We start from the raw sequence: 54,737 nt of genomic DNA, 5'->3' as shown, positions 1-54,737 counted from the left end.
TTAAGAAACAGAAAAGCCAGCAACCCACGATCCTCAATGATCACGGTTCTGGCACGAGATTTCTCATGTGCACGATGCTCAAGGAACGTCCGGATTTTGACAAGCGCAAGCCCGATATACGCCGACAGAACAAAGGCCCAGACCGGCATAGGAGACTGAGCAACCACCCACAGAACCACTGCCACACCCGGAATGTGTAAGGCCCAGGCCAGCAGGATCGCGCGATCCCCTCTTGTCGCACCGGTCCACTCATCCCGCATGAATGCCACCTGCCCGATGGCAGGCCCCAGAATGATGCGTCCCAACAGGGTATTGTTGGCCTTGTAAAGGTGTCGCCTCCAAACGGGCAGTGAAGCCCAAATCTTCGGGTCCAGATAATTCGACTCAGGATCGTCATACGGGTCCGTCAGGTTCGCATCCTGATGGTGCGCCAGATGCAGATCGCGAAAGCGGTTGTATGGAATGAACAGGGTCAGCGGCAGAGCCAGCAGTGTTTCATTCAACCATTTTGCACGGAACGGATGTCCGTGCAGCGCTTCATGTGTCAGCGAGGAATGCAGGGCTGCAACCATGCCCATCACGGGAATTGCCAGCCACAGGGACCAGCCCGCCAGCCAGAATACAACTGCCAGCCACGCAGCATAGCAGGCTGCAATCAGTCCGAACGTGCCCCATTCGGGCGACTTGGGAGGTGTGGGATCAGCCATTGCGCCCCCACGAGATACCCGCCCAAACCCGTTCGTAGATGACATACAGTGTCAGACCGATGGCGGTGTTGACCAATGCCAGCCCGCCACCCACGGCAGCCGAACCTGTGGCGATCAGACCCACAAGGGTCATCATGACCAACCCCATCAGATTCCAAACGACTGCTTTCACGACAGATCTTCGTCGCGTCTCCATTCCGGTCCCCATATTTTGTTGTTCTCACAAAAGCGTTACCGACATAGAGGCCTGCTGAGAATTCTGAATATGATTAACAAAATTCATCAGGTGTGATATTAATCATCACATGCAGGATAACATAGACAAACGGGATCGCGCTGCGCAGTTTCGCCTACGTTTGGCGCGCGCCATGGAAGAGCGCCAGATCAGTCAGAGCGCACTGGCGCGCAGTATTGGGGTCGACCGCTCAACAGTGTCACAGCTTCTGACCGGCGCTGGCGCACGTCTGCCCAATGCGCATGTGGTAGGAAGCTGTGCTTCGGCACTTGGCGTTTCCGCAGACTGGTTGCTTAGCCTGTCGGACCGGCCAGAGAGTGCTGCTGAATTGCTGGCCAGTTCGCTGACAATGGCCGAAGCCCCGCGCGCCTTGGTAGATGAGCGTATCTTCGAGTGGCACCAACAGGCTGCGGGGTACAAAATCCGCTACGTTCCGGCCACCCTGCCCGATATGCTCAAAACCCGAGCAGTGCTGGAATGGGAATATGCCCCGCATCTGGGTCGAACCGCAGATCAGGCCATCGGCGCATCGGCAGATCGTCTGACATGGATGCGCAGCGCCCAGTCCGACTATGAAATCGCCATGCCGCTGTTTGAAATCCACAGCTTTGCCCATGGCACTGGATATTACGAGGGTCTTTCACTGGACAATCGGCTGGCTCAGATCGATCACTTGCTGGACCTGTGCGAACAGCTCTATCCACGCCTGCGAATCTACTTGTTTGATGCAAAACGGCTCTATTCCGCGCCGGTAACGATCTTCGGTCCGCTTCTGTGCGTCTTCTATGCGGGCAGCCACTACATGGCCTTCCGAGATCGTGATCGGATCGAGGTTTTTACACGACATTTCGATACGTTAGTGCGCGAAGCTGACATGACAGCCCGAGACTTTCCCGAACACCTCAGACAGCTCCGTTCGGCGATTACCAGCGCAACGGAGTGACTGTTGTGAAGCCGGAAAGTGCCAATCAGTTCATCCTATAGTATAGTCATCTTGCGCGAACTTTCGGGCAATCCGACCAATCACGGAGGATCAATGGGATGGACGCACTGAAAACCGCTCAATACGCACGCGCCCTCTACTCGGCGCATGGAGATCGGGCCGAAGCTGAAGCGGCCCGTAAAATGCGTGAATGTGAAGCCGCAGGGGAAACCCAGCAAGCTCAGGACTGGCAGGCGGTTCGCCAGACTATCCGCCAGTTCCGTGGCCCCAATCAGGGCTGACATAACAAAACCCAGCTTTTAGCCAGGTGATCAGACCTTCGGGTCAGGATTGACCGTATGACCATCAACCGCGATCACCTGACCCGAAACAAGCCTTGCCGCGTCAGAGGCAAGGAACACGGCCATATTGGCAATATCCCGCCCTTCAACGAAGCTGCCCATCGACGTGCCTGAGGCATAGCCCTCATAGACCTGATCCCGGGTCATGCCCTTGGCTGCCGCTTCGCGTTCAAGAACCCCTTCCATTCTCGGTCCTTCAACGGCTCCGGGGCAGATCACATTACATCGGACCCCGTGTGGCCCAAGTTCCATCGCCAGGGTCTTACCCAGACCCACCATGCCCCATTTAGCCGCGGCATAAGGTGCGCGGTTGGGATAGCCATATTGCCCGGCGGTGGATGAGGTGATCAGCACCACACCACTGCGCTGACGCTTGAGCATTGGGGCTGCGTATTTGGAACACAGGAAAGCCCCTTCCAGATTGACCGAAAGGCAAGTGCGCCAATCGCTAAGCGCAACGTCTTCGATCAGGGCCGTTGGCCCTGCGATCCCGGCGTTTGCGCACAGGGCATCCAGACCACCCCATTCCTCGTCAATGCAGGCAAACATGGCCGCCACGGCGGTTTCGTCGGCCACATCCAACTGGGATTTCTTCCAATGCGGCGGGCAGGCCTCCAGCGACGCCGGATCCACATCTGCCACCCAGACCTGCGCACCCGATGCGTCGAACGCTTCGGCCATCGCACGTCCGACACCCGAGGCGCCGGCCGTGATCAGAACCCGGCTGCTCATGCAGGTTTCCGGATCGATGCACCCGCCCCTTCTGGGTACGGCAGACCGGCCTGAGCTTCTGCAATACGGGCCATGGCTGCTTCGACCTCAGCCGACGGCGCGCATGGGCGACGGGATTCGAGGTCCACATGCAGCAGGAAACTCTCGCCGGTCGCCAGCAACTTGTCTCCTTCATACATGCGGTGGAACAGGTGCAGTTTCTTGCCCTGCCCCAACAGCATCTGGGTCCGCACATTGATCTTGGCACCTGCATGGGTCTCATCCAAATGCCGGATGTGGGTTTCAGCAGTAAAGTAGCTGCCGCCCGCTGCGATATAGTCGGCATCGCATCCGATCATCTCCATAAAGCGATCGGTTGAGCAGGCGAAGGCATCCAGATACCGCGACTCGGTCATGTGACCGTTATAGTCGGTCCAATCCAGCGGCACGGCACGCGACAGCGTCAGAATGGGCTGGCTCAGATCGGCCTGATCCAGATCCGGCAAGGCCCCGGATTTCAGACGTGCATCATGCTGGTTCAGAACCGCACCTGCACCGTAATCCTGTGCCTTAAGCGCACGCATCATCCCAACAAGGTTGTTGTCGCGAATACGCTCCAATTCACGGATCGAGTGCATTCCGGATTGTGCGTCCGACTGATCCGCGATCATGTCCACCAGTTCATCCGTGAACTCCGGGACATCCATCAACTTGGTCCACGGCCATTTCAGTGCCGGGCCGAACTGCGCCATGAAATGCCGCATCCCGGCCTCTCCGCCAGCGACGCGATAGGTCTCGAACAGACCCATCTGCGCCCAGCGGATACCAAAGCCCATGCGGATCGCTTCGTCGATTTCTTCGGTGGTTGCGATGCCGTCTTTGACCAGCCACAGCGCCTCACGCCAAACAGCTTCGAGGAACCGGTCTGCAATATGCGCATCGATTTCTTTTTTGACGTGCAGCGGGAAGAACCCGACCGATTTCAATAACTCTTGTGCCTGCACCACCATTTCAGGCGGGTTCTTCTCGCTGGGCACAAGCTCGATCAGAGGCAGCAGGTAGACTGGATTGAACGGGTGCGTCACAACGATCTGTTCGGGACGCAGCGCCCCCTCTTGCAATTCGGACGGCTTAAACCCGCTGGTCGAAGAGCCGATGATCGCTTCCGCATCACATGCCTCTTGCAAGCCTTTATAAACCTTCAGCTTCAGGTCTAGCCGCTCAGGTACGCTTTCCTGAATCCAAGAGGCCCCCTGTACAGCGTCTGCCATCTCATCATGGAAGGTCAGCGTGCCTTCAGCCGGCAATGGCACGTCACTCAGCCCCGGCAGAGAACGCCGTGCATTGTCCAGAACCTCGCCAATCTTACGCTCGGCCTCTGGGTCCGGGTCGAACACTCGGACATCCCAGCCGTTAAGCAGAAACCGGGCGGCCCATCCGCCGCCGATCACACCACCACCGATGATAGCTGCTGTTTTTGTCATATCTTTTCCTAGTCGATACAGATCACCAGCTCGCGCCCCGTCTCATCCAGATGCGGAATGCATCCGAACTGCGGCGTGACCGCGCTGCATTGTTTGGTCTCTGACAGGCAAAATCCCTCGCAGTCCGAACCTGTTTCACAGGTCTTGCCCGCATCTGCCAACGGCAGGATGCACACATACTGCTGCACTTTGCCCGCAACTTCGTAAATTCCGCCTTTTGCCTCGCAAGCCTGCCGTTCATTCTGGGCTGGCTCAGCCTCCGCCTTGTCATCTGTTGGAAGGCAAGCCGCCAGAAATCCTGCTCCGACTGGCACCAAACACCGCAACATAACTTTCATGAGTTATCCCTTCAGTTGATGCCCCGGTGTCTTGGCTTTGCGAAAACTCTACAAGGGGAAGTTTCAGCCCTTCGGCGCCCGCTTCACCAGCCCCAGCTTCTCACGCACTTCCTGCGCTCCGATCACGCGCGCACCCATGTTCGAAACGATGGTGTTGGCGCGCTCGACCAGTTGCCAGTTTTCCGCCAAAACGCCTTTGTCGAGCCACAGGTTATCTTCCAACCCGACGCGCACGTTGCCGCCAGCCAGCACCGATGCCGATGCATAGGCCATCTGGTTCCGTCCCAAAGCGAATGCGCTGAACGTCCAGTCATCCGGGACATTGTTGACCATGGCCATGAAGGTATTCAGATCATCCGGTGCGCCCCACGGCACACCCATGCACAACTGAACCAGCGCCGGGCTGTCCAGAATACCGTCCTTAACCAGTTGCTTGGCGTACCACAGATGGCCGGTGTCAAAGGCTTCGATCTCGGGCTTCACGCCCAAATGTGTCATCATCCGACCCATCGCCTGCAGCATGCCCGGCGTGTTGGTCATGACATAGTCAGCTTCGGCAAAGTTCATGGTACCGCAGTCCAAGGTACAGATCTCGGGCAGACATTCGGCCACATGCTCAACCCGCGCGGCTGCGCCGATCATGTCGGTACCTTCCTCGTTCAACGGCAGAGGAGATTCTGTGGGGCCAAAGATCATGTCACCGCCCATACCCGCGGTCAGGTTCAGAACGATGTCCACCTCGGCCTCGCGAATGCGGTCAGTCACCTCGCGATACAGGTCCAGACGACGGCTGGGCGCGCCGGTTTCCGGGTCCCGCACATGGCAGTGAACAATGGCCGCGCCGGCCTTGGCCGCAGCAATCGCACTCTCGGCAATCTGCTTCGGTGAACGTGGTACATGCGGGCTGCGATCCTGCGTTCCACCTGAGCCCGTGACGGCACAAGTGATGAAGACTTCGCGGTTCATTTCCAGTGGCATGATGTTTTCCCCAACTTATACCCGGTTTTAACCCAAGTTATCCTCAGGCTTCTCCCCGGATTCCGATTTGCGTTCTTACCCGACTCTGACGCAGCCTTGTGGAAACAACTTGCCAGAATGCGAATCGAACTTGATGAAATCCGCAAAAAACATACTGCAGCCCGAACATCGCGCCCTGAAAACGGCAGTGCTGGTTCTGGATGAATGCAACACGCTCAGCTTTGCCTCGGCGGTTGATCCGATGCGCGCAGCGAACCGGCTGGCGGATCGTCCCGCCTTTGACTGGGATTATGTCACCGCCACGGCTGAGCCTGCCATGCTGACCAGTGCACTGAACGTTCCCGGCATTCCGCTGGCGCGTCTGGACAGTTGCGATCTGATGATTGTGGTCGCAGGCTTCCAGCTTGCGCGCCACGCAACCCCCAGCCTGCTGGCTGGCTTGCGCCGTATCGCGGCCTCTGGTGCGACCATGGCAGGGATCGACGGCGGCCCATGGCTGCTGGCTGAAGCCGGCTTGCTGGACGGGCACGCAGCAACCACTCATTGGGAAGATCTGGACAATTTCTCGACCCGTTTCCCCGAGGTCGACGTGCGCCCTGACCGTTTCACTGTTTCCGGCAACCGTCTGACATCTGGTGGCGCGATCCCGGCGGTCGAGATGATGCTGCATATCATCGCTGCCCGCCACGGCGCAGGATTTGCCGCACGTGTATCTGGGCTGTTCCTCTATGAGGGAGCACCAGAGCCAACCAAACCGCAAAGCCGCACCGGGGCTCCGCACCGCCATTCGGCCCTGACATCAAAGGCAAACAGCCTGATGGAGGCGTCGCTGGATGAACCTCTGCCACTCGCCTATATTGCCGATCGTTTGGGAACCAGCCCACGCACGCTGCAGCAACAGTTCCGCCTGCGCCTGAACACCACGCCGCAAGACCATTACCTGCAGCTTCGCCTGGCCGAGGCGCGCCGACTGGTCACCGACACAGACATGCCGCTGATGGATGTCGCGCTGGCCACTGGCTTTGCATCGCAGTCAAGCTTTGCCCGGGCGTTCCGAACCGCGCATGGTCTTTCCGCCCGCGACCTGCGGCAGGATCGCATCCAGCCCACACATCACTGACGGGGTCTACAGCAGGTGATGGGGGCATTGCCCCCTTACCTTAGTACGGCATGGGATGGGCGCGGTGGGCCAGGTTGATTTCTTTCAACACATCCTGTGACAATTCCAGATCTTTCCCATCCAGAATGCGCTGCAATTGTGCCTCATCCGTGGCCCCAAAGATGGCCGAGGTCATGAACGGTCTGCTGCGACTCCAGGACAACGCCATATGCACGGGATCCAGCCCATGTTTGTCAGCGATCTCCAGATAGGCAGCGACGGCGTCAAACACCCGAGCAGATTTGCGCCCGCCCATTTCAGGCACCAGTGACATACGCGACCCTTCAGGAACGGTGCCGCCCTGATACTTGCCCGTCAGGAACCCGGCAGCCAGCGGCGAAAAGGCGAGCAGTCCCACATCTTCATGCGCACTCAGCTCGGCCATATCGGTATCAAAGTGACGGCACAGCATCGAGTATTCGTTCTGCACGGACGCGACGCGTGGCGCACCGGTTTCATCTGCCAGTCGCACCCATTGGGCCGTTCCCCAGGCGCTTTCATTCGAGAGGCCAAAGGCGCGAATATTGCCCTTTTCGACCTGTACCTGCAGCGCCTCAAGACACTCCTGCATATTCGCAACAACCTCGTCACGATCCCCACCTGAAGGATCGTAATCCCAGTTCTGGCGGAACATGTAACTGCCCCGGTTTGGCCAGTGGAACTGATAGAGGTCGATATAGTCAGTCTGCAACCGGCGCAGGGATCCCTCGATTGCCTGGGGAATGGTCTGGCCGGAAATTGGCGCCCCGTCACGGGCGTGAGAAAACCCTGCTCCTGAATGCTTGGTCGCCAGAACATAGTCGCCCCGGCGCGCGGCATTAGATGCATTCCAATTGCCCAGAATTTCCTCAGTCCGGCCCACGGTTTCCTTCGAGATCGGATTCACCGGATACATCTCAGCCGCGTCGACAAAGTTGATCCCGGCTGCCAGGGCCATATCCATCTGTCGGTGTCCACCGGTCTCGGAGGTCTGTGTGCCAAAGGTCATTGTTCCAAGGCACAGATCCGACACCATCACACCGGTGCGCCCCAAAGGTTTCATTTTCATCTGGAAATCCTCCTGCTCGCCCTGCACCCTAGCGCAGGGTTTGACCGGGGCAAGCCCGATCAACTCAGATAAATCAGACTGGCAACAAAGAAAAAGGCCAGAACGCCGAACACATCGTTCGACGTGGTTATGAAGATGCCGGTTGCCGCGGCCGGGTCTTGTTTCAACGCCCTGAGCAGGAACGGCACCATCGACCCGACCGACGCTGCGATAACAGTCACGATCGCCAGTGCGACGATCGACGTCAGAACCAACAGGCCTGGCTTTTCAATTGCGATGAACAGGCTGCCAATCAGGACCAGAAGGCCCACGACCGTGCCAACGATCAGCCCGTTCAGCAGGGCCCCACACAGTTCGCGATAGAATCTCGACGGCAAATCGCCACGCCACTCCGCCCCCGAAGTCAGTACCTGCACAGAAACAGTCGAGGCTTGAATCCCCGCGTTCCCGGCTGTTGCCAGAACAACGGGAATAAAACTGGCAAGGATCGCGGATTCGGCAAGTGCGTCCTCATACGACACGATGGCAATTGCTGCGATGGTACTGCCGACCAACCCGCCCAGCAGCCACGGCAGGCGGCGGCGGGCAATCTGGCCAGGCGTGTCGAATTGCGTCGTATCGGGGGATACGCCGCCCATCTTGAGCATATCTTCCTCAACCTCTTCCCGCGCAATCTCAGCCAGTTCCGGCGGGGCTATACCGCCCAGAAAACGACCATTGGCATCGACGACAGCAATAACAGAGGCAGAGCGCGCCTCGGCCAGGCGCAGCACCTCTTCCTGATCTGCAGAACTGTCGACCGTCACGGTGTCTTTCTGAACGATAACGGAAACGGGGGTGTCATCCGGGTTCAACAGCAAGTCCCGACTGCGCAAATAGCCAACCAATCGTTTGTCCTGTTCGAGAACAAAAATCATATCCAGACGCGCAAACCGGTCCGAGGTTTTTCGAAGGTGAGATACCACTTCCCCAATCGTCCATCCAACAGGAACCGTCAAAACCCCGTGGCGCATATGCGCGGCCGCACTGTCATCATCTGCAGACAAGGACTGTCGAATGACATCTGCATCCTTCCGATCAGCAATCAGATCATCATGAGTGTCGAGCGGCAGCGTTTCCAGCAACTCGATAGCCAGATCAGGCGAAACTCTGGAGACGATCTTGCGGAATTTCTTTCGCGTTGAAGCCTCAAACAGAACTGAACGCAATTCCGGGTCCAGTTCGACAAGAACCGGCAGACTCACATCATCAGGCAACCATTCGAACACCCGGCGCGCACGCCTGGTCTTCATCTTCAGCAGGCATTTCACAACGTCCGCTGCGTTCCAACTGCTCAGGACAGTAAGAACCGCCATCCGCTTGCCTGCGGCCACCAGCCGTTCCAACGACGACGCGACCCTCGCATTGTTATGGCGCGCTTCCGGGCTGTTTTCGCTGTCCCAATGCAGCTTTTTTGGAGGAACCTGATCCATCCGCTCACCTCACCTCAATCCACGCAGAAGTGGCATCGCTAAGTGACGGTAGCGTGAATGAAAGATTATCTGAACAGATCAGCGCAGCGAAAGGGTGATCAGGCTTCTGCCTTTTTCTCCCACCGGCCTGAATCCTCAGACCAATATTGCGCCGAACAACCTGCTGAGGTCAGCGCCTTCCATTGTACCCGTGCGGCCTGAAGTGCGCTTTGATCGTTGCCATCGAACAGGATGCAGACACGCTCGGATGCTTCGACTTCGTCCGGCTCAACCGCAGCGCCATCGATCGCCATCAAACAGGATGGATCATTTGCCGCCGTCGTCTCGGTCGTTAGCAAGATGGGCTGCTTCGCATCGTGCGGTCCACCGGCACGACCATGTGGCAGGAACCCGTCATCAGGCCCCAGCCACAGTTTTTCATCCAGCCAGTCCAGCCGCGCGGGATCGGTGCCCCGCACAGCTATCCGCCACCCGGCCTGCCGTGCCTTGTCCAGCAGTACCGGCAAGGTCTGCTCAAGCGGTTGGCGGGTCAGATGATAGAAATAGACGGCCCCCATTCGAGTTACTCGAAATTGTCCTGAACAAACCTGCTTAGCGCGCGCACGCCCCAACCGGTTGCCCCTTTGGGCGCATAGGATGTCTCGGACGATACCGAAGCAACACCCGCGATATCCAGGTGAATCCAGGGGGTATCTTCCTTGACGAAACGTTGCAGGAATTGCGCCGCAGTGACCGATCCGGCCGGGCGACCACCCACGTTCTTCATATCCGCAATGCGGGATTTCAGCAGGTCATCATAGGCTTTGCCCAGTGGCATCCGCCATGCGCCTTCATCTTCGATTTTGGCCGCCTTCAGGAAAGCATCGCAGAACGTGTCATTGTTCGAGAAAACGCCCGCATTCTCATGCCCAAGCCCGATGATGATGGCACCTGTCAAAGTGGCCAAATCAATCATGCCGACAGGATTGAACCGCTCTTGCGCGTACCACATGACATCACACAAAACCAAGCGACCCTCGGCATCGGTATTGATGATCTCGACCGTGTCGCCTTTCATCGATTTAACGACATCGCCGGGGCGCGTAGCGCGGCCGGAAGGCATATTTTCCACCAGACCGACCAGACCAACCACATTGGCCTTGGCCTTGCGCAGCGCCAACGCCCGCATGGTGCCTGCAACGACACCCGCGCCGCCCATGTCCATGGTCATATCTTCCATGCCCGCAGCGGGTTTGAGCGAGATACCACCGGTATCGAACACCACACCCTTGCCCACCAGCGCGAGCGGAGCGTCGTCATTGTCGCCACCATTCCAGTGCATGACCACGACCTTGGACGGGCTGTCAGACCCCTGCCCAACGCTCAGCAATGTGCGCATGCCAAGCTCGGCCAGCTTGTCCTCTTCCAGAACCTCAACTTCCAGTCCCAGCGCTTCCATTTCTTTCAGCCGGTCGGCGAATTCTGTCGTGGTCAGAACATTGGCGGGTTCGTTGGTCAGATCGCGGGTCATGCGCACGCCATCGGCGATACCGTTAAGCGGTGCAAACGCCGCTTCGACCTCATCCGCTTTGGAATGGCTGATCACGATTTCGCCCGTGGGGTCGGCGTCCTTAGTCTTGTGCGCATCAAAATCATAGCTGCGCAGCACCATGCCCAAGGCCAGTTCCTCGGTCCTCACCTGATTTGCGGCCATCACAAGCACGTCCTTGCCCTTGGCCAGCTTTGCCAAAGCAGCACCCGCCTTGCGCGCCTCGTCATGATCGGGGCGACGCGGCAAAACCAGAACGTCCAGCGCCTCAGCTGCCATGCCACCGGGCCAAGCCAATGAGATCACATCGCCTGTCTTGGCTTTGTTAAACTTCTCGCTCTCGACCAGTCGGGCCACTGCGCCTCGTGTCAGGCGATTGGCCCTGCGCGCAGCGGGGCTCATCTTTCCTTCGGCAGGAATAATGATGACCACACGCCCTTCGGCCTGCGCCATGAGATCCAAATCAAAGTCCTGAAAACGGATTGGTATCAGACTGCTCATCTCTTGCTCCTGAAAAACTCTTCCCCAAGACCTAGCGTGGACCACCAATATTGACCAGATAGCAGTTTTCCCCGTCTGCCATTTGCATTAAGGTCGCCCGAAAATAACCGGCAGGCTCGGGGGAGAAGTATTGGCACCAAACGGCAGGCATAGGCCTTCGCGCATGATTCCATGCCGGGGCGATTCTGGCGTGGACCCCGAGCTCAGCGGTCAGCCGGAGGTGAACTCGTGATCCTCGACCGCTATTTTGCCCGAAGATTCCTGCAGAGTTTTCTCGTTATCGGCGGCATTTTTCTGACACTCATGATTCTGATCGACCTGATCGAGCAAGTCCGCAAGTTCACTGATGTCGACCTAAGCTTTGGGCAATTGCTGCGCCTGACCCTGCTCAACACCCCAGCGGCAATCAGCGAGATGCTGCCGCTGTTGATGATTCTGGCTACGATTGCGTTGTTCATTGGTCTGGCGCGCAGTTCCGAACTGGTCGTAACACGCGCTATCGGGCGGTCCGGCATCCGCGCGCTTGCTGCCCCTGTACTGCTGGCTTTGGTGATCGGTGCACTGGCGGTGGCGCTGCTGAACCCGATCTCTGCTGCGACATCCGAAGAATACCAGCGTTTGGCAGACGGATATCGCAACAATGGCAGTTCTACCCTTTCGATCAGCAGCGAAGGCCTTTGGTTGCGCCAGGGTTCCACATCGGGCCAATCCGTGATCCATGCTGTCGGGACCGATCCCGACGAGGACTTTGGCCTCAGAGAAGTTACCATCACGACATTCTCTCCTGACGGTATTCCGACCGAACAGATCTTTGCTGAAACGGCACGTCTGGAAGATGGAAACTGGGTTCTGTATCAGGCCAAGGTTTGGACGCTCCAGAACGGCTCGAATCCCGAAACAAATGCAATCACGTATGAACAACTTGCTCTTCCCACGACTCTCACACGCGATCGCATTCTGGATACATTAGGCCAACAAGACTCCGTTTCGGTCTACGACCTGCCACAACTCATCCACGATCTACGCGAGGCAGGATTCTCTACAAAGCAATACGAAGTCTGGCTGCAGGTACAACTCGCACGGCCATTCTTTCTTGTATCGATGGTTCTGATTGGTGCAGCTTTCACGATGCGCCATGTCCGTTTCGGCGGCACAGGCATTGCCGTTCTGACCGCGGTTCTGCTGGGCTTTGCCATCTACTTCGTACGTAATTTCGCTCAAATTCTGGGGGAGAACGGCCAGTTGCCGATCTACGTCGCCGCCTGGGCACCGCCCTTTGCCGCAATCCTGTTGTCCTTAGGCCTCTTGCTGCACGCGGAGGACGGTTAATGCGGCGACTAATGTCTTTGCTGCTGTCCAGCACTCTGGTTCTGGCGGCACCGTCCATCGCACTTGCGCAAAACGCACCAGGTTCCGCAGCTGCTGGACAGGATGGGGCTGCCCAAGACCAGCCGGCCCTGCTGGTGGCGGACAAGATTTTCATCACACCCGATCGAAAACTCGTCGCCGAAGGGAATGTAGAAGCCTATCAGGGCGACATCAAACTATCGGCCAAAGGCGTAATCTTCGATCGGGAAACTGGTGAACTGACCCTCGAAGGTCCGATCCGGATCGATCAGGCGGGTCAATCCACTGTGTTGGCGGACTCCGCTCAGTTGGATGATGGCATCCAGAACGGGCTTTTGATCGGTGCCCGAATGGTGTTCGATCAGCAGGTTCAGATCGCCTCGGTTCAGGCAACCCGCGCTGGCGGCAGGTACACACAGTTCAGCAAAGTGTCGGCCACCTCATGTCATGTCTGCGCCAATGGCAAACCACCACTTTGGCAAATTCGGGCGCGCAAGGTAACGCACGATCAGTTAGAACGGCAGCTGTATTTCGAAGGTGCACAGTTCCGCATCCTTGATTTCCCGGTCTTCTACTTTCCTGTACTACGCCTGCCCGACCCGACACTGGAGCGTGCAACAGGTTTTCTTGTTCCGTCGATCCGGACGACCTCGCAATTGGGTACGGGTGTACAGGTCCCCTATTTCTTTAAGTTGGGCGACCACAAGGATCTGACGCTGACGCCGTATGTCTCATCCAAGACAACGACATTAGGCTATCGCTACCGTCAGGCTTTTAAAAACGGCCGCATTCAGTTCGAAGGCGCATACACCCGCGATGACGTGCAACAAAACCAGGATCGCGGCTATCTTTTCGCGAATGGTTGGTTCGCTCTGAAAAATGATTACCGGCTGACGTTCAACATTCAAACAACGTCGGATGACGCGTATCTGGCTGATTATGGTCTGCCGGACTTTGACCGTCTGCGCAGCGAAATCGCACTGGAACGGATCAAACGCGATACCGCGTTCAAAACCAGTTTCATCCACTACAAAACCCTGCGCGACAGCGAAAATCAGGATGAAATCCCCTCGCGCGTTTTCGATCTGAACTATGAAAAGCGGTACTTTCCCAACGCACTGGGCGGCGAAGTGAGGCTTGCGTTTATCGGGCATTCCCACACCCGGACCAGCGATGTAGATATCGTTGGACGGGATGTGGCACGCGCGACAATGGATGCAGAATGGCTACGCAGTTGGACTTTCAGCACGGGCCTGCGGGCCGATGCGCAGCTTGGTGCTTCAGTCGATACGTTTGATATCCGCAACGACAGCCAGTACCCCAATCAGGTGACCAGATCCACTCCGCGGGCTGCCTTTACGTTGCGCTATCCGATGGTACGTCGCGAACAATCCGGCGCAACGCAGTTTCTCGAACCGATTGTTCAGGTAGGCTGGACGCATGTCTCGAATACCGACGTACCCAATGACGAAAGTACGTTTCAGGAGTTCGACCAGGGCAATCTGCTGTCCCTGTCTCGCTTTCCAGCCGAAGATCGCCGCGAAAATGGAGCAACAGCTGTTGTCGGCGTGAACTGGGCGCGCAATACGCCGAACGGCTGGCAAGCGCTTGCAACCGTCGGTCAGGTGTTCCGCGCCGATGCCGATCCGGATTTCACCCTGACCTCGGGCCTGCAGGGCACCACATCCGATCTGCTGCTGGCCGGGCAGTTGAAAACCGCAAAAGGCCTTACTCTCGCGGCACGTGGCCTGCTGGATGATGACTTCAGCTTTGCCAAAGCCGAGTTCCGGGGCGTTTGGGCCAAAGACGACAACGCGCTGACGGGCAGCTATGTCTGGCAGGAACCCGACCCTGCAGAAAACAGCGACAAAATATCCGAGATTTGGCTGACGGGACGTTACAGAATCGATCAGAACTGGCTGACACAGGCACTGGCGCGATATGATCTGGCCGAATCTGAGCCAATCCGCTACGGGCTTGGAGTTACCTACGAAAATGAGTGCGTGCAGGTTAACATGACCGTCAGTCGGCGCTATACGTCCACATCAAGTATTGAGCCTTCGACAGAATTCGGCTTTACCGTTGCACTAACTGGATACGCCGTCGAAGGCGGGGGCAAGAAGTACAAAAGAAAATGCAGCTGATATCAGGTTTCTCCAAGTTTCTTCGTACCGGTTGGCAAAGACCGGCTTTGCCCGCACTCGCTGCGGCGCTTATCGCCTTTTCTTCGCCGCAGGCCATCGGGCAAAGCCTGTTCTCACCCGCGATCCGGATCAATCAGGATATCGTGACGTGGTATGAATTGCAGCAACGCCAGCAGTTTCTCGAAGCGCTCGGCCTGCCGGGAAGTTCTGAAGATGAAGTGCGTGAGGCCCTGATCGATGCTCGCCTGCGCAAACAGGCGATGCGGGATGCCGGAATTCAGGCGACACCAGAAGATGTACAGCTTGGTATCGACCAGTTTGCCGCTCGTGGTCAGCTTTCGACTGAAGATTTCTTGCGGCTGCTCAGTGATGCCGGTGTAGATCCTGAAACAGTACGGGATTTTGTTGAAGATCAGCTTTCGTGGCGTGACTACGTCAGCACGAGGTTTATCTCTCAGGCGCGCCCCACAGAGGATGAAATCAACCGGGCAATGGGCCAGGGCGGCGGTGGCGGCCTCGAAGTTCTGTTGTCCGAGATTATCATTCCCGTAACACCGCAGACGCTCGCTCAGGCTGACGCGCTCGCGCAGGAAATTTCTCAGGTAGACGGTTATGACGCGTTTTCCTCCGCTGCCACGCAATATTCGGCGGCAGCGACCCGCGAAAACGGAGGTCGACTGGATTGGCTGTCGCTCAATAATCTTCCGCCAGCGCTGCAGCCCGTCATCCTCGGCCTGCAGAACGGAGATATAACCGAGCCGTTGAGTCTTCCCAACGCCATAGCCCTGTTCCAGATGCGCGGCATTCGCGAGGTTTCGACAGGCGCACCACGCTATTCCAAGATCGACTATGCGATCTACTACATTCCGGGCGGTCGTAGCCCAGAGGCCCAGAAAACTGCGGCTGAGCTGAAGGAAAACATCGACACTTGTAACGACCTCTATGGTATCGCCAAAGATCAACCGCCAGAGGTACTTGATCGCGTGTCCGCCAGCCCTTCCGAAATCCCGCGCGACGTGGCGCTGGAACTTGCCAAGCTGGACCCCAATGAGATTTCAACAACGCTCACCCGCAACAACGGGCAGACGCTGATGTTCCTGATGCTGTGCACCCGAACCCGCGATCTGGGCGAAGATACGTCTCGTCAGGATGTTGCTAACGCTTTGACCCAGCAGCGCCTGCAGGCTTTTGCCGACAGCTTCATCGAACAAATGCGGGCAGACGCCACCATTATCGAGCAATGACCCGCCCGATCGCGCTTAGCTGTGGTGATCCGGCCGGTATCGGCCCCGAAATCGCAGCCAAGGCGTGGCAACAACTGCGCGGCACCTGCCCGTTCGTCTACATCGGCGACGACGCGCATCTGCCAAACGACACTCCGGTCGTACGAATAAATGACCCGTCAGAAGCGGCCGAGGTCTGTGCGATGGCCCTGCCGGTGCTTCAGCTGGATTTCCCAGCGCCGAATGTGCCGGGCCGTCCCGAGCCAAACAATGCTCCCTCTGTAATCGATGCAATTGAACGCGGTGTTTCTCTGGTACAATCGGGTGCGGCATCAGCGCTCTGCACGGCTCCGATCCATAAAAAGGCGCTGATTGACGGAGCGGGATTCGATTATCCCGGACATACCGAATTTCTGGCCGCTCTTGCCGGTAAAGATCGTGTTGTGATGATGCTGGCCAGCGATCAGTTGCGTGTGGTCCCAGCCACGATCCACATCGCTCTCTCGCAAGTCCCAAGCGTCCTGACCCCAGAGCTGCTGCGCGAAACGATCGCAATCACTGCACAAGGGCTGCAGAACCAGTTTGGTATTCAAAATCCGCGCATCGCGATTGCCGGGCTGAACCCCCATGCCGGAGAAGGTGGCAAAATGGGTCGTGAGGAGCTGGACTGGATTGCCCCGCTGATCTCTGATCTCAATCCCGACGGCTACACGGTTACGGGCCCGCATCCGGCGGATACCATGTTCCACGCCGCCGCGCGCAGGCGGTACGATGCAGCCATCGCCATGTATCACGATCAGGCCCTGATCCCGATCAAGACACTGGATTTCGACCGAGGCGTGAATGTAACGCTGGGTTTGCCCTTCATCCGGACTTCACCCGATCATGGCACCGCGCTGGACATCGCCGGACAAGGCATCGCCAACCCGACCAGCCTGATTGAGGCCCTCAAACTCGCGCAGCAGATGGCGCAAGGGTCTTGAACCTGTACAACGCAGGCCATATCCCGGACCGAAGTGAAAAATTTCTGGCGCATGACACCCTATCCGCGCCACGGTGAACGGATCATGAGCGCTATCGACACCCTCCCCCCGCTGCGCGAAGTCATCGCGACCCACCAGCTATCGGCCCGCAAATCGCTGGGGCAGAACTTTCTGTTGGACCTGAACCTGACCGCCAAGATTGCAAGGCAGGCCGGTGATCTGACCGAATGTGATGTGCTCGAGATCGGACCCGGACCGGGTGGCCTGACCCGAGGTCTGCTGTCTGAGGGCGCGCGCAAAGTCGTTGCTTTGGAAAAAGACACCCGCTGTATCGCGGCGCTGAACGACATCGCCGAGGCCTATCCCGGCCGGCTTGAAGTCATTAACGGGGACGCGCTTGAAATCGACCCGCTGACGCATCTGACACCGCCGATCCGGATTGCGGCCAATCTACCCTACAATGTCGGGACCGAACTTCTGGTCCGCTGGCTGACGCCACCGGAATGGCCGCCATTCTGGCAAAGCCTGACCCTGATGTTCCAGCGCGAAGTCGCCGAGCGCATTGTGGCCCAGCCCGGCAGTAAAGCTTATGGCCGCCTTGCCATCCTCGCCCAATGGCGGGCCGAAGCACGTATCGCCATGTCTTTGCCCCCCGGGGCCTTCACCCCACCACCCAAGGTTTCCAGCTCAGTGGTCCACCTAACTGCCCTGCCCGAGCCGCGCTATCCAGCAGATGCAGCCACCCTCTCACGCGTCGTGGCAGCAGCCTTCAACCAACGCCGCAAGATGCTTCGCGCCTCTCTGAAAGGTGTCGCCCCGGATATCGAAGATCGCTTGCTGGCTGCCGACATCAAACCAACGGAACGTGCGGAACAGGTTCCGCTCGAAGCGTTTTGTGCGCTGGCACGGGAAATTCGCAAAGCCTAAAGCAATAAACCAAAAAACCCCGGCATTCGATCCGGGGTTTTCTATATCTCGGCCGTAAGACTTGAGCTTATTCGGCAGCCTCTGGCGCGTCTCCGTTATCCGCTGCAGCCTGTTCAGGCTCGGCGGGCGCAGCCTTGGGCTTGCGTGCACGTGGACGGCGTGGTGGCTTTTCTTTCTTGGCAGGCGCCTCTTCGACTGGTTCAGCACCCTGGCTTTCTGGTGTCTCGACCAGACCAGATTCAGGTGCGGCAGGCTCGGACCCGAAATCCATCACGTCAGGTTGCGGCGCTTCGGCCGGATCTGCCTGACGTGCAGCTTCGCGTTCCTGACGCTCGGCGCGTTCACGGTCGCGTTCGGCCTGGCGCTCACGGTTCTGGCGTTCCTGCTCTTCACGGCGCGCTTCGATTTCGCGCTGCGCCTCGCTCAGCATACGCAGGTAATGTTCCGCGTGCTGCTGAAAGTTCTCGGCCGCGACGCGGTCATTCGACAGCTGGGCGTCACGCGCCAGCTGATTATATTTATCAATGATCTGCTGCGGGGTGCCGCGCACTTTGCCCTCTGGACCCGAGCTGTCAAAAACCCGGTTTACGACATTACCACCAGAAGGGCGATTGCGGTTGTTCTTGGCCCGCGAGCGGGATTTGGAAGATCTCATCTTACTTTACGTCAGCCTTGTCATTCACTGTCGATCAACCCGTACGTTGCACTGCTCTAAGGCCTTTTACCGTGACGTGCTGTCGACTTTTTGGGCTTGGCGTCAGGGGCGCGCTGAAACAGCGTCAACCTCGCCGACTACCCTGAGTAAGCATGTCCTGATCATGCAGACAAGAGGGTAATATGCATTTTCGCAGCTTTTTTACCTGAACCGGCGTTTTTTGGCCTCATTCACCCCATTCAACCCGGCATTCTGGCGCCAACAACACGGTCCCGGCCATCCAGATCCGGAACCACACGGATATCGATCAGACCCGACGCGTCAAACAATGCCGCGACAGCTGCCGCCTGTGTAGGGCCGATTTCGACCAGAATACGCCCGCCCGGCATCAGAAAATCAGGGGCTGCAGCGGCAATACGCCGATAAGCGCCCAGCCCGTCCCCCTCGTCCGTCAAAGCCATCCTCGGCTCGTGTTCCCGCACTTCTGGGGACAGCTGTGTCATCTCATCCAGCGAAATGTATGGCGGGTTCGAGACGATCAGATCGAACTGCCCCTCTTCGATCCCCTCGAACCAATCGGATTGTATGATCTCGACCCGGCCCTGCACCTGATGCAGCACCGCGTTGGCGCTGGCCTGAAGGCAGGCAGATTCGCTCAGATCAACGCCAATTCCGGATGCGCTTGTCCTCTCGGCCAGCAAGGTCACCAACACACAGCCTGATCCGACACCAAGGTCCAAAATGTGATCGAACGGTTCACTCAGCGCGGCCTCGATCAAGGCTTCGGTCTCGGGGCGTGGATCCAGAACATCCCGGCTCACCCGAAAACGGCGGCCATAAAATTCGCGCTCTCCCAACAGGTGGGAAACCGGCACACGGATGGCACGCAGCGAGATCAGCTGATCATATCGCTCGGCTATTTCAGGCGACAACTCTTCGGGTGCGATCAACGTGACGCGACTGGCTTCGATACGTGCTGCATGGGCAAGCAGAACCCGCGCGTCACGAGCGGGATCTTCAACACCGGCGGCCCGCAGGCGCGCTGTCGCCGCAACCATGGCCTGTGCGGCCGTCTGCGCCCCGTTCATTGCGACATCTCGGCCAGTAGACGCGCCTGATCGTCTGCCGTCAGCGCATCGATCACCTCGTCCAGATCGCCCTGCATCACCTGATCCAGCTTATAAAGCGTCAGGTTAATGCGGTGATCGGTCATGCGGCCCTGCGGGAAGTTATAGGTTCTGATCCGCTCAGACCGGTCCCCAGATCCCACCTGGCTGGCGCGATCCGCCGAGCGTTCGCTGTCGATCCGCTGCCGCTCCATATCGTAGAGACGAGTCTTCAGCACCTGCATCGCGATCTCGCGGTTGCGGTGCTGGGACTTTTCGGAACTCGTCACCACGATCCCGCTGGGAATGTGGGTAATCCGTACAGCCGAATCTGTGGTGTTCACGTGCTGCCCACCCGCGCCGGAACTGCGCATGGTATCGATACGAATATCGTTGGGTTCGATATGAATATCTACATCCTCGGCCTCGGGCAGAACCGCCACTGTCGCCGCCGAAGTATGGATACGCCCGCCGCTCTCGGTTTCGGGCACCCGCTGAACCCGGTGCACACCGGATTCGTATTTCATCCGGGCAAAGACATTATCGCCCTTGATATGGGCCACGACCTCTTTGATCCCGCCCAGATCCGAGGATTGTTCCTCGATGATCTCGAACTGCCATCCCCGTGCCTCGGAATAGCGTTGATACATCCGCAAGAGATCACCCGCAAACAATGCGGCCTCATCACCTCCGGTTCCGGGCCGGATTTCCAACATTGCCGGACGCGCATCGGCTTTGTCTCTGGGCAACAACGCCAGTTGCAACGCATGCTCTGCCTCGGGAATGCGAGCCTGCAGCTCGGGGATTTCCTCCTCAGCCAGCTCTTTCATGTCCGGATCGGCCAGCATTACTTCTGCCTCGGCAAGATCGGCCACCAGTTGGCGCCATGTCTCGATCTGCTCAACCACAGGCTTTAAGTCCGAGTATTCCTTGGCTAGTGCCGCAATATCGCCGCCCGATGCGCCATCGGCCATGGCAGCTTCGAGGTATTGGAATCGCTGGGTTATCTGTTCAAGGCGTTCTTCGGGGATCATCCCGGCGGTGTCTATCATCCGCGGGCTTTGGTCAAGGGCCTGCCTTGTGCTAAGCTCACATGCATGAAACGGATTATTCTTGCGCTTACCCTGTGCACGACCCCTGTGATGGCTGATGTAATTGGCCCCGGCGGCAAGGTTCAGGATTGCTATTGCACCGACAAAGCCGGCACCCGTGTCGAGTTGGGAGAGATGATCTGCCTGCAGGTCGATGGCCGCATGTTCATGGCCCAATGCCAGATGTCACTGAACGTTCCCATGTGGCGCGAGGTTCAGGAGGGGTGTTTGTCATCAGGGTTGGAGCAAACCCAGCCCCAACTCAGCAATTCTGCAACTATTCAAAGCTCGGGTTAATCACCTACAGATCTTCCCACTTGCTTAGCTTGTGCTTTCTGCGCGTCGTCCGGACCGCGCAAAGCGCCATGCTGTCACCAAAGAGTAGAGAGCATATAGCCAATCGTGGGACCATGCAAAGCGGAGGTGAGAGAAATACATATAAACCCAGCCCCCAAAGGCCTCCCATCACCAGTGGATCCCACGTCAATCGCGATACCTTGGTCCGATAGAGTTCCGGTTTCGGCCTGCATCCGGCACGTCTGAAAAAGCGAACATATGGGGTGGATTTTCCGGGCTCTTGCAGTCCCGCATCTTCCAATTCAGCGGTTGCCCTCTGAAACTTGGCTTCATAATCACTCATACCACCAATATGGGAATTAAGTTTTTATTTTCAACCTATTGAAGCTGCCCTAGCCAGCTTTCAACCCGCGCTTTATTCACTCCGAAATCCTTGCGCCCGAAACGCAGCCTTGCGTGGATACGCAGCGCGTCACCATCCTGCTGCGCGGTGGTATAATCCGGAAATCCCATCAACCGAGTTCGGGTGATATAAGTCACCATTCCCTCGTCGACCGACCCGGCCAAAACACTGGTACGAGGGGACTGACGCGCAACCACATCCAGCCGTGCAAGCCCGTCCGGGCCGGTTTCAACGACCCGCACTACCGCGCCCATCATGTCCCTGCTGGTTTCGCCCACAGGTGCCACATGCCAACGGGAGGGATCGGAAGGGGCAAGACGGATGTAACCGGCCAGCAAAAGCCCCGCGCATACCAATACCCAAACTACAGTCATCTTCATCCCGCACCTGTTTCAACCGAACCTAGCCGGAACGCATCGGTGAACAAGATGTTCAACCAGTCCTTACCGCGACGTCACGCCTGGAAGAATGCACAGCATTTCGAACAACAAGTTCGCAGCCGTAAGCGCAGTATTGCCCGATGGATCATAGGGTGGAGAGACCTCGACCAGATCACAACCAACGACATTCATCCCCTGCAGTGCATGGATCAGTTGCAGTGCCTGCGGTGTAGTCAGCCCGCCAATTTCAGGCGTTCCGGTCCCAGGCGCATAAGCCGGGTCCAGACTGTCGATATCATAGGTGATATAGACCGGATGTCCGTCGATCGTCTTGCGGATCAAAGACCCGATCTGGGTCAGGTTCTGCTGCCAGATATCCCACGCCGGATATTGACGGAATCCCCACCCCTGCGCTTCGGTGAAATCGCTGGCGGCATAGCCAGATCCCCGAATACCGATCTGAAAGGTCTTGTCAGGAACGATCAGATTTTCCTCATAGGCGCGGCGGAATACGGTGCCATGGGTCTCGCGCTCACCAAACATCTCGTCATTGACGTCGGCATGGGCATCAACATGCACCAGGGCAACCGGACCATGTTTGGCTGCCATTGCGCGCAGAATTGGCAGGGTGATCGAATGATCGCCCCCCATCGCAACGGGAATGACATCCTGTGCCAGAATGCCGTCATAGCTTTCCTTGATAATCTTCAGACTATCCGACAGCGAAAACGTGTTGATCGCCAGATCCCCGATATCGGCAATCTGCAGGTTATCGAATGGGGCAGCAAAGGTGGCCATGTTATATGGCCGGATCATCGCGCTTTCGCTACGGATCTGTTTGGGGCCAAACCGCGTACCCGAGCGCCAAGACGTGCCGATATCCATCGGAATCCCAAGAACAGCCACATCGAGCCCATCCAGAGAGGACGCCTGCGGTAGCCGCATAAACGTATTCGGCCCCGAGAACCGCGCCAGATCATTGCCGCCAATCGGCTGGTTGAATTGGGTCATGTACTTTCTCCGATCCGGTTCTTCACCAAGCACTTACCGGGATTATGCCTAACCAAAGGTTAAAGCTTTTCCAGCTTGTTCCACCCCAGCAGGCAGATGATCTGCGTTGCCACATGTGCCCCGGCAATCGCAGTGGCACCAGACGTGTCGAATGGAGGCGATACCTCAACCACATCCCCGCCCTTGATGTTGATCCCCGCGATATCCCGCAGGATGATCTGCGCCTGAATCGAGCTGAGACCACCCCAAACAGGTGTCCCGGTTCCTGGTGCAAAGGCCGGGTCCAACCCATCGATGTCGAAGCTCAGGTAAACCGGACTGTCGCCCAGAATCCCCTTGATCTTCTGGGCTACGGCGGCCGGTCCGGATTCATAAACCTCACGTGCGTCGATGATGTTGACGCCCAATGTGTCCTCGTTGGTGGTGCGTATCCCCACCTGAACCGATCGCTTGGGGTCCACGATCCCGGACTTCACCGCTTTGTAGAACATGGTTCCGTGATCCACGCGTGACATGTCGTCATCGGCCCATGTATCCGTATGCGCATCAAACTGCAGCAGAGACATAGGCCCGTATTTCTCGGCATAGGCTTTCAGGATCGGAAAGCTGATGTAATGATCTCCGCCCAGCGTCACCGAAGCGACATTCGCCTCCAGTATCGTGCGAATGTGATCGGTCAGCGTATCTGGAAAGGCAGGGATATTGGCATAGTCATATGCCATGTCCCCGTAGTCGATGATTGCCAGTTCGCTGAGCGCATCAAACGGCCAGCCATAGGGTGCGTCGGGGGACTGCAACGCGCTGGCCTCGCGAATGGCACGTGGTCCCAACCGGGTACCGGGACGGTTGGTAACCGCCTGATCGAACGGCACGCCGGTCACCGCGATGTCTACGCCTTTCAGTTCCTTCGTATAAAGCCGGCGCAGAAACGAGGTCGCGCCACCAAATGTGTTCTCAAAGGACAGGCCTTTGAGATCCGGGTTGGTGAACGCCTCGTCCACCTGAGTCTTTGCATCTTCCAATGCCATTTCGGGTTATCTTCCTCCCAAGGTTCCCGATGGGCTGGCGACGCGCGCTAACGTCAAGCCACAGGCAGCGCCTTTTCCACGATCTTCGCGAAAAAGGATGCACCCACCGGCGCGATTTCGTCGTTGAAGTTGTATTTCGGATGGTGCAGCCCCGCACCGTCCCCCTGCCCCAGAAACAGATAGGCTCCGGGCCGTTCCTGCAGCATGTATGAAAAATCCTCGGCCCCCATCTCGCGACCGGTGTTTTCGGTGACCCGTTCAGCCCCCGAAACCTCGCGCGCCACGTCGGCGGCAAAAGCGGCCTTTTCCGGGTCGTTGATCGTGGCGGGATAACTCACATCGTATTCAAGCCGCGCCTCCACCCCGTACGACGTGGCCTGTCCCTGCACGATCTGCTCCATGCGTTCCATAACCATCTTCTGCACCGCCGGGTCGAAGGTCCGTACCGTGCCGTTGATATAGGCGGTGTCCGGGATCACGTTGTTCACCGTGCCGGTATGGATTTGTGTCACCGACACAACCAGATCGTCCAGAGCGTAGTGATTGCGGCTGACGATGGTCTGAATCGCCTGCGCAATACCACAGGCCGCCATGACCGGATCGCGGGTTTCATGCGGCATAGCCCCATGTCCACCGACGCCCTGAATGTGAACCTCGAACGTATCGACAGCAGCCATGATCGGACCCGGCGTTGTATAGAACGAGCCTTCCACAAAGCCGGGCGCGTTATGCAGCGCATAAACCTGCGCGATGTCGAACCGGTCCATGATTCCTTCTTGAACCATAACCCCGGCTCCGCCGCCCTCTTCCTCGGCAGGTTGAAAGATCAAAGCAACCCGGCCGCGGAAGTTCCGGGTTTCGGCCAGATAACGTGCGGCCCCCAGCAACATCGTTGTGTGCCCGTCGTGGCCACAGGCATGCATCTTACCTGGATTCTTCGAGGCATAGTCAACGCCGGTTTCTTCGGGAATCGGCAACGCGTCCATATCCGCCCGCAGGCCAATCGTCGGTCCTTCGCCCTGACCGTTGATGATCGCGACGATACCGGTCTTGGCGATCCCCTCATGCAGCTCATCCACGCCAAACTCGCGCAGACGCTCGGCGACAAAGGCCGCTGTTTCGTAGCATTCGAATTCCAGCTCAGGGATTGTATGCAGGTGCTGGCGCCATGTGGCCATGTCGGTGGCAAAATCGGCAATACGGTTGACGACGGGCATCTGGGGTGGACTCCTGATCCAAGCTGCGAGATGGATGCATCTGACACCGGAATAAGGGGCTTCGCAATGGCTGAAAATCCGCTGATCCATAACTCGGACGCAGGTATCGAACGTTTGTTGGAAATCATGCGCCGTCTGCGTGACCCGGAAACCGGTTGTCCGTGGGATATCGAGCAGGATTTCGGCACTATCGCGCCCTATACGATTGAAGAAGCCTATGAGGTCGCAGACGCCATCGAACGACAGGCCTGGGATGAACTGAAGGGCGAATTGGGCGACCTGTTGTTCCAGTCCGTATTTCACGCCCAAATGGCCGAAGAAGCCGGTCATTTTGCGTTTCAGGATGTGGTGCGGACCATGTCCGACAAGATGGTGGCCCGCCATCCGCATGTCTTTGGCGATGAATCCCGCGACAAATCGGCTGAACAGCAGACGAAGGACTGGGAAACGATCAAAGCCGCCGAACGCGCAGGCAAGGAACAGCAAGGTGCACTTGACGGTGTGGCTGCCAACCTGCCGGCCCTCCTGCGGGCGCACAAATTGCAAAAGCGTGCGGCTCGCGTGGGGTTTGACTGGCCCGATGCCAGCCACGTGTTGGCCAAAATCACCGAAGAAGCCGCCGAGCTGGAAGAGGCGCGCGAAAGTATGGACGCAGACGCGCTTGAGGATGAATTCGGCGATCTGCTCTTTGTGATGGTAAATCTGGGTCGTCATTTGGGTATCGAGCCCGAGGCCGCTCTGCGCCGCACCAACGCCAAGTTCACCCGCCGGTTCGAGCAAGTCGAGGCTCGGCTGGCTGATCGGGGTAAAACCCCGACGGACAGCACCCTCGAGGAAATGGATGCTCTTTGGGACGAGGTCAAAACCGAAGAACATCGCGCCAACGGCAAACTCCCGCCAGCAATGGCAAACACGGCCCGCGGAAGCGCGTAAATTTGCTAGACAAGAGCGGCGACACTTGCCAGTGTCCGTCCTTCAATATCCCGGAGGCCATCCATGACTGCGCGCAAGATCATCATCGACACAGACCCCGGACAGGATGACGCCGTTGCGATCCTGCTGGCGCTGGCCAGCCCCGAAGAGATCGAGGTTCTGGGCATTACCGCAGTCGCAGGTAACGTGCCGCTGGATCTGACCACCAAAAACGCGCGGATCGTTTGCGAATTGGCGGGCCATACCGATGTGCCGGTTTATGCCGGATGTGATCGACCGCTGAACCGCCCTCTGGTAACCGCTGAACATGTGCACGGCAAAACCGGCCTCGACGGTCCTGATCTGCCTGACCCGCAAATGGAACTGACCGAAGGCCATGCTGTCGATTTCATCATCGACAGCCTACGCACGCATGAGCCGGGTACCGTCACCCTCTGTCCGCTGGGCCCTCTGACCAACATCGCAGCCGCCTTTCAGAAAGCACCTGACATCGTTGAACGCGTGCAGGAAATAATTCTGATGGGTGGTGCTTATTTCGAGGTTGGCAACATCACTCCTACGGCTGAATTCAACATTCACGTTGACCCGCAAGCCGCTGACATTGTGTTTAAATCTGGCGCACCAATTGTTGTCATGCCTCTGGACGTGACGCACAAGGCGTTGGTTACAAAGCCCCGCAACGACGCCTTCCGCGCACTGGGAAGCAAGGTTGGCATTGCCGTTGCCGAGATGACCGATTTCTTCGAACGTTTCGACAAGGAAAAATATGGCAGCGCAGGTGCCCCACTTCATGATCCTTGCGTAACAGCCTATCTGATCAAGCCCGAGCTGTTTAAAGGTCGGCACGTGAACGTCGAAATTGAAACCCAGTCCGAACTGACCATGGGCATGACCGTCGCCGACTGGTGGGGCGTTACAGATCGCAAACCCAACGCCCTGTTTATCGGTGATGTGGATGCGGACGGGTTCTTTGACCTGCTCACCGAACGGCTGGCGCGGCTATGACTGCCGCACTGCGCCTCGCCCGCCCGGACGATCTTGACCGTCTGATGACCCTCGTCTCTGCCTTTCACGCCGAGGAAGGCATCGAACAGGATGCTGATCAACTGTGCGAAGCGCTGCTCCCCCTGCTCGAAGGCATCCCTCATGGCTGCATCTATCTCATCGGGCCGGGCCGCGCGCCACTGGGCTATATCATCCTGACATTCGGCTGGTCCGTCGAATTCGGCGGAATGGACGGCTTTGTGGATGAGATCTACATCCGCCCTGCAGTCCGAGGCCGTGGAATTGCCACCGAAGTTCTGCTGGAACTTCCCAAGGCACTGGCTGGTGCAGGGCTGACTGCCCTGCATCTGGAAGTTGACCGCGCGAACGAGTCGGCACAAAAGCTCTATCTTCGGACAGGCTTCAAGCTGCGCGACCGCTATGCGCTCATGAGCAAGAAGCTCTAGCGCGACTCCCCGCGGAAGATCACATTTGGATTGTACATTTCCTGAACAGGATCGTCCGGCGACGCCTTTTGACCGGTGATCGGATAGGTTCCCGGGCCGGCACAAGCAGCTATCAGTCCCAGCGAGAGGGCGGAAATTACCAGAAGGAATTTGGATACAGGCATCGTGTTCTCCTTTCTGCAATGCAAGCAGCATAGGTCACGATGCGCCTGTCTCGTTAGGTACAAGTTCACACATAAGGATATTTATGTCGGCGAATATTTGCCTATAACCCTACTTTTGGTACTCAGTAGGTCAAAATTTCAAAATGATATCTTAACCCTTAGTGTCCGACCCAGATTGATCCGGGCGTAGTGACATTTCAAAGAACAATAGATGGCCTTCGACAATCTCTGGCAGATCTGAATACGCGTCACGCAACTGAAAGCCTAAGGACAGGTATAACCGAGTCGCCGCCTCAAGAGGTTTTCCCGTGTCCATCCGAATGTACTCGAATCCATCGCTCCGGCACTGTTCAATAAGACTCAGCATGATCGCACAGCCCGCGCCGGTGCCGCGTGCCTGCTCGTTGACATACACTCGCTTGATTTCTGCCACCCCGGGTTCAAGCGTGTGAAACATCCCGCACCCTATCGGCTGTCCATTCAACAACGCCAACCTCATCCCACCAGAGGGCGGCATGTGATCGGTTTCGATCGCCTCCAACACGCGGGCATACTTTTCCTGTGGATAGACAGCCTGCACGATTTGCACCGATCTTTCGTCCAGCGTCAGCAGAAAATCTCGATACTCCCAACACAAACGCCGAACCGCGTCCAGCTGGTCCGGCGTTTCTGGATTGATAATACTCAGCAAAATACGATCCCGGGGAAGTACCCAGGTATCAACATAGCATCACAGTAGTTATTTGCGAAGGATCGACGCGCCTGCGTACTCGGCAACTTCGCCCAGCGATTCCTCGATCCGGATCAGCTGATTATACTTGGCCAACCGGTCCGATCGCGCAAGCGAGCCGGTTTTGATCTGACCGCAGTTGGTTGCAACCGCCAGATCAGCAATGGTTGCGTCCTCGGTCTCGCCCGAGCGGTGCGACATAACGTTGGTGTAACGTGCGCGGTGCGCCATATCGACTGCACGCAGCGTTTCGGTCAGCGATCCGATCTGGTTTACCTTGACCAGCATCGAGTTGGCACAGCCACGCTCAATCCCTTCGGCCAGACGTGCCGGGTTGGTCACGAACAGGTCGTCGCCCACCAGCTGCACCTTGTCACCGATGGCGTCGGTCAGGGCCTTCCAGCCGTCCCAGTCATCCTCGGACATACCATCTTCGATCGAGATGATCGGGTAGTCTTTGACCAGCGCCGCCAGATATTCGGCGTTTTCCTCGGACGTCAGCGAGATGTTCTCACCCGACAGGACATACTTGCCGTCCCTGTAGTATTCGGTTGCCGCGCAATCCAGCGCCAGGTGGATTTCCTCACCCGGCTTGTAGCCTGCTTTTTCAATGGACTGCAGGATGAAATCCAGTGCTTCGCGGGTGGAAGCGATGTTAGGGGCAAAGCCGCCCTCGTCGCCAACACCGGTGGCAAGACCAGCCGCCGACAGCTCACGCTTAAGCGTGTGGAAGACCTCAGAACCCATGCGCACGGCTTCGCGGATATTCGCGGCGGACGTCGGCATGATCATGAATTCCTGAATGTCGATCGGGTTATCAGCGTGTTCACCGCCGTTGATGATATTCATCATTGGAACAGGCAGAACACGGGCCGAAGTACCACCGACATAACGATACAGAGGTTGTGTGGTAAAATCCGCAGCAGCCTTGGCTGTCGCCAGCGAGACACCCAGAATGGCATTGGCGCCCAGACGGCCCTTGTTCTCGGTCCCGTCGAGTTCGATCATCGCCTGATCGATGGCGACCTGCTCGGTCGGGTCAAAACCAACCAGTTCCTCGGCGATCTCTCCGTTCACTGCTGCCACGGCCTCTAGCACGCCCTTGCCCATATAACGGGACTTGTCACCATCGCGTTTTTCGACGGCTTCATAGGCACCGGTCGACGCGCCCGAAGGTACAGCGGCACGGCCCATGGTGCCGTCTTCCAGAATAACGTCCACCTCAACAGTGGGATTACCCCGGCTGTCCAAAATTTCGCGTGCATGGATGTCGATGATGGTGCTCATGATACCGGTCCCTAAAGATGACTTTGGTTGCATGCCTCATAACAGCACCGGGCAAAAAGTAAACCGGCTCCGTTATCGCTAACACGCCTATTTTCCGGCCTTTAGGGCTAACATTTTCTGTTTGCGCCAACGTGCGACGATCCGTCAGGCTGCGACTGCCATTTCGCGCGCCAGCCTGCGTTCACGGATAAAGGTGTACATGCCCGACCCGATGATCAGCGATGCACCTGCGATCGTCATCGCATCGGGGCGTTCCCCGAACATCAGCATCCCGGCGGCGATCGAAAAGACCAGACGGGTATAGCGGAACGGCGTCAGGGCCGAGGCCTCTCCGATGCGCATGGCCGTTACAATGCCGTAATAGCCCAGAACTCCAAAGCCGATGGCACCCAGATAAGGACCAACCTGTACCGCCTGCAACGGCACGACCGGCTGTGCTGAAAACACCATCAACGCAACCCCTGCCAGCGCGACAGCGATGTAGGCCTGCAAGGCGACAACGGATGAAGGTACACGAACATCCAGTTTACGTGTCAGCAAGTCTCGTGCGGCGATGGCAATCACGGTGGCTACGACGAACAGCGACTCAGGCTCAAAACCCTCAAGCCCGGGACGAATGATCATCAGGACACCGACAAAGCCGATACCAATCGCGCTCCAGCGCCGCCATCCGACATGTTCACCCAGAAACAGCGCCGCGCCCATGGTTACGGCCAGCGGCATCGCCTGAAAAACCGCCGCGACCGTGGACAACTCGACCAGCGACAACGCGGTAACAAAGGTCAAAGCACCAACCGCCTCAGCCCAGGCTCGGGCCAATGGCAACGGTTGCCACGCAACGGGATCAAAGATGCGTTTACGGGTCGCCAGAGACATCAGTACAAAGACCAGCCCGCAGAACAAACCCAACACGATCATGATCTGCCCCGTCGATACACTGATCGACAGATGCTTGATGAACATATCCTCAAGTGAGAAAGCCGCCATCGATCCGATGATCAGCAAGATGCCGTTTACGTTATTCATGCGCGTGTCCGTAGGGATGGGCTGACAAAAATCTGCGCCCTTACGTCAGCAAAAGCGTAACTTTTGCGACGTAGCAAGCCATATTACGACAGGTTTGATGAATTGCCGTGAGGCGACCAATCGCGTTTCGTGATGGATCAGTCCTGTTCCAGCGGGACGCCGTACAGTTCCAGCCGGTGACCTTTCAGCTTATACCCAAGCTTTGCGGCGATCTTTTCCTGCAATGCCTCGATCTCGGGATCGACGAATTCGATCACCTCTCCGGACTGCATGTCGATCAGGTGGTCGTGATGGTCCCGTTCGGCGTCTTCATATCGCGCGCGCCCGTCACCGAACTCCAGCCGCTCAAGAATGCCAGCTTCTTCGAACAGCTTCACAGTCCGATAGACTGTTGCGATCGAGATGCCCGAATCTATAGCCGAGGCGCGGGCGTACAGCTCCTCGACATCAGGATGATCCTCGCTTTGCTGAAGGACCTGGGCAATGGTCCGGCGCTGACCGGTCATGCGCAGCCCTTTGGCTTCGCAACGTGCGATGATCGTGTCCGACATGATACCCCTCAGACTTGTTCGGGTTTCTGTCTTAGTACGTCTGGCGCGCTTGCGCCACAGGGGAAATGCGCTTTACGGCAGGGCAATTCACGCAACCCGCTGAAGGTCTGCCCAGATCGGCAGATGGTCCGAGGCGATATGCGCAGGCCGCTCGCCGTGCACACCATGTGCCATGGCGCGCAGCCCATCACCCAATGCAATACGATCCAGTGCCCCCAACGGCTGCGCCGCGGGAAAGCTGGGCATTGGCGGCAGGAACCGCATATCCGGGGCCAGATTATCGAGCACGGGCTGCCGAGACCATTCGTTGAAATCTCCGGCCCAAACTGTTGGCATCTGATTCAGATCCGAGTCACATCTGCGAATATGGGTGATCTGCTGACGTCGCGATGCGGGCAACAGACCAAGGTGCATCCCCATCACACGCAACGGTCCGATGGGCGTATCAAACTCAACCCGCACGGCCCCGCGCGGCTCAAGCCCTGGCAGTTCGTGATGACCGGTCTGCTGGACCGAGATCCCCTCCCCCCGCCAGATCACGGCATTCCCGTGCCAACCAAGGCTTCCAGCCCCGCCAAGATCAACAATCTGCCAGCCTGCCTCATCAAGCATGAAATGTGGCAGCGCGGCTGGCCGTGGCGGCAGTCTCTTGTCAGCCTCCTGCAACACCACGATGTCGGCCTTCAACCGATCCAGCACCTGCATGATGCGTTGAGGCTGACGGCGGAAATCCAGCCCGACGCATTTCTGTATGTTGTAGCTGGCCAGCCGTAAGGTCGATGCTCGGGTCATGATGTCCTGAAATATCGTTCAGCCCCTAAGATTGCCCTGCCATGGACGCAGTGCAACCCCGAGTTTCAAAACATCCGCGCAAGTGTTGGCCCCACTTGCCTAAATGGCTATTGATGAAACGTCTGAGACCACATCGGGATCGCATAAAATGGCAACACAGAACACAAGCAGCACCAAACGTCTGGAAGGTCGTTCTCTGGTGATCGCAATGTGGGGCAATCTGTTCATGGCTGCAGCAGGGATCGTTGCTGGTGTGCTGTCCAATTCGAACGCGATCATGATGGACGGCCTGTTCTCGCTGATCGGGTTTGGATCGGCCTTTCTGGGGCGACGGATCAGCCAGCGTGTCGATGCGGGTCCCGACAAACTGCGTCCCTTCGGCTATGCTGCGGACGAGGCGATCTTTTCGACCTTCAGGTCTCTGTCACTGCTGGGACTTGTGCTATTCGCGATCACAAACGCAGCCAAGAACATCTATAGCTATTTCAATGGCATGATGCCCGAGCCGCTGAACTTCGCACCGATGTTCGTTTATTTCGCTGTCATCGGACTAACCTGTTTGTTCCTCTGGGCGTTCCATCATTTCACATGGCGCAAGACCGGTAAGGTCAGCTCGATCCTCAGGCTTGAATCCAAAGCTGCACTGTTCGACGGGCTGATCACGGCCGCCGCCGGCATCGGGTTGGGAGCCATTTATATGTTCCGAGACGGACCACTGGCCCCGATCGCACCAATTGGCGACTCGATCATCGTACTGTTGCTCTGCCTGTTGGCCATAGGTTCCTACGTACGCGACTTTCGCGGGGGTCTGGGAGAGCTGGCAAATGTCGTCGCCAGCCCCGAGCATCTGGCCACGGCCCGTCGTGCGCTGCGTGCAACGCTAACCGAAGACGGCGGCACCCTGCAGGACATGTCAGTCACCAAACAGGGCCGCTCTTTCCTCGTAACCGTCTACTATGATCCCGGCCGCCCCGTCACCGCCGAGCAGATCGACGACCTGAACCTTCGCCTGATCAGCGATGCGCGCAAGGCGATTGATGGATCGGATGTGTTTCTGATGATCACAAAGCACCCGCGACGCTGGCCGGATTCCATCAACCCGTATCAGACCCGTCCCTAACCGTCCGACCTACGAGGAAAGTAACTACTATTGATGCACCAATTTGTCTGAACTTATCAGTGGCAGTTTTCAACCGCAGGACCAGTCGGCGGCTCATCTCGCCAGATTGCGCTCAACTCCCAGCCAAGCGGCGTCCCTTGCGCTGGTGAAACGCTTAACATCCGGCTGTCTACAGAACTGCAAACAAGAAATATCTCAGTTCCACTTTCTTCAGAGCGGACAAGACTGTGCACATTGGGATCTTCCTGAAGGTCCAGATTCATCATGCGCAGTTGCTGCTGTATTGCGGCGTTGTCGATGAATTGAGCGTCACGCCAATACTCACCGACTTCAACCACACCATTCGCCCAAGTCAGTGTCGTTTCGGCGGTATCTGCCGGACTGACTTTACACACCCGATCACCGGAAGATCGCACCGTAGTGGTAATCACGTAGGGCGCCTCTTTGTTTAGATAGAACGAAACTCTGCTGTTGTTGAATTCAGCATTAGCGAGGACTGCTTCCCAATCGCCTGGAAAGACTTGTTGTTTACCGGTGTAGGCCCATTCTGTGCAGTAATCGAAGGCGCTGATCAACGGTGTTTTGTCAGCGAATGCGATACTCGCCGCGGGCAATGATAGCGCAATTGAAAGAACCAAAGTAAACGTCTGATTTTGTATCATTATATTCTCGTTTTGAAATTCAGGAAGACACACTGACCACGAACGAAACGTCGCCTGTAAGAACCATCAATGAAAACACTCTAGGTCCCGCAGAACGTCGCATGCACCACTTCGCTCTCTGTTGGTGGACGGGTCAGGTCTGCATTCTCCGGCTGATCGAGATATGGCGTTGCCAGTACCGAACCCAGCCTGTGGAAGGGCTCATAGTCGCCTTTTACAGCAGCCTGGATCATCTGTTCGACCCGGTGGTTGCGCGGGATAAAGGCCGGATTGGCTACTTCCATGACCCTCTGCGGTATCTCTTCACGCTGCAGTCGCACGCGCCAACCCTCAGCCCAATCGTCAAAGGCTGCGGGGTCGGTGAACTGATCCCGCGCATTCTCGCTGCCCAGCGCACGGAAGGTGTTAGTGAAATCCGCCTGGTTCTGCGCCATCCGGGTGAGAAGATCAGACAGCAAGTCCAGATCGCCATCGTCCTCTGTTGCCAAACCGATCTTGGCACGGAACCTCATCATCCAGTTTTCCTGCAACAGCGCTGGCATCGCATGAACGATCTCGGTCGCTTCCTCAACAGCGGCTTCTTTGTCTTCCACCTGCTGGATCAGCGCCGTGGCCAGTTGCGCGACATTCCACACCGCGATTTCAGGCTGACTGGAATAGGCATAGCGCCCCATGCGGTCGATGGAACTATAGACCGTGTTGGGATGATATGTGTCCATGAACGCACAGGGGCCATAATCAATGGTCTCGCCAGCGATTGAGCAATTGTCGGTATTCATAACCCCATGGATGAAACCCACGCTCATCCATTGCGCAATAAGGCTTGCCTGCGCATCCCTCACTGCGCGCAGCAATCCCATGGGCCCTTCCGCTTCGGGATAATGGCGGGCAATGGCGTATTCAGTAAGCCGCTGCAGACTGTCCAGCTGCCCTCGCGCGGCAAATACCTGAAATGTACCCACGCGCAGATGGCTCTGCGCCACGCGGGTCAGCACTGCACCGGGCATTGGTCCCTCACGCAGGACAACCTCGCCGGTTTCAACAGCCGCCAGCGCACGGGTGGTCGGAATGCCCAGCGCATGCATCGCCTCGGACACGACGTATTCGCGCAGCACAGGCCCCAGCCAGGCGCGTCCATCTCCTTGTCTGGAGTAAGGCGTACGGCCTGACCCCTTCAGCTGTATGTCCCGCCGGATACCATCAGTGCCTACCGTCTCTCCCAGTAGTACGGCACGCCCGTCCCCCAACTGAGGGTTATAGTGCCCGAACTGGTGCCCGGAATAGAGCTGCGCCAAGGGCTCTGCCCCATCAGGCACAGAGTTTCCTGCAAAGGCCTCGGCCATTTCTTTCACGTCTCCGGCCGAGATCCCCAGTATACTGGCGAGATCTTCATTGAAGGCGATAAGATGCGGTGCACGTACGGGCTCGGGGGCCTGTCGGGAATAAAAGGTGTCCGGCAGCCGGGCGTAACTGTTGTCGAAGGGGATCGTCAGGGTCATGTCGCAAACATATGGCCTGTGCTGACGATTGCCATAGCGGATCGTCCTGTCCCGTGCATAATCGCGCGAAAATACAAGAGGATCCCAATGACAGCGCAAGACATCATCGATCACCTCGGCCTGCAACAACATCCCGAGGGTGGCTGGTTCAAGGAAACATGGAGAGCCGACAATGAAGGCCGTGCCACCGGCACATGTATTTATTTCCTGCTGCGGGAGGGAGAAAGCAGCCACTGGCACCGTGTCGATGCGACTGAGATCTGGCTGTATCACTCCGGCGCACCGCTGATCTTGTCTCTCAGTGAAACCGATCAGGGGCCGGCCACCGAACATCTGTTGTCTCCGGACCTGTCTCAGGGTGCCCCCCAATTGATTGTCCCCAAAGGACATTGGCAAGCCGCCCGCACCACCGGCGACTACACGCTGGTCAGCTGCACGGTGTCCCCCGGATTCGAATTCGATGGTTTCGAACTGGCAGAGCCCGATTTCGACATCCCGCGCGGTTAGACCCTAGCGCCCGCGACAAGGGCTTGATCCATTTCACCGGGCATCTAATGTCACGTTATGGATCATCGCGCCCTGATAGCCTCGCTGCCACCGGAAGCCAAAAACCAGCTGCAACAACGCTCGGATATAGCCGGGCTGAAGCATCTGGTGCTTTACTTCACTGCAATAACGGTGATCAGCGCCGGAATTCTGATGCAGGTCCCGCTTTGGCCGCTGCTAATCCTGCCGCAAGGCATTCTGTTGGTGTTTCTGTTCACGCTTAGCCACGAATGCACTCACAAGACGCCGTTTAAGTCGGGCTGGCTGAATGAGGCAGTCGGGCACCTTATCTCAGTTCCGATCGCCCTGCCCTTTGTGTGGTTCCGGTATTTCCACCTCGCGCACCACAAATGGACAAACGATCCAGAGCGCGACCCCGAGCTTGGTGGAAAACCGCGCCCCGACAGCTGGGGCTGTCTGTTGATCTACCTGAGCGGCTGGTTCTATTGGAGCGGAATGGCAAAAGTGTTGGTGATGAACGCACTGGGTCGTATCGACGCCCCCTATCTGCCAGCACGCCAGCATGGCGCGATGAAGACTGAAGCCCGCATTCTCCTCGGCATTTATGCGCTTGCCGCCCTGAGCCTGTTCTTTTCACCAGCTCTTTTCTGGGTCTGGCTGTTACCCGTTCTCGTCGCGCAACCGGTATTGCGCATCTATCTGCTGGCTGAACACGGGCTCTGCCCGCCGGTGGCAAATATGCTCGAAAACTCGCGGACTACTTTTACCAACCGGATCGTCCGTTTTCTGGCCTGGAACATGCCCTACCATGCCGAGCATCATTCCTTTCCCAACGTCCCGTTCCATCAGCTTCCGGTGTTCCATGAATGGACACAGAAACACCTGAAGTCGACATCAGACGGATATACAGAATTTTCTGCAGATTATGCGCGATCGATCACGCGTTAAGCACTGCTGACTGCTCCGCGCATCGGGGCAGAAACAACACCGCCCCCTACCAGCGCTTGCACCCCCGTCGTTCCCGGGCAAGAGGTCGGCATCCCGCGCGCAACCCGGACGGCGAGATAGGCAAAGGCCTGCGCCTCCAGCATGTCCCCATCCAGCCCGACGGCCTCAACAGGCTCAACCAGGCAATCCAACGAGACACGCAGCATCTCCATCAGAACCGGATTGTGTCGTCCGCCGCCCGTGACCAAAACCCGTGCGGGCGGTTTCGGGCAGTGTTCCATTCCCTGTGCAACGCCAGCCGCGCACATCCCGGTCAGCGTCGCAACTGCATCCGCATCGCTGAGTTCCTTCACCAGACCGATCATTTCGGCAAAGTCATTGCGATCCAGCGATTTCGGCGGCATCCGGGCAAAGAACGGTTCAGCCAGAAACAACTCCAGCGCTCCGGTCTCGACCGTACCGCCGCGGGCGACAGCGCCATCCCGATCCATCGGTTTGCCCAATCGTGCCTGCATCAGATCATCCACCGGTGCATTTGCAGGCCCGGTATCAAAGGCCAATAATGCCCCCGGCATTTCCGGACCATCAAAGGACGGGTCTACATAAGTCAGATTCCCGACACCACCCAAATTCAGGAAGCAGATTGGCATGTCGGCGCCGATCCATTTGGCACAGGCGAAGTGAAAAAACGGCGCCAGGGGTGCACCCTCGCCCCCCATGGCAACATCATCACTGCGGAAATCCCAAACCACCGGCAAACCCAGCGCCTGCGACAGCGCGATGCCGTCACCTACCTGCAGCGTCCCCCGACCGCGCGGCTCATGTGCCAGCGTTTGACCATGAAAGCCGATCAGGTCCACATCTTCGAATTCGGACAGAACATCTGCGTGGGCATGGGTGACCAATTCACCGGCCCTTTCCACCTCTGCCCCGTGCCACTGCCCTAGCGCGCCGCGCAGCATTGCACGCTCTTCATCGGAATACGCCCGATAACGCGACTCTCCGAAGCCAAAGATGGACTGCCCGTCTGTTTCGACCATAGCGGCATCCACACCGTCCAGCGAGGTGCCTGACATCGCACCCAGAGCCTTGATCGCCCCAACCCGTTTGATGGCTTGCTTCACCACGTTCTCTCCTGCTTGGCTGCGTACGGCTCTTGCAATACGGCGTGTTCACCCTGCCCGCGATTGCAAAGGCAAGGCAAGGCACATGAATACCGGCGAACGTGTTTTTTGTGCGGAGAGCCCCAACTCCAACACCCCTACTACGCGCCCGCTCTTCGGCACACCTAACCCGGAAACCCCGTGATCGTTGCAACAAGTTAATAAATCGGCAAGCATTCTGCTCACACAGATCGTTCAACTAAGTCATAGCTGGCCCGGAGCAGACGTTATGGTGCGGGCTTGGATCAAACGGTAGATGGCCCATTGATAAATGGCACAGACGCAAACGCCTAAGGTAAGTCCCCCGGCAGAGGGCAGAAACTATCAGCTGATCTTCTGGTCTGGTGCGCTGGCCACGATCGGTGGGCAACTGGTCAATCCGACACTCGTTCTGCCCTTTCTCTACCTTGCGCTGGGGGCGCCAACCTTCTTTGCCGGGCTCTTGTTGCCCTTTGTCACCGGGTCGCGATTGATCGCCGAAATCTTCATGTCGCCCTTCATCAACCGCGCCACCCGCGCAAAGCTGGCCGTCTATGTTCCCAACATCCTGACCGGTGCGGTACTGGCGATGGTCGCCCTTTTCGCGACCGATCTGCCCAATGTCATGATCGTTCTTTTGTTCCTGACAACAGCAGTGGTCATGGGGTTATGCCAGGGTATCACCAGCCTGGGCACCAGTCAGATCTATGGGATCTCGATCCCCGACGCCAAGCGCAACCGCATGGTGTTCGCACAAGCCACCATCTCAGGAATTCTGGCCATCATTGTGGTCTGGATTACCAAAGATCTTTTGGTATCAGACCAACCGATGCAACGTCACATCGTCGTCATGTGGTGCGGCGTGACAGCAATGTTTGCTGCAGGCATCAGCTTTGCCGGCGTACGCATATTCGAGGAAGAAAGGCTTCATCCTGCCCCCAAGGTAAAAAACCGAAGCCAATGGCCGAGCTTGTCACCGGCTTCAAAACAGGCATGGCCTACAGATGGTATCGCAAATTCCTGTTCGCGCGCTTGCTGTTTGTCTCGGTTGAACTTGCCATGCCCTTCTACACGATCCACGCAGCAACTTTCCACGTGGGCACGAAACACTCGCTCAGCTATTTTGTGATCGGCGCCAGTGCAGGCGTTGTGATCGGATCGATTGTCTGGGGTTGGCTCAGTGGGCGTATCTCAGTCAAACCCGTGATGTGGCTGGGTTGTCTGATCTCTGCACTTTCGGCCATCATCGCACTGGGATTCACCTTCACCGGCTACGCCCAAAACGTCTGGCTGTATGCGCTGGTCATCATGCTTTTGTCGCTGGGCGGCAACGGTGTGATCTATGGCCGCTACCTCTACATCATCGAAAAGACCAACGAAAAGGAACGCCCCTATCTTGTTGCTCTGGGAGATGTCAGTGCCGGGGTTGTCGGCATGGTATTCGCCGCGATCCTTGGTGCGGTGGCGCATTTTCACGACCCGGTCACACCGCTCATTGTTCTTGCGGCTCTCAACCTGATCGCAATGTTTTATGCCTTTGGTCTGCCACCTACCAAAACTGCGGGTGCAACAACGCAGCAATAAGGTCATTTTTCATGGAAAAGGTGCCTTTTCCTTACCCACAGCGCCGCCTATACAGTGCCCCGCAACATTAACCCGAGGCACGACATGACCTACCACCCCAAATCGGATTTCATCGCCACGATGATCGAGCGCGGCTTTCTCGCCGACTGCACCGATTATCAGGGCCTTGATGAGGCACTGATCAGCGGGGTGCAAACAGCCTATATCGGGTATGACGCCACGGCGCAGTCACTGCACGTGGGTCACCTGATGAACATCATGGTCCTGCGCTGGTTGCAGAAGACCGGCCACAAACCGATTACCCTGATGGGCGGTGGCACCACCAAGGTGGGTGACCCCTCGTTCCGTTCTGATGAACGCCCACTGCTGGGTCCCGAACAGATCGACGCCAATATCGCAGGCATGAAGCAGGTCTTCGCCAAATACCTGTCCTATGACGACAGTGAAACCGGCGCTCTGATGCTGAATAATGCCGAATGGCTGGACAGCCTGAACTACCTCGATTTCCTGCGCGACATTGGGCGGCATTTCTCGGTCAACCGGATGCTGAGCTTTGAATCGGTGAAATCACGGCTGGATCGTGAACAATCGCTGAGCTTCCTCGAGTTCAACTACATGATCCTGCAGGCCTATGACTTCCTCGAGCTGAACCGCCGCTATGGCTGTGTTCTGCAGATGGGCGGTTCAGACCAGTGGGGCAACATCGTCAACGGCATCGACCTGACCCGCCGGGTGCTGGATCACGAGATCTATGGCCTGACCACGCCCCTTCTGACCACCAGCGACGGCCGCAAGATGGGCAAATCGCAAGGCGGCGCGGTGTGGCTGAACGGCGATATGCTGTCGGCCTACGAGTTCTGGCAGTTCTGGCGCAACACCACCGATGCGGATGTGGGGCGCTTCCTGAAGATCTTCACCGAACTGCCTGTCGAAGAATGCGATCGGATGGGCGCTCTGGCCGGGTCCGAGATCAACGAGGCCAAAATCCGCCTCGCCAACGAGGTCACCACCCTGCTGCACGGTGCCGAAGCCGCTGCGACCGCCGAAGCGACAGCGCGTGAAGTATTCGAAAAAGGTGGTGTCGGGGGCGATCTACCCACACTGACCCTCAGCGCGGATGAACTGGGTGACGGCATGTCGATTGTGCAGATCATCGTGAAGTCCGGTCTGGCAAAATCCGGCAAGGAGGCCAAGCGCCTGATCGCCGAAAACGGCGCCAAGCTGGACGACGCGCCCCTGACCGATACCGGTCTAATGATTGATGCCGACGCGCTGTCCTCACCCATCAAGCTGAGCGCAGGTAAAAAGCGCCACGCATTGGTTCAGTTGGGGTAAACAGCCCCAGTCAGAGCGTCGAAATAGACGGCCACCCATCGGGGTGGCCGTTTTCAATTGCGGGCTCGACCCATTTGGATGCGTTGAATGCTCAGTTTGCAAACACAGCGGCCATTCGTTGCGTATTCCGCACTGCGCCAGACGAAAGCTGGCGATGTGAAGAAATCGGACTTTGCAGAATATCGTGGATTGAACACAGCCGCCGACCAACACCGGCAGATTGCTTTTACAGATCTTCGGGGTTGCAGATGGCGAAATCACTGAAGTAGCGCGACAACACCCCAAGCGCTGAAAAAAGCTGCTTCCGATTCTGGAGCAAGCTAGTCATGCCCGTCTCGGGTTAGTGGTGGCAGGGTCGCCAAAACCAAACCCTAAAACATAAAAGAATCAGTTACATGTGGAATTACATTAACCCCCAAGCGTGTTTTTGTAGATAACACCATCCTTCATAATAATTAGAAAGTTAGCCTCCGGGTCGACCAGCAAGTTGATGTCCTCAACTGGGTCACCGTCCACCAATATCAAATCCGCGTATGCTCCCGCTTCAATCACACCTAGTGGTCCCTGCTGGTAGGGATTTCGCGGTCCCGACATCTCCAATAGCTTTGCAGTGTTGAAAGTGGCCTGTTGCAATACTTCTGCACCTGACCACCAGCGGCCTCGGCGTTCGAACTCAAGGTTCTGCATAGCCATAAGCTCAGGGGCTCCAAACAGGTCAACACCGAACGCAATCGGAAGGTCATATTTTTTGATCAACGCAACATAGTTTTCGACATTGTCGCGCAGTGGCGCGCCCTTCTCGATGGTCGCGGGATCGCCTGCGGCCAACATATTCTCGTCCGGCGTGAAGATCAGAAACTGCGGATTGAGAATGGCCCCGGCATCGCGAATGGCACGGATGGTCTCTTCCTCAAAAATCATGTTGCCATGATCGATGCTCTTTACCCCGCCCTTGAGCGCCCGGATGACAGACTCATCAGTGTAGGCATGAACAATGACATAGGTATTCCAGTCCTCAGCAGCCTCAACCGCAGCGCGGATTTCTTCGGGGCTGTAGTGGGTTGTATCCAATGGATCATAGGGAGTGGAGTTGCCTCCACCCAGGCTGATTTTGATCTGAGTGGCCCCGAGGCGCAGCACCTCTCGGGTGGCTGCCCGCACCTCAGATACGCCGTCAGCGATGAACGACCATTCGCGCTCAAAGGCAGTTCGCTCAGTGCGCTGACGGTGATGGGTGTCATTGTACAGACGGAAGTCAAAGTGACCGGATGTCTGGCCGATCCAGTGACCCGAACTAAAGATTCGTGGCCCGGGAACGATACCTTCGTCAATCGCCTTCGCGATACCGTAGGACGGGCCACCTGCGTCCCGCAATGTCGTGAAGCCTCGCATCAACATGCGTTCCGCTTCTCGCGTGACCAGGGCGCCCGTGTATGACCAGTGAAGGTTATACGCCAAGGCCAAGGGCGAGGTCGGCAGCATGATGTGGTTGTGGCCGTCTATCAGACCGGGGATCAAAGTCCGTCCTTGGCCGTCTATGACAACAGCACCATTCGGTTCGATCGGATCGGTCGATACCCTGGCAATCAAATTGCCCTCGACAAGGACATTGGCGTTCTCAATGACCGCCGCGCTTTCACTGTCAAAAACGTCTACATCGACGAACAGCGTTCGCGGCAGTTCGTCTTGCGCCGCCACTCCGAAAGCCAAAAGGAACGACAGTGTAGCGGATAGAATTGCGCGTACTAAAACGACGGTCATTGCTTGAACCCATTCGAATATGTGCGATCACGATCCAGAATTGCGTGCAAGGTAGTCTAAGTCAACGCAACCACGCGTTTCAGAGCGTCAGCTCGCGGCCACGCAGTCGACTTCTAAAGCGGAGACTACTTGGGACATCGCTCAATCTCCGCAAGCTGTTTAACCCACTTGTCGAAATAACCCATTGAGAAAGTTGGCAACAACCTCATCGGCATGTTTGGATATCCAACAGATCAGCCTAGAAAAACACATTCGTTTTGTGTGAGACTTCTGTCAAAGCCAAAGTGGGCGATGCATCTGGATGACATCTTTCCTGCTGGCGAGCCAAAAACGGAACTGGAGATTGCAGTGAGTGGTGATGAAAGCAAGCCCATCCCAGCGCATGTGGAACTAGACCCTGATCATGAAGACGCCATCGTTCGATGGTGCAACCGCATGATCCGCCACGGTGTCAGAGCTTTGTCCGTTCTCATGCTCGGCATCATTCTACTAGCCATCATTGATGCCGGTTTCACAACATTTCTGAAGTTGATGGAACCGCCTGTTTATATCCTAGAGGTCAGTGACCTTCTCGCGGTTTTCAGTGCTGTGTTGGTCGTACTCATTGCGATAGAGATTTATACAAATATCACTCTCTATCTGACCGCCGACGTCATCCACATCAAGCTAGTTGTCGCGACAGCCTTAATGGCGGTAGCTCGAAAGATCATCACGCTCGATGACAAAAATTTGGAACCTCAGTACTTTCTTGGTTACGCAGCAATCGGCCTTGCATTGGGCATAACGTATTGGCTTATTGCTAGAAAACCGTAAGTCGAAACTTCAAGTGCCCACAATTCTGGGCACCGTCGTCTTTTACATAGCGACATTGAAACTTCAGTCCCTACGCTCGGCAACTTGCTGTGTGAGCAAGACAATAGTGGATGTTGAAGTCTCACTAAGGGCTGAGAACAGACACTCCATGACTTCCCCCTCACCACATGACTGGACAGCAACAGGCTCTTCCGATTATTTGAACACATGTTCATATTACGGGAAGAGGAGCCCGCCATGCAATTGTCCACCACTGCCGCCATTATCACAGGCGGCGCGTCGGGTTTGGGAGAAGCCACCGCCCGTTACTTTGCCGAAAATGGTGCGCAGGTCACGATCCTGGACCGTGATGCCGAGCGTGGCGCGCAGGTTGCGGCTGAGATTGGTGGGCATTTTGCACAGACGGACGTAACCGACGAAGCGTCCGTTGCTGCAGCCATCGCTCTGGCAGTCGAAAAAATGGGCAAGATTACTGCGGCAGTAAACTGCGCCGGTATCGCCTACGGTATCAAAACCGTTGGCAAGGATGGCCCCCACCCTTTGGATGCCTTCCAGCGCACAATCGACATCAATCTTGTCGGCACGTTCAACGTATCCCGCCTTGCCTCAGCCGAAATGGCCAAGAACGACCCTGAGTCAGACGGTGCGCGCGGTGTGATCATCAACACGGCGTCTATTGCCGCCTTTGACGGCCAAAAGGGTCAGGCCGCTTATGCCGCGTCCAAAGGCGGTGTGGTCGGTATGACCCTGCCCATGTCGCGTGACCTTGCCTCCAGCGGTATCAGGGTGATGACCATTGCGCCGGGTATCTTCATGACCCCGATGCTGGCCGGTCTGCCGGAAGAGGTGCAGCAGCAACTGGCGGCTGATGTGCCCAATCCGCCTCGTCTGGGCGATCCGCGAGAGTACGGGCGCCTGGCAGGGTTCATTGTCGAGATGGGATATCTGAACGGCGAGGTCATCCGCATCGACGGCGCGCTGCGGATGCGCTAGGTCTGCCTCATGAGCGAGCGGCAGAAAATGCAGTCCGGCCAGTGGTACAATTGCATGGACCCCGAACTAGAGGACCTGCGCATGCAGGCCCGGCGCGCGGTCCATGCCCATAACCACACCGCACCGGATTTGCGCGGTCCGCTTGCACCTGAGTTAAAGTCCCTCTTTGCCGAAACTGGTGAAGGCTGTTTCCTCGAAGCCCCGTTTCACTGCGCCTACGGCCTGAACATTCACCTGGGTGAGCGGGTGTATTTCAACGCTGGGTGCACCATTCTTGACACCGCACCTGTTCGTATCGGCAGTGATACTATGTTCGGCCCCGGCGTCCAGATCTACTGTGCCCAACATGCGCAGGATCCGATTGAACGCGCACAAGGTCTTGAGATCGCCCTGCCCGTAACCATCGGTCAAAGTGTCTGGGTCGGCGGAGGCGCAATCATTCTTCCCGGAGTGACGATTGGCGACAACGCCACGATTGGTGCAGGCAGTGTTGTGACCAAAGACATCGCCGACGGCGTCACCGTCGTCGGCAATCCGGCGCGCCCGATCACCTGAACGCTCTCATTTGGCTTGAGCCGAGAATTGTACAAACCGGATAAGGAGGCGTTCGGACCTTGTACAAATCCTAAGATCCTGCCTCAGCCTTTTCTTCCAGCAACAGCCATTCTTCCTCTGCAGCAGACAGTTTTTCCTGCCGCTCGACCAACGCATCTGTGGCCTTCTGGAACTTGACCGGTTCCCGCGAAAACAATTCGGGGTCCGACATCAACTCTTCCAGTTTGGCAATCTCTGCTTCAAGCCTTGCAATCTCGGACGGCAGTTTTTCCAATCGGTGCTTTTCGGAAAAGGACAACCCGGATTTCGGCTTTGCCTCCTGCTTGACCTTAGGCTTGTTGATCTTTGCTTTTTCTTCCTTTTTGGCAGTCACATCGCCACGTTGGGCGATATAGTCTGACCATCCACCTGCATAAACAGTGGCCTGACCGTTTCCTTCCATCGCAACCGTTGTCGTCGCAACCCGGTCCAGGAAATCCCGGTCGTGGCTCACCAGCAGAACTGTCCCGTCAAAGTCGTCCAGCAATTCCTGCAGCAGGTCCAGTGTTTCAACGTCCAGATCGTTTGTCGGTTCGTCCAGCACCAGCAGGTTCGATGATTTTGCCATCAGTTTGGCAAGCAGCAATCGCGCTTTTTCCCCACCAGACAAGGACTTAACAGCCGCTCTTGCCTGCTGATCATCGAACAGGAATTCCTTGAGATACCCCACAACATGCTTGGGCTGACCGCGCACCATCACCTGATCGGCCTTACCTGACACCCGCATTTCGGGGTCTCCGGTCAGGCTATCCCAAAGGCTCATCTCGGGATCCAGTTGAGCGCGGGTCTGATCAAAGACAGCGACTTCAAGATTGGTACCCAATGTCACCGTCCCTTCATCAGGATCGCTCTGGCCCAGCAGCATTTTCAGCAGCGTAGTTTTTCCAACTCCGTTCGGACCGACAAAGGCCACGCGATCACCGCGTTGCACCAACAAATCAAAGTTTCGGACAATCGGCTTGCCATCAAATGACTTGGATAACCCTTTGGCTTCGATGACCTTTCTGCCGGATTTCGGGCCAGATTCCAAAGACATCGCCGCCGAACCCTGCCGCTTGATCTGCGATGCCCGCTCTGCGCGCAAGGCCTGAAGGGCACGAACACGGCCTTGGTTGCGTTTGCGACGGGCGCTGATGCCTTCGACCGCCCAACGCGCTTCGGACTTGATCAGACGATTCAGCTTGTGCCGCTTCTGGTCCTCTTCTTCCCAGATCTTATCGCGCCATGCTTCGAACGACTCAAATCCCTGTTCCTGACGACGCACTTCACCGCGATCGACCCACAAAGTCGCCCGGGTCAATGCCCGCAGAAACGCCCGGTCGTGAGAAATCAGCACAAAGGCCGCACGTGTCGCGCCAAGTTCCCGCTCCAACCACGCAATCGCCTCGATATCCAGATGGTTGGTGGGCTCGTCCAACAGCATCAGGTCAGGTGCTTCGGCCATAAGCTTAGCCAGCGCCGCGCGCCGGCGTTCACCACCAGAGGCGGTCTCAACAGCGCGGGACGGATCAAATTTCAGGCCCTCACCCGCGCGTTCGACCTTATAAAGTTCACCTGGCTCCAACCCGCTTGAAGCGTAGTCACCCAGTGTGGCGAACCCCTCCATCCCCGGGTCCTGCTCCATGTATCCAACGGATTTCCCCGGAGGAATCACGATATCGCCCTGATCCGGCTCGACCAGACCGGCCATCACTTTCATCAGCGTGGACTTGCCTGATCCGTTTCGCCCGACCAGCGCAACACGGTCACCGGGTTGGACCACCAGATCGACATCCGAAAATACCGGATCACCCCCGAAAGTCAGGGAAATGCCGGACATCTGCAACAAAGGAATTCTCGCCATGCCAGCCAGCTAAACCGGCATGATCAGGGCGTCAACGCCCCTACCCGACCTTTTTCGGATTACACCGCCACTGCACGCAGCAACCTTTTGCGTGCCGGGGGAATGGCCCCAATTTCGAGCCCGGTAAACACATGCAGCGTATTCATGTGCCGATCCACGACCGCATGGTCGCTGACCCACCCACCCATCAGCAAGTAGGTACGCAATAAGGGCGGCATACGCAGCATCGCCTTTTTCGCATCGGGTCGGCGACGAAGCCGGGAAGCAAAACGAAATACATCCGGTGCTTTCACGCGAGGCAGCCATCGCTTTGGTGCAAGATGCCGATGTTTGAGCATAGCGAAAGCATCAAGGTACTCCTCGGTCTCGGTCCCGGCAAAGGACGAGCAGCCGAACAGCATTTTTACCCCGTTTCGGTCCACAAAGGTCGTCATCGCGCCCCACGCAACACGCAGGATATCCGGATCGGACCAATCTGGGTGAATGCAGAATCGGCCCATCTCGACCATGCGACCGCTGAATTCCCCTAATGCTGATAAATCATAGTATTGGGATGAGTAGCTTCGACCGATCTCGCTCCCATTTTCCATCGTCAACATGCGAAAACAGCAGACCAGTTGACCACCGCACCGCATATCCTCAATCAGAACATGGGCACAGGTGTTGTCAAAGTCGTCCCGATCGGTCTGCTCGGTGGCAAAGGCCAGCGTTCGCAACGCTTGCGCAGCCGTCACGTCCGGCGCCGACTGCGCCAACCGGGCACGATAGCGCCCTTTGTTCAGCAACACTGCACTGGCCATGGTCGCATCCTCCGCGGTTGCAGACCCTTAGGTCTTCGCCGCCCTCCTATCACAAATTTTGTGACTGTCCCGTGAAGGAACAAGAGCCAGGAGTGAATTAGTTGTTAGCCCCCGGGATGTTTGCCGGATTAAAGTTACCGATGTTGCCCAGCAACTGACGCAGGAAGCCTTTGTCCTGAACGCTGGAATCGGTCACGCGGCGGTCGAGAACGATGACATACCCGTCTTCGAGACCAAATCGCTCAATGTTGCTGACAACACCACGCTGATCAAAGCTCACGGCGACCAGTTCTCTCGAGATGACCTTTGGTCGCTTAGGGCCAAAATGGCGAACCTCAGAAGACACATAGTAGAAGCCAGAATCACGCAATACACCGGCGGCACTTGGCGCGCCAATCGCTTCGAGAACAGTATCCCGGGTATCCACCCCCACCTTCACTTCGGCCAATTCGTGGGGGGTCGGAACGTAGCCGTGATGCTTAATGACAGGAGAGCAGGCCAAGAGCCCGGACAAAACAACGCCGCATGCTAGCGCTTTGGACGCTGGTTTCAGCTTGTTCATTACCTTCGACATCTTCACCCTCTTGCCTTGGCACCTTGCGGCTTTTATCCGATTACAGAAACCGGTGCTACGGTTCAACACAGGAAAGAGTCAGAATGACGAACCAATCATCCCTGCGGGTAGCTGATCTGCCTCAGAACACGCCCACCCCGTTCGAATTGCGCCCCAGTTCGCCTGAATTGGATGCGATCAAGCAGGAACTGGGTCTGTTGGGGCTACGTAAGGTCAGCTTTGTAGGTTCAGTTCAAGCACAGGGAAAGCGCGATTGGGTTCTGACCGCGAAACTGGGTGCTACGGTTATCCAGCCCTGTGTCATCACGCTGGATCCAGTAACGACTCGTATCGATGTACCTGTACGACGGATGTTTCTGGCGGAATGGTCCGAACCCGACGAACCCGAGTTCGAAATGCCAGAGGATGATGAAACCGAAGCACTCGGCCCGGAAATCGACCCGGCGCAGGTCATGATCGAGGCCTTATCGCTGGCCCTGCCCCAGTATCCGCGCAAAGATGGTGCGCATCTGGGTGAGGCAAACTATACCGAACCCGGAAAACAAGCGATTACGGACGAAGATGTTAAACCCTTTGCCGGATTGGCGGGTTTGCGTGATGCCCTGAAAAAAGACGAGTGACACAGGATTGATTTCCTGTCATAGCAGGCGGTCAGAAAAATCGCTTGAACATGTCGAGAATCGCAGTATTTTCGCGCGCTCATCGGAATTTGGGTTGGACAACGTGGGGCATGTACCCTAAACGCGCGTCGAACCACGAGAAAACGAAGTATGAAACCCGGTCGGCGGCGAATCTGCTGACCCTTTAGTAGACAAAGGTTGAGACCATGGCCGTCCAACAGAACAAAGTTTCCAAGTCGCGTCGCAACAACCGCCGCGCACACGACGCTCTGGTTGCTGCAAACCCGAACGAATGCCCGAACTGCGGCGAGCTGAAGCGTCCGCACCACGTTTGCGCATCCTGCGGCCACTATGACGATCGCGAAGTCGTCGCGCAGGCCGATGAAATCGACCTGGACGAAGACGCGGCCTAAGCCTGATTAAACGCAGGTTCTGGCATGACGGCGCAGCCCACGCAAACCGGACGGATCGTTATCTCGGTTGATGCAATGGGCGGGGATTCAGGTCCCGCGGTTGTAGTGGCTGGAATTGCGAAATCGGCAAAGAAGAATCCCGAAATCGGGTTTCTTCTCCATGGCCCCGAAGATGTGCTGCGCAAGCTTGTAGCCAAACGGCGTGTCCTTGAAGGACGCGTCGTTTTTCGTGATTGCCCGGATGTAGTCACGATGGAAGACAAGCCCAGTCAGGTTGTCCGTAACGGCAAACAGACCTCGATGTGGTCCGCTTTGGAGGCGGTCCGTCAGGGTGAAGCGCATGGTGCGGTGTCTTGCGGGAACACCGGCGCACTGATGGCATTGTCGATGATGCGCCTGCGCAGACTGCCGGGTGTCAACCGGCCCGCAATTGCCATTCTGTGGCCATCGCGCAACCCTCAGGGGTTCAACGTGATGCTGGACGTGGGCGCGGATGTACGGGCCGACGCCAAGGATTTGCTGCAATACGCGCTGATGGGCGCGTCTTACGCGCGCAATGGTATGGCACTGAACCGGCCTCGCATCGGCTTGCTGAACGTTGGCACCGAAGAGCACAAGGGCCGCGCCGAGCTGAAAGAAGCGCACTCCATGATCGCCGATTTCGCCGACCGGGCGAATTTCGATTTCGTGGGCTTTGTCGAGGGCAGTGACATCCCCGGCGACAAGGCAGATGTGATTGTAACAGATGGATTTACCGGAAATGTCGCCATCAAGACAGGCGAAGGCACTGCCAGCCTGATCGGCGATCTGCTGCGTGAAGCGTTTAAGTATACCCCCCTTTCACGACTGGCTTCGGTTCTTGCGATTACATCGCTTCAGCGTTTGAAAAAGCGCATTGATCCGCGCCGCGTGAACGGCGGAGTCTTTCTGGGTCTGAATGGTACAGTCATCAAATCACATGGCGGCGCTGATTCGACCGGCGTGTCTGCGGCTGTGAAACTGGCCTTTACGCTGGCCCAATCCGGGTTTTCCGAAAAATTGGCGGCACGGGTTGCATCAACAGCCGAGCTTGCACAAGATGCCGCGCATGCTGCGCCGCAGACGAAAAAATAACAAAGAAGGCAGTAACCCAAAATGGCAGGCCGTTCAGTTGTTGTAGGTGTTGGGCATTATTTGCCAGAGCGCGTCGTTCCAAATACTGAGTTTGAACAAACGCTGGACACATCGGATGAATGGATTCGCACTCGTTCAGGGATCGAGCGCCGGCACTTTGCTGCAGATGACGAAACCACCTCGGATCTTGCGACCAAAGCTGCCGAAGCAGCCTTGAAGGATGCCGGGCTCGAGGCGAGCGATATCGACGCGATCGTATTGGCAACCTCTACCGCAGATCTGACCTTCCCTTCTGCGGCAACCATGGTTCAGGCCCGGTTGGGCATGACAAACGGGTTCGCCTTTGATGTTCAGGCCGTTTGCGCCGGTTTCGTTTTTGCGCTGAGCAACGCCAATGCCTTGATCCTGTCCGGACAGGCCAAGCGCGTTCTGGTCATCGGAGCAGAGACCTTTTCACGAATCATGGATTGGAGCGACCGCTCGACCTGTGTGCTGTTCGGCGATGGCGCGGGTGCGTTGGTGCTGGAGGCACAGGACGGCAACGGATCATCGGATGATCGCGGAATTCTGTCCACAGATCTGAACTCGGATGGGCGCTACAAAGATCTGCTTTATGTAGATGGTGGCGTGTCGACGCAATCGACCGGTCATCTGCGGATGCAGGGCAATCAGGTTTTCCGGCATGCCGTTGAAAAACTTGCAAAAACTGCCGAGACCGCGTTGGGTCGTGCCGGGCTGACCAGTGGCGACGTTGACTGGATCGTTCCACATCAGGCCAATATCCGCATTATCCAGGGCACAGCCAAGAAAATGGGTCTGCCGATGGAGAATGTCGTGGTCACTGTTCAGGATCACGGCAACACATCTGCTGCATCGATTCCCCTCGCCCTCTCGGTGGGCAAGGAACGCGGGCAGATCAAGCCTGGTGATCTGATCGTGACCGAAGCGATTGGCGGCGGTTTGGCCTGGGGTGCGGTTGTTCTGCGCTGGTAACTGGCACAAACCGGCTTACATAGCCGCCTGCAATTCATTGATATTGACAGCGAATTTCCCCTAACCATATGCTTTAATATAAACAGGGGAAAATAGCATGGGCGATAAAACACTGACTCGCATGGATCTGAGCGAGGCCGTCTTTCGTGAAGTTGGCCTTTCACGCAACGAAAGCGCGCAACTGGTCGAAAGCGTTCTGAACCACATGTCCGACGCCTTGGTGCGTGGCGAGCAAGTCAAGATTTCGTCTTTCGGCACGTTCAGTGTCCGGGACAAAACCGCCCGGATCGGCCGCAACCCCAAAACCGGTGAAGAGGTTCCAATTCAGCCGCGCCGCGTGCTGACCTTCCGTCCTTCGCATCTGATGAAGGATCGTGTTGCTGCCGGGAATCGTAAGTAAATCTGAGGTCGCGCAGGTATGAGCAAGTCTCCCGACGCATTTCGCACAATCAGTGAAGTTGCGGATTGGCTCGGTGTTCAGGCACATGTCCTGCGTTTCTGGGAAAGCCGGTTTAGTCAGGTAAAACCAGTCAAACGTGCAGGCGGGCGCCGTTACTATCGCCCGAATGACATGCGGCTGCTTGGCGGCATCAAAAAACTGCTGCACGAGGATGGGATTACGATAAAGGGTGTTCAGCGTATTCTGCGCGAGCAAGGCGTCAGCTATGTGTCATCGCTGTCGCAGAGCCTTGATGAAAACTCGGCACCTGCACCTGCAGATGAGACCGTCGTCCCCTTTGCCCCCAAGCCTACACCTCCAAACGCGCAAATCGACATGGACTTGCAGGTAGGGTCTGACCAAAAGGTCAATGGTGCTGGCTCAAAAGGTGAAGCTGACGAGAAACCTACTGAGGCACCGTCAGAACTGGGTGAGGTCAGCACAGCACCTTTGTTTGGTGGTATCGCTTCACAAGCATGGCAGACAACGGATTTCGACGATGAGGTTTTGCGCAAGATAGAACCGATTGCCAAGGACTTGCGAGCTTGGCTAAATCGGGTCGAAAATCGATCGGCAGGATAAACAAAAAGGCGATGATTTCCTCTTGCCCCTGCCGGGAAAGTCTTTATGAACACCTCAACGTCGGGCTATGGCGCAGCCTGGTAGCGCGTCCGTCTGGGGGACGGAAGGTCGCAGGTTCGAGTCCTGCTAGCCCGACCAAATCACACCGACGTTTATGGCACAAAGGCCAGATCCCGCTCTGGCACAAGGGGGGATCGAGATGACAGGTGTTTGCCCAAACCAGCAAATCGAGGCGATGATTACGCGCGGTGAACTCACCGCCAGTCCCGATATTCTGCCTGCACAGATTCAACCCGCGAGCCTTGATTTACGTTTACGGACAGTAGCTTACCGCGTTCGAGCGTCTTTCCTTGCCGGTGAGGGAAAAACGGTTTCCGATCGTCTGTCCGAGTTTGAAATGCACCGGATAGATATCAGCGAGGGCGCTGTTCTTGAAAAGGGCTGCGTCTATCTGGTGCCGCTCATGGAATCTTTGGCACTGCCAGCGGACACCAGCGCGGTTGCCAATGCCAAAAGCTCAACCGGACGTCTTGATCTTTTGACCCGCACGATCACCGATGGCGGCACCGAGTTTGACCGGGTTCCGGCTGGCTACTCCGGCCCGCTTTATGCCGAGATTTGCCCCCGCTCCTTCTCGGTTCTGGTGCGCCCCGGAATGCGTTTGAACCAGATCCGTTTTCGGAAGGGACAAGCGGTTCTGACTGATGCTGAACTGACAATTCTGCACGCAGAATCGCCACTGGTAGATGGACCTGCCGTGATTCAGGATGGTCTGGGTTTCTCAGTCGATCTGAAACTGCCCGAAACAGATTTGGTCGGCTATCGCGCCAAACCACATACCGGTGTGATCGATCTGGACCGCATCGGTGGCTACGACCCGCAGGACTATTGGGAAGAGGTGCGGACGCGTGATGGCCGGATCATTCTGGATCCGGGCGCGTTCTACATCCTGGTAAGCCGCGAAGCCGTGCATATACCCCCGATGTATGCGGCCGAAATGGCACCCTACCTCGCAATGGTGGGCGAATTCCGTGTGCATTATGCGGGGTTCTTTGACCCCGGCTTCGGTCATGCTGCTGCAGGCGGGGCTGGTTCTCGGGGCGTGCTTGAAGTTCGCTGCCACGAAGCACCATTTGTGCTGGAGCACGGTCAAGTCGTCGGACGATTGGTTTATGAACGCATGGCCGAGATGCCAACCCAGCTATACGGGGCAGGAATTGCCTCGAACTATCAGGGACAGGGCCTGAAACTATCCAAGCACTTCAAAGCGGTCAGCTAATCAGAATTTCATGAACCGGCGCATTTGGCGTGTCATTCGCTGCGCCTGCTTCAAGGTTTGCCTCTGCTGTTTAGCGCTTTGCTGCATTCTGCGCGCTGTTTCTGGATCGTGTGGCGGAGCGGATTTCTCACCCGGTTTGCGCGACATTCGATCGGCCAGATCAATTCCCTCGTCCACACCACGGCTGACAAGGCGGCGCATTACCTGCCGTACAATCATATCTATGATCCGGTTCGCGTTCATGGCTTCCTCCGCTTTCTGCGTAAGAACATATGCTCTTGTGGCGACGACAAAAGAGCGAGTTGATCACTCTTCCTCGAAGAGTTCCGTCTGATCCTCTTCGCTCTCATCATCATCACGCCCTTCACCCAGCGGCATGGCACCCGGAGGCGGTCGATTTTCCAGCAAACCAGCGGCACGCAGTTCCTTGAGACCCGGCAAGTCGCGTGCATTCTCCAAACCAAAATGATCCAGAAACTCGGGTGTTACCACGAAGGTGACAGGACGACCCGGTGTCATACGCCGTCGGCCCAGCCTGATCCATTCCATCTCAAGCAATTGATCGATAGTCCCGCGCGAAACCGACACGCCCCGGATTTCTTCGATCTCGGCCCGCGTGCAAGGTTGGTGATAGGCAACGATGGCCAGAGTTTCGATGGCCGCGCGGCTCAGCTTGCGGGTCTCGACAGTTTCCTTCTGCATGAGGAACCCCAGATCGGGTGCGGTACGGATGGCCCAGGCCTCACCTACTTTCACAACCCGAACACCCCGCCCTTCATATCGTTTCTGAAGCACTTCGATCGCTTGAGCCGCATTGCTGCCATGGGGCATGCGTGCCTCAAGATCTGCAACGGTCACCGGTTCCGGGCTCGCGAACAGAACAGCCTCGACCATACGTTCCTGCTCGGCCAATGGGGGCGCTTCGAACAGGG

At 57.1% G+C, this 54,737-nt stretch carries 61 protein-coding genes and 1 tRNA gene (2 of these 62 only partly in view); 29 read left to right on the top strand and 33 right to left on the bottom strand.

The genetic code is table 11. The features are described from left to right. Positions 1–707, bottom strand: partial view of a fatty acid desaturase gene (locus tag ACR0CW_RS06535; RefSeq protein WP_480787209.1) — the 5' portion only. 196 nt of this gene lie to the left of the window's left edge; the window shows 707 of its 903 coding nt (coding positions 1–707); its start codon is at positions 705–707; its stop codon lies beyond the left edge, outside the window. After that, positions 700–903 (bottom strand): DUF2061 domain-containing protein, encoded by a 204-nt coding sequence (locus tag ACR0CW_RS06530; protein WP_155150693.1) that lies wholly within the window; start codon positions 901–903, stop codon positions 700–702. The genes ACR0CW_RS06535 and ACR0CW_RS06530 overlap by 8 nt, the downstream gene beginning before the upstream one ends. 109 nt (positions 904–1,012) lie before the next feature. Between ACR0CW_RS06530 and ACR0CW_RS06525 the strand changes: the two genes are divergently transcribed. Continuing rightward, positions 1,013–1,885, top strand: a complete 873-nt coding sequence (locus ACR0CW_RS06525) for a helix-turn-helix domain-containing protein (RefSeq protein ID WP_170330740.1) — start codon at positions 1,013–1,015, stop codon at positions 1,883–1,885. Between the two features lie 98 nt (positions 1,886–1,983). Continuing rightward, positions 1,984–2,166, top strand: a complete 183-nt coding sequence (locus tag ACR0CW_RS06520) for a hypothetical protein (protein WP_155150699.1) — start codon at positions 1,984–1,986, stop codon at positions 2,164–2,166. Positions 2,167–2,196: 30 nt separating this feature from the next. Here the strand turns inward: ACR0CW_RS06520 and ACR0CW_RS06515 are convergent, their stop codons facing one another. The 4 genes from ACR0CW_RS06515 to bcoG form a co-directional block, all read right to left on the bottom strand. Beyond that, entirely contained in the window at positions 2,197–2,958 is a 762-nt protein-coding gene (locus ACR0CW_RS06515) for an SDR family oxidoreductase (protein ID WP_480787208.1), read from the bottom strand. Continuing rightward, positions 2,955–4,421, bottom strand: coding sequence for a carnitine 3-dehydrogenase (locus ACR0CW_RS06510; protein ID WP_480787207.1), 1,467 nt, complete (start codon positions 4,419–4,421; stop codon positions 2,955–2,957). Before ACR0CW_RS06510 ends, ACR0CW_RS06515 begins: the two co-directional genes overlap by 4 nt. Before the next feature lie 8 nt (positions 4,422–4,429). Further along, a complete protein-coding gene (locus ACR0CW_RS06505; protein ID WP_480787206.1) occupies positions 4,430–4,759 on the bottom strand; it encodes a hypothetical protein in 330 nt (109 codons plus the stop codon). A gap of 63 nt (positions 4,760–4,822) precedes the next feature. Beyond that, a complete protein-coding gene (gene bcoG / locus ACR0CW_RS06500) occupies positions 4,823–5,737 on the bottom strand; it encodes a 3-dehydrocarnitine:acetyl-CoA trimethylamine transferase BcoG (RefSeq protein WP_480787205.1) in 915 nt (304 codons plus the stop codon). A gap of 133 nt (positions 5,738–5,870) precedes the next feature. On the opposite strand from bcoG, the gene ACR0CW_RS06495 reads away from it, so the two are divergent. Continuing rightward, positions 5,871–6,857 carry a GlxA family transcriptional regulator gene (locus tag ACR0CW_RS06495; RefSeq protein WP_155150714.1) on the top strand — a complete coding sequence of 329 codons (987 nt, stop codon included), beginning with the start codon at positions 5,871–5,873 and terminating at the stop codon, positions 6,855–6,857. Positions 6,858–6,897: 40 nt separating this feature from the next. On the opposite strand, the gene ACR0CW_RS06490 is transcribed toward ACR0CW_RS06495, so the two are convergent. The 4 genes from ACR0CW_RS06490 to ACR0CW_RS06475 all read right to left on the bottom strand — a co-directional run bounded on the left by ACR0CW_RS06490 (position 6,898) and on the right by ACR0CW_RS06475 (position 11,445). Continuing rightward, the gene (locus tag ACR0CW_RS06490; protein WP_480787204.1) at positions 6,898–7,944 is read right to left on the bottom strand and encodes an aldo/keto reductase; all 1,047 of its coding nucleotides are present in this window, start codon (positions 7,942–7,944) and stop codon (positions 6,898–6,900) included. Positions 7,945–8,003: 59 nt separating this feature from the next. Then, on the bottom strand, positions 8,004–9,416 hold the full coding sequence (mgtE, locus tag ACR0CW_RS06485) for a magnesium transporter (RefSeq protein WP_480787203.1): 1,413 nt from the start codon (positions 9,414–9,416) through the stop codon (positions 8,004–8,006). A 98-nt stretch (positions 9,417–9,514) separates the two neighbouring features. After that, positions 9,515–9,973, bottom strand: a complete 459-nt coding sequence (locus ACR0CW_RS06480; protein WP_480787202.1) for a DNA polymerase III subunit chi — start codon at positions 9,971–9,973, stop codon at positions 9,515–9,517. Between the two features lie 5 nt (positions 9,974–9,978). Then, entirely contained in the window at positions 9,979–11,445 is a 1,467-nt protein-coding gene (locus ACR0CW_RS06475; RefSeq protein ID WP_480787201.1) for a leucyl aminopeptidase, read from the bottom strand. 228 nt (positions 11,446–11,673) lie between these two features. On the opposite strand from ACR0CW_RS06475, the gene lptG reads away from it, so the two are divergent. The 5 genes from lptG (at position 11,674) to rsmA (ending at position 18,069) form a co-directional block, all read left to right on the top strand. After that, positions 11,674–12,774 (top strand): LPS export ABC transporter permease LptG, encoded by a 1,101-nt coding sequence (gene lptG / locus ACR0CW_RS06470; protein ID WP_170330757.1) that lies wholly within the window; start codon positions 11,674–11,676, stop codon positions 12,772–12,774. Further along, complete coding sequence (locus ACR0CW_RS06465) at positions 12,774–14,936, top strand: LPS-assembly protein LptD (RefSeq protein WP_480787200.1); 2,163 nt, start codon at positions 12,774–12,776, stop codon at positions 14,934–14,936. Before lptG ends, ACR0CW_RS06465 begins: the two co-directional genes overlap by 1 nt. Continuing rightward, a complete protein-coding gene (locus ACR0CW_RS06460) occupies positions 14,927–16,180 on the top strand; it encodes a peptidylprolyl isomerase (RefSeq protein ID WP_480787199.1) in 1,254 nt (417 codons plus the stop codon). Before ACR0CW_RS06465 ends, ACR0CW_RS06460 begins: the two co-directional genes overlap by 10 nt. Continuing rightward, positions 16,177–17,142 (top strand): 4-hydroxythreonine-4-phosphate dehydrogenase PdxA, encoded by a 966-nt coding sequence (gene pdxA / locus ACR0CW_RS06455; RefSeq protein WP_480787198.1) that lies wholly within the window; start codon positions 16,177–16,179, stop codon positions 17,140–17,142. The genes ACR0CW_RS06460 and pdxA overlap by 4 nt, the downstream gene beginning before the upstream one ends. 84 nt (positions 17,143–17,226) lie before the next feature. Further along, entirely contained in the window at positions 17,227–18,069 is an 843-nt protein-coding gene (gene rsmA, locus ACR0CW_RS06450) for a 16S rRNA (adenine(1518)-N(6)/adenine(1519)-N(6))-dimethyltransferase RsmA (RefSeq protein WP_480787462.1), read from the top strand. A 67-nt stretch (positions 18,070–18,136) separates the two neighbouring features. Here rsmA and ACR0CW_RS06445 read toward each other — a convergent pair whose 3' ends face one another. From ACR0CW_RS06445 to prfA, 3 genes are all read right to left on the bottom strand, one after another. After that, positions 18,137–18,724: a DUF4167 domain-containing protein gene (locus tag ACR0CW_RS06445; RefSeq protein WP_155150746.1), complete on the bottom strand. Its 588-nt coding sequence runs from the start codon at positions 18,722–18,724 to the stop codon at positions 18,137–18,139. A 239-nt stretch (positions 18,725–18,963) separates the two neighbouring features. Next, positions 18,964–19,812 carry a peptide chain release factor N(5)-glutamine methyltransferase gene (prmC, locus tag ACR0CW_RS06440; RefSeq protein ID WP_155150751.1) on the bottom strand — a complete coding sequence of 283 codons (849 nt, stop codon included), beginning with the start codon at positions 19,810–19,812 and terminating at the stop codon, positions 18,964–18,966. Then, positions 19,809–20,864: a peptide chain release factor 1 gene (prfA, locus tag ACR0CW_RS06435; protein ID WP_480740856.1), complete on the bottom strand. Its 1,056-nt coding sequence runs from the start codon at positions 20,862–20,864 to the stop codon at positions 19,809–19,811. The genes prmC and prfA overlap by 4 nt, the downstream gene beginning before the upstream one ends. 63 nt (positions 20,865–20,927) lie before the next feature. Between prfA and ACR0CW_RS06430 the strand changes: the two genes are divergently transcribed. Continuing rightward, positions 20,928–21,218, top strand: a complete 291-nt coding sequence (locus tag ACR0CW_RS06430; protein ID WP_170330767.1) for a hypothetical protein — start codon at positions 20,928–20,930, stop codon at positions 21,216–21,218. Between the two features lie 4 nt (positions 21,219–21,222). Here ACR0CW_RS06430 and ACR0CW_RS06425 read toward each other — a convergent pair whose 3' ends face one another. From ACR0CW_RS06425 to ACR0CW_RS06405, 5 genes are all read right to left on the bottom strand, one after another. Further along, complete coding sequence (locus tag ACR0CW_RS06425; RefSeq protein ID WP_480787197.1) at positions 21,223–21,561, bottom strand: DUF6404 family protein; 339 nt, start codon at positions 21,559–21,561, stop codon at positions 21,223–21,225. Positions 21,562–21,596: 35 nt separating this feature from the next. Beyond that, the gene (locus ACR0CW_RS06420) at positions 21,597–22,001 is read right to left on the bottom strand and encodes a DUF1499 domain-containing protein (RefSeq protein WP_170330768.1); all 405 of its coding nucleotides are present in this window, start codon (positions 21,999–22,001) and stop codon (positions 21,597–21,599) included. A 63-nt stretch (positions 22,002–22,064) separates the two neighbouring features. Further along, positions 22,065–23,012, bottom strand: coding sequence for an agmatinase (gene speB, locus ACR0CW_RS06415; protein WP_480787196.1), 948 nt, complete (start codon positions 23,010–23,012; stop codon positions 22,065–22,067). A gap of 59 nt (positions 23,013–23,071) precedes the next feature. Then, complete coding sequence (gene speB, locus ACR0CW_RS06410) at positions 23,072–24,040, bottom strand: agmatinase (protein ID WP_480787195.1); 969 nt, start codon at positions 24,038–24,040, stop codon at positions 23,072–23,074. Positions 24,041–24,093: 53 nt separating this feature from the next. Beyond that, positions 24,094–25,257, bottom strand: a complete 1,164-nt coding sequence (locus ACR0CW_RS06405; RefSeq protein ID WP_480787194.1) for a M20 aminoacylase family protein — start codon at positions 25,255–25,257, stop codon at positions 24,094–24,096. 66 nt (positions 25,258–25,323) lie between these two features. On the opposite strand from ACR0CW_RS06405, the gene mazG reads away from it, so the two are divergent. From mazG to ACR0CW_RS06390, 3 genes are all read left to right on the top strand, one after another. Continuing rightward, the gene (gene mazG / locus ACR0CW_RS06400; RefSeq protein WP_170330778.1) at positions 25,324–26,190 is read left to right on the top strand and encodes a nucleoside triphosphate pyrophosphohydrolase; all 867 of its coding nucleotides are present in this window, start codon (positions 25,324–25,326) and stop codon (positions 26,188–26,190) included. A gap of 63 nt (positions 26,191–26,253) precedes the next feature. Beyond that, entirely contained in the window at positions 26,254–27,195 is a 942-nt protein-coding gene (locus ACR0CW_RS06395) for a nucleoside hydrolase (RefSeq protein WP_480787193.1), read from the top strand. Then, on the top strand, positions 27,192–27,641 hold the full coding sequence (locus tag ACR0CW_RS06390) for a GNAT family N-acetyltransferase (protein WP_480787192.1): 450 nt from the start codon (positions 27,192–27,194) through the stop codon (positions 27,639–27,641). Before ACR0CW_RS06395 ends, ACR0CW_RS06390 begins: the two co-directional genes overlap by 4 nt. Here the strand turns inward: ACR0CW_RS06390 and ACR0CW_RS06385 are convergent. The 6 genes from ACR0CW_RS06385 to ACR0CW_RS06360 all read right to left on the bottom strand — a co-directional run bounded on the left by ACR0CW_RS06385 (position 27,638) and on the right by ACR0CW_RS06360 (position 32,191). Beyond that, complete coding sequence (locus ACR0CW_RS06385) at positions 27,638–27,805, bottom strand: hypothetical protein (protein WP_480787191.1); 168 nt, start codon at positions 27,803–27,805, stop codon at positions 27,638–27,640. The two genes, ACR0CW_RS06390 and ACR0CW_RS06385, sit on opposite strands and share 4 nt — an antisense overlap. Positions 27,806–27,956: 151 nt before the next feature. Next, positions 27,957–28,496: a GNAT family N-acetyltransferase gene (locus tag ACR0CW_RS06380; RefSeq protein ID WP_480787190.1), complete on the bottom strand. Its 540-nt coding sequence runs from the start codon at positions 28,494–28,496 to the stop codon at positions 27,957–27,959. Positions 28,497–28,544: 48 nt separating this feature from the next. Continuing rightward, entirely contained in the window at positions 28,545–29,822 is a 1,278-nt protein-coding gene (gene eno, locus ACR0CW_RS06375; RefSeq protein ID WP_480787189.1) for a phosphopyruvate hydratase, read from the bottom strand. Between the two features lie 144 nt (positions 29,823–29,966). Then, positions 29,967–30,848, bottom strand: a complete 882-nt coding sequence (locus tag ACR0CW_RS06370) for a DMT family transporter (RefSeq protein WP_480787188.1) — start codon at positions 30,846–30,848, stop codon at positions 29,967–29,969. A gap of 137 nt (positions 30,849–30,985) precedes the next feature. Continuing rightward, a complete protein-coding gene (locus tag ACR0CW_RS06365; RefSeq protein ID WP_155150786.1) occupies positions 30,986–31,399 on the bottom strand; it encodes a Fur family transcriptional regulator in 414 nt (137 codons plus the stop codon). 87 nt (positions 31,400–31,486) lie between these two features. After that, the gene (locus ACR0CW_RS06360) at positions 31,487–32,191 is read right to left on the bottom strand and encodes an endonuclease/exonuclease/phosphatase family protein (RefSeq protein WP_155150789.1); all 705 of its coding nucleotides are present in this window, start codon (positions 32,189–32,191) and stop codon (positions 31,487–31,489) included. 148 nt (positions 32,192–32,339) lie between these two features. Between ACR0CW_RS06360 and ACR0CW_RS06355 the strand changes: the two genes are divergently transcribed. Beyond that, entirely contained in the window at positions 32,340–33,311 is a 972-nt protein-coding gene (locus tag ACR0CW_RS06355; protein WP_480787187.1) for a cation efflux transmembrane domain-containing protein, read from the top strand. A gap of 56 nt (positions 33,312–33,367) precedes the next feature. Here ACR0CW_RS06355 and ACR0CW_RS06350 read toward each other — a convergent pair whose 3' ends face one another. Together ACR0CW_RS06350 and ACR0CW_RS06345 are read right to left on the bottom strand one after the other, a co-directional pair. Beyond that, the gene (locus tag ACR0CW_RS06350; protein WP_480787186.1) at positions 33,368–34,006 is read right to left on the bottom strand and encodes a hypothetical protein; all 639 of its coding nucleotides are present in this window, start codon (positions 34,004–34,006) and stop codon (positions 33,368–33,370) included. Positions 34,007–34,053: 47 nt separating this feature from the next. Further along, complete coding sequence (locus ACR0CW_RS06345; RefSeq protein ID WP_480787185.1) at positions 34,054–35,472, bottom strand: protein adenylyltransferase SelO; 1,419 nt, start codon at positions 35,470–35,472, stop codon at positions 34,054–34,056. A gap of 87 nt (positions 35,473–35,559) precedes the next feature. Between ACR0CW_RS06345 and ACR0CW_RS06340 the strand changes: the two genes are divergently transcribed. Beyond that, a complete protein-coding gene (locus ACR0CW_RS06340) occupies positions 35,560–35,979 on the top strand; it encodes a cupin domain-containing protein (RefSeq protein ID WP_480740352.1) in 420 nt (139 codons plus the stop codon). A 57-nt stretch (positions 35,980–36,036) separates the two neighbouring features. After that, entirely contained in the window at positions 36,037–36,927 is an 891-nt protein-coding gene (locus ACR0CW_RS06335; protein ID WP_480787184.1) for a fatty acid desaturase, read from the top strand. Here ACR0CW_RS06335 and ACR0CW_RS06330 read toward each other — a convergent pair. Continuing rightward, complete coding sequence (locus tag ACR0CW_RS06330; protein WP_480787461.1) at positions 36,924–38,021, bottom strand: anhydro-N-acetylmuramic acid kinase; 1,098 nt, start codon at positions 38,019–38,021, stop codon at positions 36,924–36,926. The genes ACR0CW_RS06335 and ACR0CW_RS06330 overlap by 4 nt on opposite strands. A 340-nt stretch (positions 38,022–38,361) precedes the next feature. Between ACR0CW_RS06330 and ACR0CW_RS06325 the strand changes: the two genes are divergently transcribed. The 3 genes from ACR0CW_RS06325 (at position 38,362) to tyrS (ending at position 40,988) form a co-directional block, all read left to right on the top strand. Next, positions 38,362–39,198 carry an MFS transporter gene (locus ACR0CW_RS06325; protein ID WP_480787183.1) on the top strand — a complete coding sequence of 279 codons (837 nt, stop codon included), beginning with the start codon at positions 38,362–38,364 and terminating at the stop codon, positions 39,196–39,198. Next, positions 39,129–39,653 (top strand): MFS transporter, encoded by a 525-nt coding sequence (locus tag ACR0CW_RS06320; RefSeq protein WP_480787182.1) that lies wholly within the window; start codon positions 39,129–39,131, stop codon positions 39,651–39,653. The genes ACR0CW_RS06325 and ACR0CW_RS06320 overlap by 70 nt, the downstream gene beginning before the upstream one ends. 84 nt (positions 39,654–39,737) lie before the next feature. Then, entirely contained in the window at positions 39,738–40,988 is a 1,251-nt protein-coding gene (gene tyrS / locus ACR0CW_RS06315) for a tyrosine--tRNA ligase (protein WP_480740344.1), read from the top strand. A 408-nt stretch (positions 40,989–41,396) separates the two neighbouring features. Here tyrS and ACR0CW_RS06310 read toward each other — a convergent pair whose 3' ends face one another. Next, positions 41,397–42,749 (bottom strand): metal-dependent hydrolase family protein, encoded by a 1,353-nt coding sequence (locus tag ACR0CW_RS06310; protein WP_480787181.1) that lies wholly within the window; start codon positions 42,747–42,749, stop codon positions 41,397–41,399. 213 nt (positions 42,750–42,962) lie between these two features. On the opposite strand from ACR0CW_RS06310, the gene ACR0CW_RS06305 reads away from it, so the two are divergent. The 3 genes from ACR0CW_RS06305 to ACR0CW_RS06295 all read left to right on the top strand — a co-directional run bounded on the left by ACR0CW_RS06305 (position 42,963) and on the right by ACR0CW_RS06295 (position 45,110). Continuing rightward, a complete protein-coding gene (locus ACR0CW_RS06305; RefSeq protein WP_480787180.1) occupies positions 42,963–43,562 on the top strand; it encodes a phosphate-starvation-inducible PsiE family protein in 600 nt (199 codons plus the stop codon). Positions 43,563–43,799: 237 nt separating this feature from the next. After that, entirely contained in the window at positions 43,800–44,555 is a 756-nt protein-coding gene (locus tag ACR0CW_RS06300) for a 3-hydroxyacyl-CoA dehydrogenase (protein ID WP_480740337.1), read from the top strand. A gap of 9 nt (positions 44,556–44,564) precedes the next feature. Then, a complete protein-coding gene (locus ACR0CW_RS06295) occupies positions 44,565–45,110 on the top strand; it encodes a sugar O-acetyltransferase (protein ID WP_480787179.1) in 546 nt (181 codons plus the stop codon). A gap of 70 nt (positions 45,111–45,180) precedes the next feature. On the opposite strand, the gene ACR0CW_RS06290 is transcribed toward ACR0CW_RS06295, so the two are convergent. From ACR0CW_RS06290 to ACR0CW_RS06280, 3 genes are all read right to left on the bottom strand, one after another. Continuing rightward, a complete protein-coding gene (locus ACR0CW_RS06290) occupies positions 45,181–46,992 on the bottom strand; it encodes an ABC-F family ATP-binding cassette domain-containing protein (RefSeq protein WP_480787178.1) in 1,812 nt (603 codons plus the stop codon). 59 nt (positions 46,993–47,051) lie between these two features. Then, positions 47,052–47,792, bottom strand: coding sequence for a GNAT family N-acetyltransferase (locus ACR0CW_RS06285; protein ID WP_480787177.1), 741 nt, complete (start codon positions 47,790–47,792; stop codon positions 47,052–47,054). 97 nt (positions 47,793–47,889) lie between these two features. Then, positions 47,890–48,366, bottom strand: a complete 477-nt coding sequence (locus ACR0CW_RS06280) for an outer membrane protein assembly factor BamE (RefSeq protein WP_155150825.1) — start codon at positions 48,364–48,366, stop codon at positions 47,890–47,892. Positions 48,367–48,449: 83 nt separating this feature from the next. On the opposite strand from ACR0CW_RS06280, the gene ACR0CW_RS06275 reads away from it, so the two are divergent. The 8 genes from ACR0CW_RS06275 to ACR0CW_RS06240 all read left to right on the top strand — a co-directional run bounded on the left by ACR0CW_RS06275 (position 48,450) and on the right by ACR0CW_RS06240 (position 53,805). Beyond that, entirely contained in the window at positions 48,450–48,986 is a 537-nt protein-coding gene (locus tag ACR0CW_RS06275; RefSeq protein ID WP_155150828.1) for a YceD family protein, read from the top strand. 206 nt (positions 48,987–49,192) lie between these two features. Then, a complete protein-coding gene (rpmF, locus tag ACR0CW_RS06270) occupies positions 49,193–49,399 on the top strand; it encodes a 50S ribosomal protein L32 (protein WP_008756996.1) in 207 nt (68 codons plus the stop codon). Between the two features lie 24 nt (positions 49,400–49,423). Further along, positions 49,424–50,512: a phosphate acyltransferase PlsX gene (plsX, locus tag ACR0CW_RS06265; RefSeq protein ID WP_155150831.1), complete on the top strand. Its 1,089-nt coding sequence runs from the start codon at positions 49,424–49,426 to the stop codon at positions 50,510–50,512. A 21-nt stretch (positions 50,513–50,533) separates the two neighbouring features. Beyond that, positions 50,534–51,505 carry a beta-ketoacyl-ACP synthase III gene (locus ACR0CW_RS06260; RefSeq protein WP_155150834.1) on the top strand — a complete coding sequence of 324 codons (972 nt, stop codon included), beginning with the start codon at positions 50,534–50,536 and terminating at the stop codon, positions 51,503–51,505. 97 nt (positions 51,506–51,602) lie between these two features. Next, positions 51,603–51,905, top strand: coding sequence for an integration host factor subunit alpha (gene ihfA, locus ACR0CW_RS06255; RefSeq protein ID WP_008755922.1), 303 nt, complete (start codon positions 51,603–51,605; stop codon positions 51,903–51,905). Between the two features lie 18 nt (positions 51,906–51,923). Next, entirely contained in the window at positions 51,924–52,526 is a 603-nt protein-coding gene (locus tag ACR0CW_RS06250) for a MerR family transcriptional regulator (RefSeq protein WP_480787176.1), read from the top strand. A gap of 61 nt (positions 52,527–52,587) precedes the next feature. Next, a tRNA-Pro gene (locus tag ACR0CW_RS06245) sits at positions 52,588–52,664 on the top strand. A 61-nt stretch (positions 52,665–52,725) separates the two neighbouring features. Beyond that, entirely contained in the window at positions 52,726–53,805 is a 1,080-nt protein-coding gene (locus tag ACR0CW_RS06240; RefSeq protein ID WP_480787460.1) for a 2'-deoxycytidine 5'-triphosphate deaminase, read from the top strand. Here the strand turns inward: ACR0CW_RS06240 and ACR0CW_RS06235 are convergent, their stop codons facing one another. Together ACR0CW_RS06235 and scpB are read right to left on the bottom strand one after the other, a co-directional pair. After that, positions 53,806–54,048 (bottom strand): hypothetical protein, encoded by a 243-nt coding sequence (locus ACR0CW_RS06235; protein ID WP_480787175.1) that lies wholly within the window; start codon positions 54,046–54,048, stop codon positions 53,806–53,808. It abuts the gene before it with no gap. A 63-nt stretch (positions 54,049–54,111) separates the two neighbouring features. Continuing rightward, a protein-coding gene (gene scpB, locus ACR0CW_RS06230) for an SMC-Scp complex subunit ScpB (RefSeq protein ID WP_170330822.1) crosses the window boundary here: on the bottom strand, positions 54,112–54,737 show its 3' portion. 34 nt of this gene lie beyond the right edge of the window; 626 of the gene's 660 nt are visible here — the last part of the coding sequence; its start codon lies beyond the right edge, outside the window — the gene reads right to left on this strand; the stop codon is at positions 54,112–54,114.

The sequence above is a fragment of the Ruegeria sp. CH6 genome, assembly GCF_056537005.1.
This window is presented reverse-complemented; position numbering and strand designations above follow the sequence as displayed.

What these genes read in the sequence shown, in the direction of transcription:
- ACR0CW_RS06530 (WP_155150693.1), bottom strand. Translation starts at nt 903, where the DNA reads ATGGAGACGCGACGAAGATCTGTCGTGAAAGCAGTCGTTTGGAATCTG.
- ACR0CW_RS06525 (WP_170330740.1), top strand. Translation starts at nt 1,013, where the DNA reads ATGCAGGATAACATAGACAAACGGGATCGCGCTGCGCAGTTTCGCCTA.
- ACR0CW_RS06520 (WP_155150699.1), top strand. Translation starts at nt 1,984, where the DNA reads ATGGACGCACTGAAAACCGCTCAATACGCACGCGCCCTCTACTCGGCG.
- ACR0CW_RS06515 (WP_480787208.1), bottom strand. Translation starts at nt 2,958, where the DNA reads ATGAGCAGCCGGGTTCTGATCACGGCCGGCGCCTCGGGTGTCGGACGT.
- ACR0CW_RS06510 (WP_480787207.1), bottom strand. Translation starts at nt 4,421, where the DNA reads ATGACAAAAACAGCAGCTATCATCGGTGGTGGTGTGATCGGCGGCGGA.
- ACR0CW_RS06505 (WP_480787206.1), bottom strand. Translation starts at nt 4,759, where the DNA reads ATGAAAGTTATGTTGCGGTGTTTGGTGCCAGTCGGAGCAGGATTTCTG.
- bcoG (WP_480787205.1), bottom strand. Translation starts at nt 5,737, where the DNA reads ATGCCACTGGAAATGAACCGCGAAGTCTTCATCACTTGTGCCGTCACG.
- ACR0CW_RS06495 (WP_155150714.1), top strand. Translation starts at nt 5,871, where the DNA reads ATGAAATCCGCAAAAAACATACTGCAGCCCGAACATCGCGCCCTGAAA.
- ACR0CW_RS06490 (WP_480787204.1), bottom strand. Translation starts at nt 7,944, where the DNA reads ATGAAAATGAAACCTTTGGGGCGCACCGGTGTGATGGTGTCGGATCTG.
- mgtE (WP_480787203.1), bottom strand. Translation starts at nt 9,416, where the DNA reads ATGGATCAGGTTCCTCCAAAAAAGCTGCATTGGGACAGCGAAAACAGC.
- ACR0CW_RS06480 (WP_480787202.1), bottom strand. Translation starts at nt 9,973, where the DNA reads ATGGGGGCCGTCTATTTCTATCATCTGACCCGCCAACCGCTTGAGCAG.
- ACR0CW_RS06475 (WP_480787201.1), bottom strand. Translation starts at nt 11,445, where the DNA reads ATGAGCAGTCTGATACCAATCCGTTTTCAGGACTTTGATTTGGATCTC.
- ACR0CW_RS06465 (WP_480787200.1), top strand. Translation starts at nt 12,774, where the DNA reads ATGCGGCGACTAATGTCTTTGCTGCTGTCCAGCACTCTGGTTCTGGCG.
- ACR0CW_RS06460 (WP_480787199.1), top strand. Translation starts at nt 14,927, where the DNA reads ATGCAGCTGATATCAGGTTTCTCCAAGTTTCTTCGTACCGGTTGGCAA.
- pdxA (WP_480787198.1), top strand. Translation starts at nt 16,177, where the DNA reads ATGACCCGCCCGATCGCGCTTAGCTGTGGTGATCCGGCCGGTATCGGC.
- rsmA (WP_480787462.1), top strand. Translation starts at nt 17,227, where the DNA reads ATGAGCGCTATCGACACCCTCCCCCCGCTGCGCGAAGTCATCGCGACC.
- ACR0CW_RS06445 (WP_155150746.1), bottom strand. Translation starts at nt 18,724, where the DNA reads ATGAGATCTTCCAAATCCCGCTCGCGGGCCAAGAACAACCGCAATCGC.
- prmC (WP_155150751.1), bottom strand. Translation starts at nt 19,812, where the DNA reads ATGAACGGGGCGCAGACGGCCGCACAGGCCATGGTTGCGGCGACAGCG.
- prfA (WP_480740856.1), bottom strand. Translation starts at nt 20,864, where the DNA reads ATGATCCCCGAAGAACGCCTTGAACAGATAACCCAGCGATTCCAATAC.
- ACR0CW_RS06430 (WP_170330767.1), top strand. Translation starts at nt 20,928, where the DNA reads ATGAAACGGATTATTCTTGCGCTTACCCTGTGCACGACCCCTGTGATG.
- ACR0CW_RS06425 (WP_480787197.1), bottom strand. Translation starts at nt 21,561, where the DNA reads ATGAGTGATTATGAAGCCAAGTTTCAGAGGGCAACCGCTGAATTGGAA.
- ACR0CW_RS06420 (WP_170330768.1), bottom strand. Translation starts at nt 22,001, where the DNA reads ATGAAGATGACTGTAGTTTGGGTATTGGTATGCGCGGGGCTTTTGCTG.
- speB (WP_480787196.1), bottom strand. Translation starts at nt 23,012, where the DNA reads ATGACCCAATTCAACCAGCCGATTGGCGGCAATGATCTGGCGCGGTTC.
- speB (WP_480787195.1), bottom strand. Translation starts at nt 24,040, where the DNA reads ATGGCATTGGAAGATGCAAAGACTCAGGTGGACGAGGCGTTCACCAAC.
- ACR0CW_RS06405 (WP_480787194.1), bottom strand. Translation starts at nt 25,257, where the DNA reads ATGCCCGTCGTCAACCGTATTGCCGATTTTGCCACCGACATGGCCACA.
- mazG (WP_170330778.1), top strand. Translation starts at nt 25,324, where the DNA reads ATGGCTGAAAATCCGCTGATCCATAACTCGGACGCAGGTATCGAACGT.
- ACR0CW_RS06395 (WP_480787193.1), top strand. Translation starts at nt 26,254, where the DNA reads ATGACTGCGCGCAAGATCATCATCGACACAGACCCCGGACAGGATGAC.
- ACR0CW_RS06390 (WP_480787192.1), top strand. Translation starts at nt 27,192, where the DNA reads ATGACTGCCGCACTGCGCCTCGCCCGCCCGGACGATCTTGACCGTCTG.
- ACR0CW_RS06385 (WP_480787191.1), bottom strand. Translation starts at nt 27,805, where the DNA reads ATGCCTGTATCCAAATTCCTTCTGGTAATTTCCGCCCTCTCGCTGGGA.
- eno (WP_480787189.1), bottom strand. Translation starts at nt 29,822, where the DNA reads ATGAGCACCATCATCGACATCCATGCACGCGAAATTTTGGACAGCCGG.
- ACR0CW_RS06370 (WP_480787188.1), bottom strand. Translation starts at nt 30,848, where the DNA reads ATGAATAACGTAAACGGCATCTTGCTGATCATCGGATCGATGGCGGCT.
- ACR0CW_RS06365 (WP_155150786.1), bottom strand. Translation starts at nt 31,399, where the DNA reads ATGTCGGACACGATCATCGCACGTTGCGAAGCCAAAGGGCTGCGCATG.
- ACR0CW_RS06360 (WP_155150789.1), bottom strand. Translation starts at nt 32,191, where the DNA reads ATGACCCGAGCATCGACCTTACGGCTGGCCAGCTACAACATACAGAAA.
- ACR0CW_RS06355 (WP_480787187.1), top strand. Translation starts at nt 32,340, where the DNA reads ATGGCAACACAGAACACAAGCAGCACCAAACGTCTGGAAGGTCGTTCT.
- ACR0CW_RS06345 (WP_480787185.1), bottom strand. Translation starts at nt 35,472, where the DNA reads ATGACCCTGACGATCCCCTTCGACAACAGTTACGCCCGGCTGCCGGAC.
- ACR0CW_RS06340 (WP_480740352.1), top strand. Translation starts at nt 35,560, where the DNA reads ATGACAGCGCAAGACATCATCGATCACCTCGGCCTGCAACAACATCCC.
- ACR0CW_RS06335 (WP_480787184.1), top strand. Translation starts at nt 36,037, where the DNA reads ATGGATCATCGCGCCCTGATAGCCTCGCTGCCACCGGAAGCCAAAAAC.
- ACR0CW_RS06325 (WP_480787183.1), top strand. Translation starts at nt 38,362, where the DNA reads ATGGCACAGACGCAAACGCCTAAGGTAAGTCCCCCGGCAGAGGGCAGA.
- ACR0CW_RS06320 (WP_480787182.1), top strand. Translation starts at nt 39,129, where the DNA reads ATGCCCTTCTACACGATCCACGCAGCAACTTTCCACGTGGGCACGAAA.
- tyrS (WP_480740344.1), top strand. Translation starts at nt 39,738, where the DNA reads ATGACCTACCACCCCAAATCGGATTTCATCGCCACGATGATCGAGCGC.
- ACR0CW_RS06310 (WP_480787181.1), bottom strand. Translation starts at nt 42,749, where the DNA reads ATGACCGTCGTTTTAGTACGCGCAATTCTATCCGCTACACTGTCGTTC.
- ACR0CW_RS06305 (WP_480787180.1), top strand. Translation starts at nt 42,963, where the DNA reads ATGTTTGGATATCCAACAGATCAGCCTAGAAAAACACATTCGTTTTGT.
- ACR0CW_RS06300 (WP_480740337.1), top strand. Translation starts at nt 43,800, where the DNA reads ATGCAATTGTCCACCACTGCCGCCATTATCACAGGCGGCGCGTCGGGT.
- ACR0CW_RS06295 (WP_480787179.1), top strand. Translation starts at nt 44,565, where the DNA reads ATGAGCGAGCGGCAGAAAATGCAGTCCGGCCAGTGGTACAATTGCATG.
- ACR0CW_RS06290 (WP_480787178.1), bottom strand. Translation starts at nt 46,992, where the DNA reads ATGGCGAGAATTCCTTTGTTGCAGATGTCCGGCATTTCCCTGACTTTC.
- ACR0CW_RS06285 (WP_480787177.1), bottom strand. Translation starts at nt 47,792, where the DNA reads ATGGCCAGTGCAGTGTTGCTGAACAAAGGGCGCTATCGTGCCCGGTTG.
- ACR0CW_RS06280 (WP_155150825.1), bottom strand. Translation starts at nt 48,366, where the DNA reads ATGTCGAAGGTAATGAACAAGCTGAAACCAGCGTCCAAAGCGCTAGCA.
- ACR0CW_RS06275 (WP_155150828.1), top strand. Translation starts at nt 48,450, where the DNA reads ATGACGAACCAATCATCCCTGCGGGTAGCTGATCTGCCTCAGAACACG.
- rpmF (WP_008756996.1), top strand. Translation starts at nt 49,193, where the DNA reads ATGGCCGTCCAACAGAACAAAGTTTCCAAGTCGCGTCGCAACAACCGC.
- plsX (WP_155150831.1), top strand. Translation starts at nt 49,424, where the DNA reads ATGACGGCGCAGCCCACGCAAACCGGACGGATCGTTATCTCGGTTGAT.
- ACR0CW_RS06260 (WP_155150834.1), top strand. Translation starts at nt 50,534, where the DNA reads ATGGCAGGCCGTTCAGTTGTTGTAGGTGTTGGGCATTATTTGCCAGAG.
- ihfA (WP_008755922.1), top strand. Translation starts at nt 51,603, where the DNA reads ATGGGCGATAAAACACTGACTCGCATGGATCTGAGCGAGGCCGTCTTT.
- ACR0CW_RS06250 (WP_480787176.1), top strand. Translation starts at nt 51,924, where the DNA reads ATGAGCAAGTCTCCCGACGCATTTCGCACAATCAGTGAAGTTGCGGAT.
- ACR0CW_RS06240 (WP_480787460.1), top strand. Translation starts at nt 52,726, where the DNA reads ATGACAGGTGTTTGCCCAAACCAGCAAATCGAGGCGATGATTACGCGC.
- ACR0CW_RS06235 (WP_480787175.1), bottom strand. Translation starts at nt 54,048, where the DNA reads ATGAACGCGAACCGGATCATAGATATGATTGTACGGCAGGTAATGCGC.